We start from the raw sequence: 57,415 nt of genomic DNA, 5'->3' as shown, positions 1-57,415 counted from the left end.
CCCGGCACCGGGCATGGACCCGATGCAGCAGAAGATGATGCAGTTCATGCCGCTGGTGTTCGGCGTCATGATGGCCTTCATGCCGTCCGGCCTGGTCCTGTACTGGGTGGTCAACGGTGGCCTGGGCCTGCTGCAGCAGTGGTGGATGACCAAGCGCCATGGCGGCGAGCCGGTTGCGGCCACCACCGCTCCGGCCCCGGTCAAGAAGAAGTAATCGGTAGAGCCGGCCGCTGGCCGGCTGACCCCAGCAAAAGCCCGCCGCAAGGCGGGCTTTTCGCATGCGGCGGTAGAATCGCCGGCACACCGTTCCTCCCACCTTCGAGTCCGCCATGCCGCGTGCGTCGTCGTTCCGCCTGTTCCTGCCCTCGCTGTTGTTGACCCTGGTTGTTGCCGGCTGCGGCGACAAGGACGCGAAGGCGCCGGCGACCACCGTCACCCAGCCAAGCGCGCAGGCCGCGGCCGCCGCCGATCCGGCCGCCGCGCCGTTGCTGGCGGCGCTGCAGAAGCAGCTCGACGGCTACCGCCGGATCATCGTGCTGCTGGCAGACGAGGAACAGCAATCGGCCGCCGACCGCGGCACCTCCACGCGTGTGGGCCAGCAGCTGTTCCACGATGGCCTGGAACAGCGCACGGCGATCGCCGCGCAGTTCGACACCCTGCTGCGCGGCTCCAGCCCGCAGCGCTTCGCCACCCTCGGCACCGTGCTGGACTACATCGAGTCGGCGCCGGAACTGTTCGACGCCGACCGCCTGGCCTTCCGCGAAGTGCTGCGTGATCTGCATGAGCGGGTCGGCACTGATTCGTCGCTGCCGGCGGTGAAGCTGCACCAGCGCATCGGCGAGGACCTGGAGGCACTCGACGAGATCGAGCGAAACTACAACCAGGAACTGACCCGCATCTTCAGCCGCTTCGAGCGCACCCGTGCCATCGAGCTGAAGCGTGAGAAGTGGGACGACTACATCGCCCACCTGCACAAGGACTACAGCCGCGAAGCGATCCTGCGCGACTACGGCGTGATCGAGCCCTACCCGATGTCGATGAAGGACAGCGACCGCGAGATCTTCGGCCGCGACCTGCCGGCCAAGACCGTGGTGCTGACCTTCGACGATGGCCCGCACAAGGCCTATACCGATGAAGTGGTGGCCATCCTCAAGCGCTACGACGTGCCGGGCGTGTTCTTTGAAGTGGGCCGCAACCTTGGCAAGGTCGAGGCCGATGGCAAGGTCAGCCTCGGCCCGATGGCGAAGATCAGCCGCAACCTGATGGAAGAGGGCTATGCGGTCGGCAACCACAGCCTGACCCACGCCCAGCTGTCGCGCACCACCGGTGACGCGCTGCGCCAGCAGGTGCTCGACACCGACACGCTGCTGAAGGATGTCGACAGCAAGCGCGCGCCGCTGTTCCGTTTCCCGTATGGCGCGCGCAATGCCGAAGGCCTGCAGCTGCTCAACGAGGCCGGGCTGAAGTCGATCATGTGGAACATCGACTCGATGGACTGGGCCGACCCGGTACCGGAATCGATCGTGCAGCGCGTGCTAGACCAGGTGAACAAGGAACAGCGCGGCATCATCCTGTTCCACGACATCCACGATCGTGCGGTGAAGGCGCTGCCGCAGATCCTCGACCGGCTGATCGCCGATGGTTACCAGTTCGCCGGCTGGAACGGCCGTGACTTCACTGTCGCCCGTGCGCGCAAGGGTGAAGCCGGTGCCGCCACGGTCACCACCGGCTACGAGAAGTCCTGGGCGATCGTGGTCGGCATCGACAACTATGCCAAGTGGCCGAAGCTGGAGTACGCCAGCCACGACGCGCAGGCGGTGGCCGATACCCTGACCGGGCAGTTCGGCTTCCCGTCCTCGCAGGTGATCGTGCTGAAGAACGAGCAGGCGACCCGCAACAACATCCTCGCGGCCTTCCACGATCGCCTGGCAGATGACCGCACCGGCAAGAACGACCGCGTGTTCGTGTTCTTCGCCGGCCATGGCGCGACCCGCCAGCTCGCTTCCGGGCGCGACCTGGGCTACATCATTCCGGTCGATTCGGACCCGAAGGAATTCGCCACCGACGCCATCGCGATGACCGACATCCAGAACATTGCCGAGAGCATGCAGGCCAAGCATGTGATGTTCGTGATGGATGCCTGCTACAGCGGCCTGGGCCTGACCCGCGGTGGCCCGTCGTCGTCGTCGTTCCTGCGCGAGAACGCGCGTCGCAGCGCGCGGCAGATGCTGACCGCCGGTGGTGCCGACCAGCAGGTGGCCGATGCTGGCCCCAACGGCCACTCGGTGTTCACCTGGGTGCTGTTGCAGGCGCTGGCCGGCAAGGGCGACCTCAACGGCGACGGCCTGATCACCGGTACCGAGCTGGCCGCCTACGTGGCGCCGGCCGTATCGGCGGTCTCGCACCAGACCCCGGCCTTCGGCAGCCTGCCCGGTTCGCAGGGCGGCGAGTTCGTGTTCCAGGTGCCGGACAGCCAGGAATTCCTCAACGCCGATACGCGCCAGCTGACCGCCGATGCGATCGCGCTGAACAACAAGGTGGATGCGGCCAGCGAGGCCAAGGGCAGCCAGGCGCCGGTGACGGTGGCCGACCTGCAGGGTGGCAAGGCCAAGCTGGTGGTGCCCACCGCTGGCCCGGCGTCCGACCGCCAGCGCGCGCAGCAGGCCAACGACCGCGGCCTGCAGCTGTACCGCGAGAAGCAGTACGACGAGGCAGCCGCGCAGTTTGCCGAAGCGCTGAAGCTGCGTCCTGATTTCGCCCAGGCCGCCAACAACCTCGGCTTCGTCTACTACCGCCAGCAGCGCTATGCAGAAGCCGCGCGCTGGCTGGAGAACACGCTGAAGATCGACCCGTCGCGCGCGGTGGCCCATCTGAACCTGGGCGATGCCTACTTCAACGCCGGCGACAAGGCCAAGGCGAAGCAGGCCTACACCACCTACCTGGCGCTGCAGCCGCAGGGCAGTGGCGCGGCCCAGGCGCGCGCGCAGCTGGAGAAGCTCTGAGCCATGAACGACGCGATCCGCACCGACACCATCGTGGCCATCGCCAGCGCCCCCGGCGCCGGCGGTGTCGGCCTGTTGCGCCTGTCCGGTCCGCGCGCTGCGGCGATTGCCAATGCACTGGGGGCGCCTGCACTGCGCCCGCGCCACGCGCACTACGCGCGCCTGCGTGATGCCGACGGCGAGGTCATCGACGATGGCATCGTGCTGTGGTTCCCGGCACCGAACAGTTTCACCGGCGAAGAGGTGGTGGAACTGCAGGGCCATGGCAGCCCGGTGCTGCTGCAGCAGCTGGTCGCGCGCTGCATCGCGCTCGGTGCGCGCCAGGCGCGGCCGGGTGAGTTCAGCGAACGGGCGTTCCTCAACGGCAAGCTGGACCTGGCCCAGGCCGAGGCCATCGCCGACCTGATCGCCGCGGGCGACAACCGTGCCGCACGCGCGGCGCGTCGTTCACTGGATGGCGTGTTCTCGCGCCGCATCGATGCGGTGGTCGAGCAGCTGGTGCTGCTGCGCATCCACGTGGAAGCGGCCATCGACTTCGCCGACGAACCGCTGGATACCCTCGGTGGCGCGCAGGTGCGGCGTGGGCTGGAACAGGCGCGCAGCGATCTGGCCATTCTGCGCCGCGATGCCGAACGCGGCCGTCGCCTGCGCGATGGCCTGCACGCGGTGCTGATCGGTCCGCCGAATGCGGGCAAGAGTTCACTGCTCAACGCGCTGGCCGGCAGCGAACGCGCCATCGTCACCGACATCGCCGGCACCACCCGCGACACCCTGCGCGAAACCATCCGCCTGGATGGCCTGGAGCTGACCCTGGTCGACACCGCCGGCCTGCGCGACGGCGGCGACGCCATCGAACGCGAAGGCATGCGCCGCGCCCACGTGGAAATCGAGCGCACCGACCTGGCGCTGATCGTGCTGGATGCGCGCGATCCGGCGGCCGGTGAAGCGGCGCTGGGCGAGGCCGTGGCGGCGGTACCGCACAAGCTCTACATCCACAACAAGTCGGATCTGCTGGCGGCGCTGCCGTCGCTGGATGATCCGGATCGGGTGTTCGTTTCGGCCGCCACCGGCGCCGGGCTCGACGATCTGCATGCGCGCCTGCGTTCGATTGCTTCGGCCGGTGCCGGTGAGCAGGTGGACGGCGAGTTCTCCGCGCGCACGCGCCACGTGGATGCGATTGAACGCGCGCAGGAACATGCGCAGCGCGCCGATGGCGAGCTGGCGCACGAGCACCTGGAGCTGGCCGCCGAGGAACTGCGGCTGGCCCACGATGCGCTGGGTGAGATCACCGGGCAGATGAGTGCCGATGATCTGCTGGGGAGGATCTTCTCCAGTTTCTGCATCGGCAAGTAACTGTAGAGCCGAGCCCATGCTCGGCTGTTCTGCCCGTCAGCCGAGCATGGGCTCGGCTCTACAGGGACTGGCTTCCCCCACCTGTCACATTGCCGCCGCATACTGACGCCCATCACATACCGCTTGGGGAAGTCGCAGTGAAGTCGTGGGGTTGTGCGTTGCTGTTGTCGCTGGCCGTGGCACCATCGGTGGCCATGAGTGCTGAATCCTCCACCCCGGCCGTGCCCAAGGTGTCGGTCTACGGCCATCGCGGGGCAAGCGCACTGCTGCCCGAGCACACCCTGGCCTCGTATGCGCAGGCCATCGCCGATGGCGCCGACTACATCGAACCGGACCTGGTGATGACCCGGGACGGGGTGATGGTGGCCCGCCACGAGAACGAGATCGGCGGCACCACCGACGTCGCCTCGCATCCGGAGTTCGCCAACCGCCGTACCCGCAAGGTGATCGATGGGCAGCAGGTCGAGGGCTGGTTCACCGAGGACTTCACCCTGGCCGAGCTGAAGACCCTGTACGCCCGTGAGCGCCTGCCGGAGCTGCGCAGCACCGCCTACGACGGCCAGTTCCGCATCGCCAGCCTGGACGAGATCCTGGCCTTCCTGGTGCAGCAGGCCGGGCGCGCCAACCGTGGCATCGGCCTCGTGCCGGAGATCAAGCACCCGACCTATTTCCAGTCCATCGGCCTGCCGATGGAAGACAAGCTGCTGGCCGCGCTGCGTGGCAACGCGTACACCAATGTCGGCCCGGTCACGATCCAGTCGTTCGAGACCGCCAACCTGCGCTACCTGCATGGCAAGATCGGCCGGGGCAGCAACATCCGCCTGCTGCAGCTGCTGTGGAAGGGCGATACCCAGCCGGCCGACATCGCCAAGGCCGGCGGCACGCTGACCTACGCACAGATGATGGCCCCGGCCGGGCTGAAGGACATCGCCGGCTACGCCGATGGCATCGGCCCCGAGCTGCGTTCGATCATTCCGCTGGATGCCAAGGGCGCGCTGGGCACGCCGACCTCGCTGGTACGAGATGCGCACGCGGCCGGCCTGATGGTGATTCCGTACACCTTCCGCCCGGAGAACCATTTCCAGCCCAGCAACCTGCGCAAGGGCGCCGACAACGCGCGCAACGTCGAAGGCTCGATCGCCGAGATGCGCGCCTACCTGGCGACCGGCATCGATGCCTTCTTCACCGATGATCCGGCGCTGGGCCGGCAGGCGGTGGATGGGATGGGCACAGCGGGGAACTGAGCGATCAACGCGCCGGGCATGGCCCGGCGCTACCCGGGGGCCGGTGTGCTCTGGTAGGTGCCAACCTTGGTTGGCACGCAACAACCGCGCCGACCAAGGTCGGCCACTACCGGTTCATGAGGTTGCCGGCCAGCGGCCGGCACGACCGTCCCCTCAACCGCGTGGCTCGTCCGGCCGGCGGAACGGGATCACCACGTAGTCCTGGCCCTCGCGCGGCTGCCACAGCACCGGCACGCGCTGCGGTGACGGCGGCTCCAGCTCGTCGTCGGCCAGCGGCTCGGCCTCGTCTTCTTCGTCTTCCCAGCTGTAGCGCTGGCGCGGCGGCAGCGGATCGGCGTTGCGGAACAGCAGCGCGGCGATGATGCCGGCGAAGGCGCCGCCCATGTGCGACTGCCAGGACACGCCATCGGCATGCGGCAGGATGGTCATCAGCATGCCGCCATAGAACAGCATGCCGATCAGGCCGGTGGCGATTGCCGCACGGTCGCGGCGCAGCAGGCCGAGGCTGGCCAGCAGGAACATCAGGCCATGGGTCACGCCACTGGCACCCAGGTGCACGCTGCCCGGATTGCCCAGCATCCACGCGCCGAGGCCTGAACCCAGCCACAGCAGGGGCAGGGCGCGCACGGTGGCTTTGGGATACACACTGCCGGCCAGGGTGCCGAGGATCAGGATGGCGATGCTGTTGGCGGCGATGTGCTCGACCGAGGCATGCAGCATCGGGCCGCCGATCAGGCCGAGCAGGCCCTTGGCTTCCAGCGGCGCAACCGCCCACGGTCGCCAGTCGAACGTGCCCTGCAGGGCGAACACGGCCACCAGCACCAGCACGGCCGCCAGGCTGACATTGAACGCCCGCAGGATGCGCGAGCGGTCATTGCGGGGGGCCGGCACGTCGCCGGCGGGCAGGGGCGTGTTGTTGTCCATACCTCAGCAATGGCGGTGGCTGGCGCGAAACCAAGGCCACTGTTGCGGGAGAGTGGGTGCGGCTGGCGGGACAATCCCGCCGGCCGCGTCTTCCCACCGCTCAGGCTCAGGCGTGGCCCGAGCCTTCCTTCGGCGGGTACTTCAGGCTCAGCACCACGGTGGCGGCGATGATCACCGCGACCACGCCCAGCGACACCGGGGTCGGGATCTTGAACAGGTCGATGATCATCATCTTGATGCCGATGAAGGCCAACACCAGCGCCAGGCCGTACGGCAGCAGGTGGAAGCGGTCGGCCATGCCGGCCAGCAGGAAGAACATCGCACGCAGGCCCAGCACCGCGAACACGTTGGAGGTGAGCACGATGAACGGGTCGGTGGTGATCGCGAAGATCGCCGGGATGCTGTCCACGGCGAAGATCACGTCGGTGACCGCGATCAGGATCAGCACCGCGAACAGCGGGGTGAACCAGCGCACGCCATCGCGCGTCACGCTCAGCGCATTGCCGGCGTAGTCCGGCAGCAGGCGCAGGTGCTTGCGCATCCAGCGCAGGGCGGGGTTGGCTTCCAGATCCGGTTCCTGGCCGGCGGCGAACCACATCTTCCAGCCGGTGAACAGCAGGAAGGCACCGAACACGTAGAGCAGCCAATGGAACTGGCTGATCAGCACGCTGCCGGCGAAGATCATGATCGTACGCAGCACGATCGCACCCAGGATGCCGATGATCAGCACCTTCTGGCGCTGCTCCTCCGGTACTGCGAAGTAGCTCATGATCATCAGGAACACAAAGATGTTGTCGACCGCCAGCGCCTTCTCGACCAGGTAGCCGGTCAGGAATTCGAGGCCGACCTTGTTGGCCACCACCTGGCCGGCGGTCTCATTCAGGTAGTACCAGAGGCCGGCGTTGAACAGCAGGGCCAGCGCGACCCAGCCGATCGACCACCACAGGGCTTCCTTGAAGGTGACCTTGTGCGGTCCACCATGGCGCATCAACACGAGGTCGACCAGCAGGGCGATGACCACCACCGCTGCGAAGCCGCCCCACAACCACACGTTACCGATCGTCTGCATTGGGAATGTCCGTTGGAAAGATGAATGCCAGGCCGGACGGCGAGGATCTGCAACGGAGGATCGGGAGGGGGATCCAGGGACAGAGCTTCGCCAGTACGGCGAAGGTCTCGCTCGCAGTTCCAGTCGGCTGGAACTGCCGTTGCACCGGAGCCTGCGGGCTCGAAATGACGGCGACAACGTCTGGGAGCTACTCCCCTTCTGGCGCCGATTCTGCCGTCTGGCTGGGCCGCCGTCAAATGGGGGACGAGGGGTCGGATCCCCGTAGGGGCTCTGACCCCATTCCCGAGCCCGTTCCGGCCTGGTGGGTGCCAACCTTGGTTGGCACGCCGGCGAGGGTCAGAGCCCCTGCGGGGATCTGACCCCGGCGCCCGGTTTACAATGGGTGGATGAATACCCCCCTTCCGATTGTCCGCCTCAAGAATGCGTGGCGCTCCAGCCACCCGTGGATCTTCCAGAAACTGGTCGAGAAGCCGACCGTCCGGCCCAAGCCCGGTTCCATCGTCGACGTGGTCGGCATTGATGGCGAGTTCATTGGCCGCGGGTTCTACAACGGGCATTCGCGCATTGCCGTGCGCATCCTTGAGACCGACCAGAACGTGCCGGTGGATGCCGGCTGGTTCTCGCGCAAGATTGCCCAGGCGGTGTCACTGCGCCGTGAGGTGCTCAAGCTCGACGCGGTCTCCGACGCCTGGCGCGTGGTGCACAGCGAAGGCGACGGCCTGTCCGGCCTGGTGGTGGATCGCTACGGCGACCTGGTGGTGGTCGAATTCTTCGCCGCCGGCATGTTCCGCCACCGCGAGTGGATCTACGACGCCCTGCGCGAGCAGTTCCCGGGTTGCCGCTTCCACAGCTTCGCCGATGAGCACGTGCAGAAACAGGAAAGCTTCGATTTCCACGGCAATACCACCACCGAAGCGTCGGTGATCACCGAGTACGGCATCAAGTTCCGCGCCGACCCGGCCGGTGCGCACAAGACCGGCTTCTTCGCCGACCAGCGCGAGAACCGCGAGTGGCTGAGCCAGCAGGTGGAAGGCAAGCGCGTGCTGGACCTGTGCTGCAACACCGGCGGTTTTGCGGTGTACGCGGCGGCGCGAGGCGCCTCGGAAGTGGTCGGCATCGACATCGATGAAGACGTCATCCAGATCGCCAAGGGCAATTCGCGCCTGAACAACGTGCGCCCGAAGTTCGTCCAGTCCGACATCTTCCCGTGGCTGCGTGATGCGGCCAATCGTGGCGAGCAGTACGACGTGGTGATCCTGGACCCGGCGAAGATGACCCGCGACCGCGACCAGGTCATCACTGCGCTGAAGAAGTACCTGGACATGAACAAGCTGGCGCTGGGCGTGGTCAAGCCGGGCGGCCTGTTCGCCACGTTCTCCTGCACCGGCCTGGTGGCCGAGGACCAGTTCCTCGACATGCTGCGCCGCGCGGCGTATTTCTCCGGCCGCACGATCCAGATCCTGAAGGTGGCCGGCGCCGGTCCGGACCACCCGTTCATGGCCCACGTGCAGGAATCGCGTTACCTGAAGGCCGTGTTCTGCCGCGTGGTGGACTGACCGCGTCACTGCCGATCTCTGTAGAGCCGAGCCCACGCTCGGCTGATCTGTCTGGCAGCCGAGCATGGGCTCGGCTCTACAAAAAGGCCGGGTGCGGCGCTATGGTCGGGCTCTTCCCAATGCCGGTGAGAGCCCATGCCATCGTTGCGCCACCTGTCCGTCGTGCTCGCCGTGGCGCTGTGCGCGCCGCTTTCGGCTCACGCCATCGAGTTCAGCGCCGAGGAACTGGCCCGTGCCAAGGCGCTGCAGCAGCGCCTGGTCACGCTCGACAGCCACCTGGATACACCGGCCAACTTCGGCCGCACCGGCTTCGACATCGAGCAGCGCCACGACCGCAACGCGCTTTCGCAGGTGGACTACCCGCGCATGGTCGAAGGTGCGCTCGATGGCGGTTTCTGGGCGATCTACACCGACCAGGGCGATCGCAGCGCAGCGGCCCACCTGGCCGAGCGTGACCACGGCCTGCAGCGACTGCTGGAAATCCGCGAGATGCTGGCGGCCAATCCCGCGCGCTTCGCGCTGGCACTGACCGCCGATGATGCGGCGCGGATCAAGGCCGCCGGCAAGCGCGTGGTCTACATCAGCATGGAAAATGCCAGCCCGCTGGTGGAAGACCCGAGCCTGCTCTCGTTCTACCACCGCGCCGGCCTGCGCCTGCTCAGCACCGTGCACTTCGCCAACAACGAGTTCGCCGATTCGGCCACCGATCCCAAGGGCGCGGAGTGGAAGGGCCTGAGCCTGGCCGGCAAGGAGCTGGTGCGGCAGGCGGTGAAGCTGGGCATCGTGATCGACCAGTCGCATGCCTCGGACGCGGTGTTCGACGACCTGCTGGCGATGATGCCGGTGCCCTTCGTGCTGTCGCACAGCTCGGCCAAGGCGGTCTACGACCACCCGCGCAATCTTGATGACGCGCGGCTGCGCAAGCTGGCCAAGGCCGGCGGCGTGATCCAGGTGAACGCCTATGGCGGCTACCTGATCGACACGGCGAAGACACCCGAGCGCAAGCAGGCCGAAGAAGCGCTGAGCAGGCAGCTGGGCGGCTGGGAAGGGATGGGCATCGAGCAGGGCGTGGCCCTGCTGAAAGCCGAACAGGCACTGGACCATGAACACCCCGTGCGGCATGCCAGCCTGGACGACTTCTTCGCCCACTTCGAGCACATCCTCAAGGTGGTCGGCCCCGAGCACGTGGGTATCGGCCTGGACTGGGATGGCGGCGGTGGCCTGAGCGACCTGCCCGATGTCAGCCAGCTGCCGAAGATCACCGCCTGGCTGCTGCGCAAGGGCTATACCGAGCAGCAGATTGCCGGCATCTGGGGCGGCAACCTGCTGCGGGTGATGCGCCAGGCGCAGGATTACGCCGCAAAGCAGGGCGGTTGAAACGCCCTGCGATGGTGCCGGCCAGCGGCCGGCATCGCCCCTATCAACAGGATTCGGGTTGCCGGCCAGCGGCCGGCACTACCGGTGATCGGTCTATTTCGCGATCAGCGCATGGCGTCGGCTGTACAGCAGGTACAGCACCAGGCCGGCCACGTTCCACAACAGGAAGTACAGCTGGGTGGTGTGCGGCAGGCTGATGAACAGGTAGATGCAACCCAGCGCGGCCAGCGGGCCAACCACGAAGGCCAGCGGCGTGCGGAACGTGCGCGCGCGGTCCGGCTCGCGCAGGCGCAGCACCACCAGGCAGACGCCCACTGCAGTGAACGCGGCCAGGGTACCGGCATTGGCCAGCGCGGCGATCTCGTCCAGGCGGGCCACGCCGGCCAGCGCCGACACCACCACCGCAGTGAACAGTGTGGTCGCCACCGGCGTGCCGGTACGCGCGTTGACCTTGGACAGGCCACGCGGCAGCAGGCCGTCGCGGCTCATCACGAAGAAGATGCGGCTCTGGCCGTACAGGAAGGCCAGCAGCACGGTCGGCAGCGCGATGATCGCAATCACGCCGATCACCATCGCCGCTGTCGGATGGCCCAGCTGGCGCATGATCAGCGCCAGCGGCTCGGCGCTGTGCCCGAACACGGCGTAGCTCATCGCACCCACTGCGGCCAGCGCCACCAGCACGTAGACGATGGTGCAGCCGATCATCGAACCGATGATGCCGATCGACAGGTCACGGCCCGGGTTCTTGGTCTCCTCCGCAGCAGTGGAGATCGCATCGAAGCCGTAGAAGGCGAAGAAGATGATCGCCGCTGCCGCCATCACGCCGTGCTCGACGCCATCGGGGCCCATCGACTTGGCAAAGCCATACGGCATGAACGGCTGCAGGTTGGCGCTGTCGAACGCAGGCAGGGCCACGGCCACGAAGATCGCCAGCGCGATCAGCTTGAACACCACCAGGATGGCATTGAGCGTGGCGCTTTCCTTGGTCCCGGCCATCAGCATGCCGGCCACCAGCCAGGTGATGATGATCGCCGGCAGGTTGATCATGCCGCCTTCCACGTGCGGGCCGGCTGCCAGCCAGGCCGGCAGGTGCACGTTCCAGCCGAACTGGGTGTGGACCCATTCGAGGAAGCCGACGAAGTAGCCGGACCAGCCCACCGCCACCGTACTCACCACCAGCGAGTACTCCAGGATCAGACTCCAGCCCACCACCCAGGCAAACACCTCGCCCAGCGCACTGTAGCTGTAAGTGTAGGCACTGCCGGCGGCCGGCATCATCGTCGACAGCTCGGCGTAGGACAGCGCCGCGCAGGCGCAGACCGCACCGGCGATGGCGAAGGAGATCAGCACGGCCGGGCCGGCCAGGTTGGCACCGACGCCGATCAGCGTGTAGATGCCGGTACCGACGATGGCGCCAATACCCAGCGCGATCAGGTGCGGCCAGCTGAGCGTCGGGATCAGACGCCTGCCGGCTTCGTGGACGGTGACGGAATCTAGGGACTTGCGCCGGAACAGGGACATGCAGGCCTCGGAAGGGGTGACTAAGAACGACAAGTTCCCGAGTGTGACCGAACGCAGCGCAGCATTACCACTGACGGGGGTCATGCATGGCGGGGCACGCGCTGCGCCCCGGCCAGGCTGCCGGAATCGGCATAATCCGGCGGCAGCCACCGGTGTACGTTCGTCCCGGCCCCCGCTAGGACTCGATGTTGGCCATGCCGCTGTCCGAATAGCGTTCGCCGGCCGCGGCATGCAGCGGGAAGGCCGCATCCAATGCGTCCAGCGTGGCCGCATCCAGTTCCACCTGCAGTGCAGCGAGGTTCTCGTCCAGCCGTGCCCGCCGCGTCGTGCCCGGGATCGGCACGATGTGCCCGCCGCGCGACAGCACCCAGGCCAGCGCCAGCTGCGAGGCGGCGATGCCGCGCTCGGCGGCCAGCGCCTGCACGGTGTCCACCAATGCCAGGTTGCGCTGGAAGTTTTCGCCTTCGAAGCGGGGCGAGGTGCGCCGGTAATCGTCGGCGTCGAAGTCGTCCGGGCTGCGGATGGCGCCGGTCAGGAAGCCACGGCCCAGCGGCGAATACGGCACGAAGCCGATGCCGAGCTCCGCCGTGGTGGCCAGCACTCCGTTCTGCTCCGGCTCGCGCGACCACAGCGAGTACTCGCTCTGCACCGCCGTGATCGGGTGCACCGCATGGGCGCGGCGGAGGGTGGCCGCCGAGGCCTCGGACAGGCCCAGCCAGCGCACCTTGCCCTGTTCCACCAGGCGTGCCATGGCACCCACGGTGTCCTCGATCGGCACGGTCGGGTCGACGCGGTGCTGGTAGTACAGGTCGATGTGGTCCACGCCCAGGCGGCGCAGGCTGGCCTCGCAGGCGGCCTGCACATAGTCCGGGTGGCCGTTGATCTGCCGCGCCTTCGGGTCAGCCGGGTCCAGGCCGATGCCGAACTTGCTGGCCAGGAACACCTGGTTGCGGCGGCCGGCAATCGCGCGACCGACCAGCACCTCGTTGGTGTGCGGGCCATACACATCGGCGGTGTCGAGCAGGGTCACGCCACGGTCCAGCGCGTGCCGGATGACGGCAATGCCGTCATCGTCACTGCCGCGGCCGCCGTAGTACGCGCTCATGCCCATGCACCCCAGGCCGAGGGCGGACACGGTGGGGCCGGCGGGGCCGAGAGTACGGGTCTTCATGTGGATCTCCTTGGGGAAGGCGCCACGTCTGGATGGGCAGTGGCGAGGGGCACAGCATCCTCCACGCCATCATGTGGATAAACTGCGTGTCACCGGACTTACCTTGAAGGCTGCCTTCACAATGGATGCCTCCGTCCCGCTCACTGCTGTGGTCGCTTTCGTCCACGTGGCCGAGCACGCCAGCTTTACCCGCGCCGCCGATGCCCTGGGTGTGTCGACCTCGGCGCTGTCGCAGAGCGTGCGCGCGCTGGAAGCGCGGATGGGCGTGCGGCTGCTGCAGCGGACCACGCGGCGGGTCAACCTGACCGAGCACGGCGCGCGTTTCCTGCAGCGCGTGCGCGGCGGCCTGGACCAGATCGACCAGGCATTTGCCGAACTGGACAGCGCGCGCTCGGTGCCTGCCGGGCGGCTGCGCGTGACCCTGCCGCGCATCGTCGCCGATCGCATGGTGCTGCCGCGGCTGCCCGACTTCCTTGCGCGTTACCCGCAGGTGCAGGTGGAACTGTGCGTCGACCCCGCGCTGACCGATCTGGTGGCCGAGGGCTTCGACGCCGGCATCCGCCTGGGCGAATCACTCGCACAGGGCATGATCGCGGTGCCGGTCGGGCCACCCGAGCGGCAGGTGGTGGTAGCCACGCCGGCCTATTTCGAACGCCATGGCGTGCCGCAGACCCCGCATGACCTGCAGGGCCACGCCTGCATCGTGCACCGGCTGGCCAACGGCCGGCTGATGCCCTGGGAGTTCAGCCGCGACGGCCACGACCTGGACGTGCAAGTGAGCGGGCGGCTGGTGTTCAACGATGCCGGCGTCGCCCATGGTGCCGTGCTGGCGGGTCTGGGAATGGCCCAAGGCTTCGCCTCGTTGATGGCCGACGACATCAACGCTGGGCGACTGCAGAGCGTGCTGCAGGACTGGCAGCCGCCATTCCCCGGCTTCCACCTGTACTACCCCGCGCGTGAGCAGATGGCGCCCAAGCTGCGGGTGTTCATCGACCACCTGCGCGCGGAGATGCACGACCGGTAGATGCCAACCTTGGTTGGCATGCTTCAATCGACCACGCGCGCCGCTACGCCTCCCGGCCAATGGCAGCCATCCTCCTGCCACGCCTGGCTGTCATCGTGGAAGGTGGTGCGACGGCCATCACGGGCGCGTTCGTAGCTCAGATCCAGTACCAGCGCGCCCTGCGTGCTCAGCAGGTAGCGGCCGTTGAGGCGCCCGTCGATGCGCTCTTCCCACACGCTGTCGAACTGGTACGGGCGATCCTCGGCCAGCACCGTGGTCTCCATCGAGATCCGGTGCAGGGGCAGGCGCTCGCGCTGGCCGGCGTAACGCACGTCGGCCCGGCCGTCTTCCAGCCAGCGCCATTCCAGGTGGATGTTGTCGTTGCGACCGCCCGTCAGGCAGCGATGGTCCTGCACGGTGCCGGCAGAGGCGGCACCGGCCAGCAGCAGGGTCATGCCGAGCAGTGGCAGCCGCCCGTTCATCCGTTCAGCCCCAGGCGGATGCCGAACCCCACCAGGAACAGGCCGGCCACGCGACGCAGCGCATCGCTGATCCGCGGGTGCTGGATCAACCGGCGGCGGGCCAGGTTGCCCACGCCGATCAGCATCGAGCAGTAGGCGATACTGACCACCAGGATGATGCCGGCCAGCGCGGCGAAGGTGGCGATGCCCTGGTGTGCCTTCGGATCGATGAACAACGGCAGGAAGGCCATGTAGAACAGGATCGCCTTCGGGTTGAGCAGGCTGACCAGGATCGCCTGCTGGAAGTAGCGGCCGGGTTGCATGCGGATCGGGCCGGCGTCGCCGCCCTCGTGCTTGGGCGTGCGCAGCAGGCTGATGCCGACCCACACCAGGTAGGCCGCGCCGAGGTACTGCACGGCGTGGAATACCAGAGGATTGGCCTTCAGCAGTGCGGCCACGCCGGCCAGCGCCAGCCACATCAGGATCTGGTCGCCGACCAGCAGGCCGGCCAGTGCGGTGTAGCCGCCGCGCACGCCGCCACGGCCGGTGGCAGTCAGCAGCGTGAAGGTACCGGGACCGGGCAGGGCGAGAAACACCAGCACGGCGACCAGAAACGTCCACAGGTCCTGGATGCCCATCCACGGCATGGCGGTGCTCTTCTGTTACGGGGGGCCGCCATTGTCGGCCAGCGCTGCGGCGGGCGACAGGGGGCCGGTGGGGCCAACCGGCATCCCGGACAGCAGCGGTTGCAGGTGCTGGCGCAGCTGCGCGTGCAGCTGCCGCACGGCGGGTGAGAACTGCTTGCGATGCGGGCACACCAGCTGCAGCGGGATGCTGCTGCCAACGCCGTCCAGCAGCACCTGCAGGCGCCCGGCCAGCACATCCTCGCGCAGGTCCAGCCAGGACTTGTAGGTGATGCCTTCGCCGGCCACGGCCCAGCGCCGCACCACGTCGGCGTCGTCGCAGACCAGCGGGCCGCGTACCGGAACCACGCTGCGGCGCCCGTCCACCTCGAACGACCAGCGATCGTAGGCGCGGCCATTGAGTTGATAGACCAGGCAGTCGTGCTCGCGCAGATCCTCCAGGCGCGTGGGCGGGCCACGCCGCTGCAGGTAGCCGGGCGAGGCGGCCAGCACGCGCCGGTTGCCTTCCAGCAGGGGCAGGGCTACGTAGTTGGCGTCATCGAAGTGGCCGATGCGGATGGCCACGTCGACCGGTTCGCGGAACACGTCGGCGACCTCGTCGGACAGGCGCAGGTGCAGGCGCAGTCGCGGGTGCGCGGCGCGGAACGCGCTCAGCCAGGGCAGCAGCAGGTTGCGGCCGAAGTCCGACGGCGCCGACAGCTGCAGGATGCCGTGCAGCTCGGTGTCCTCGCCCTGCACGCGGGCCTGGCCTTCGCGCAGGGTGGCCAGCACCTCCTGCGCATACGGCAGGTAGAGCGCGCCCTCGCCGGTCAGGCGCAGGCTGCGGGTCGTGCGCACGAACAGGCGCAGGTCCAGCTCGCGCTCCAGCCGTGCCACCGCCGCAGCGACCTGCCCGGGCAGCAGGTCGGCCTCGCGGGCGGCCTGCGAGAAGCTGCCCAGCGCGGCAGTGCGGACGAACAGCTGCAGATCGTCGAAGCGGATCATCTTCATCGCCAGAGTGAAAGTGCTGCCCGATTCTGCGCCTTTCCGAGGGAGCGCGCGCGGCGCAACCTGTCGCCTCCTTCCCCACTGGACCGCTGCCATGCGCGCCATTGCCTATACCCACGCCGGCCTGCCGATCGATGATGCCCGGGCCCTGATCGACATCGAACTGGAGCTGCCGCAGCCCGGCCCCCGCGACCTGCGCGTGGCGGTACGCGCGGTGGCGGTGAACCCGGTCGACACCAAGGTCCGCCGCGGCGTGGCCACCGATGGCCCGCGCGTACTGGGCTGGGACGCGGTCGGCATCGTCGACGCGGTGGGCAGCGAGGTGACCCTGTTCCAGCCCGGCGACGCGGTCTACTACGCCGGCGTCATCGACCGCCCGGGCAGCAATGCCGAGTACCAGCTGGTGGACGAGCGCAGCGTCGGGCGCAAGCCGGCCAGCCTCGATGATGCCGCCGCCGCGGCGCTGCCATTGACTGCAATCACCGCCTGGGAGCTGCTGTTCGACCGCCTGCGCATCCCCGAGGGTGGTGGCGAGGGCCAGACCCTGCTGGTGATCGGTGCTGCCGGTGGTGTCGGTTCGATCCTGGTGCAGCTGGCGCGGAAGCTGACCAGGCTGACCGTGATCGGCACCGCCTCGCGTCCGGATACCCAGGACTGGGCATACGCAATGGGCGCGCACCACGTGATCGACCACCGCCTGCCGCTGGCCGAGGGACTGGCGCGGCTCGGCATCAGCGAAGTGCAGCATGTGGCCAGCCTGACCCACTCCGACCAGTACTACGCGCAGATCGTGGAACTGCTGGCGCCGCAGGGCCAGCTGGGGCTGATCGATGATCCTGGCCAGGTGGACGTGATGGCGCTCAAGCGCAAGGCGTTGTCACTGCACTGGGAGTCGATGTTCACCCGGCCGCTGTACCGCACCGCCGACATGCAGCGCCAGCACGACCTGCTGAACCGCGTGGCCGAGCTGATCGACACGGGCGTGCTGCAGACCACGCTGGGCGAGCACTTCGGGCGCATCGACGCGGCCAACCTGCGGCGCGCCCACGCGCTGCTGGAGAGCCACCGCGCCAAGGGCAAGATCGTGCTGGAAGGCTGGTAAGGCCGGATCGTTCCCGCACCCTTGGGGTCAGATATCTTTCCCGGGAAAGGATCTGACCCCTGCCTCAGGCCACGCCGTTGTCGACGTGTTCGGCGAAACCGGGCTGCTGGCGCAGGCGCTCGAACCAAGCGCCCACGTGTGCCAGCGCCGGCTTGTGGCCCGGTGTGCTGCGCCAGCGCTGGGTCGACAGCCCGAGCACGATGTCGGCGAGGGTGAAGGTGTTGCCAGCGGCGTAGCCGCCAGCGGCCAACTGGGCATCAAGCACGCCCATCAAGCCGTTCCACTGGACCAGGCTGGCCTCGGCGCGGGCATCGTCCGGGTAGTCCGGATGCTGGCGCACGCGTGCCATGAACACGTGCCGCCAGGCACTGTTGAGGTCGCTGGCCTGCCAGTCCATCCATTGTTCGACCCGCGCACGATCCTGTGCCGCGCGGGGCAGCAGGTCATCACGGCCAGCGCGTACGGCCAGGTAGCGGCAGATGCTGTTGGATTCCCACAGCACGAAGCCGCCATCGCGCAGCACCGGCACCTGCCGGTTCGGGTTCAGTGTGGCCAGCAGGTCCGTCGGCGGCGCTGGCTCGTGGTGAAGTGGCAGGTCGAGGCCGGCGCACAGCCAGAGCACCTTGCGCACGTTGATGGAGGTGGGTTTTCCGTACAGAGCGAGCATGGGGGCTTCCGGGGCAGACCGACCCAGCCTAGCGCAGCGGGGCTAAACTGATCGCATGAATATCGAAGTCCTCTTGATCCTGGCAGTGGTCCTGCTGCTGGCGACCCTGGTCGCGCTGGTGCTGCTGTGGCGTCGCAGTGCTGGCGGTGCACCCTCCGACGAACTGCAGCGGCTGCTGGACAGCGAACGCGAACAGCATCGCCTCGCCCTGGTCGATGCCGGCCAGCTGCGCGGCCGCCTCGATGCGCTGAGCGCTGAACTGGAGAACGAACGGAGCCGCAGCCAACAGCACGCACAGGCCGTCACTACGCTGACCGCCCGGGTGGAGCGCGAAGCAGCGCTGTCGGCCAGTCGCGAAGCACAGCTGGCCGAACGTGAAGCGGCCCTGGCGCAGGCGCGCGCTGCCGTTGCGGAGACCAGCAGCGAGCTGCAGCAGGCGCAGCAGCGCTACCAGCAGTTGCACGGTGAACATGCCCGCGCGGTGGCCAATCTGCAGCACTCCGAACGGGCCAGTGCCGAACTGCGCAGCTATCTTGATACCGCCAAGGAAAAGCTGTCGGGCGCCTTCGCCGAACTGGCGGGCAAGGTGTTCGACGAACGCGGACAGCAGTTCGAGAAGAACGTGCGGCAGGCGACAGTGCAGTCACGCGCGGACATCGAGGGGCTGCTCAAGCCGTTCGCCGACAAGCTGGGCGATTTCCGCACCCGCGTCGATACGCTGTATGGCGAGGAAGCGCGGCAACGCGCCAGCCTGCTGGGTGCGGTGGGCGAACTGAAGACGCTCAACCAGGACATGGCGGCGCAGGCATCGGCGCTGACGAATGCGCTGAAGGGCAATGCCAAGGTCCGCGGCGACTGGGGCGAGCTGATGCTCGACAACGTACTGCGCGGATCGGGGCTGGAAGAGGGCGTGCACTACCAGCGGCAGAAGCATGCCGTGGATGACGAAGGTGCGCGCCTGCGACCGGACGTGGTGGTGCAGTTCCCCGACGAACGCAGCGTGGTGATCGACAGCAAGGTGAACCTGATCGCCTGGCAGGAAGCCATGAATGCCACTACCCCGGAGCAGTCGGAAGACGCGTTGCGCAGGCACGCGGTTGCGCTGCGCCAGCACGTTAAGGACCTGGGCGAGAAGAATTATCCGAAGGCGTTGGGCAGCGAGACGCTGGACATCACCATCGCCTTCGTTCCCATCGAGGGTGCCTTGTCAGCCGCACTGGGCGCCGATGGCAGCCTGCAGGCGTTCGCCTTCGACAACCGCGTGGTGTTCGCCTCGCCCAACACCCTGATGGCGCTGCTGCGCGTGGCCGAGCGCCTGTGGACGCGCGACAAGGTGCAGAAGCAGGCGCTGAAGATCAGCGAGGCCGGCGGTCTGGTGCTGGACGCCCTGACCGGGTTCCTGCAGGACTTCACCGCCATGGGCAAGAAGCTGGACGATGCCGGCAAGGCCTACGCCGATGCGCGCAATCGCCTGATCGATTCGCCGCAGTCGGCCATCAGCCGCGCCCGTCGGCTTGCCGAACTGGGCAGCAAGGCCAAGCGCGCGCTGCCCCCGGAGCTGACCCCGGACCCGATGCAGCAGCTGGGCGCGCCGGAGGACGACGAGGACGGCAATGCGGGTTGACACGTCCCGTGCACCTGCGCCTGGCTATGCTGGGCACCCTGAGTCCGTGGCGGGTATCGACATGCGCTTGCGCTCCTGTGCCGTTCTTGTCCTGGCAGCGTTGCTGGCTGCATGCAGCAGCACGCCCCCGGTCGCCGACACGACTACGGCCGCTCCTGCGCCGGAAGCCAGCGAGGCCTACCGCGAAGCACGTGACGTCGACTGCCAGGCCGCTGGCGGCACGCTGCAGCGGCTCGGCCGCCTGCAGCGCGAGCAGTGCGTGATTCCCTATGCGGACGCCGGCAAGGCCTGCAGCCGCAAGAGCGACTGCACGGGCCAGTGCCTGGCCGGAGCCGAGGTGGCCGCCGGCAGTGCCGCCACCGGTACCTGCCAGCGTGATGTGCGCCAGAACTTCGGGTGCCGCCAGCGCATCGATGATGGCAAGGCGCAGGGCACGATCTGCGTGGACTGAATCCTGCCTGTAGAGCCGAGCCCACGCTCGGCTGCCATACCATCAGCCGAGCATGGGCTCGGCTCTACAACAGCGCGCGCGGCGCTATGCTGGTGGGCCATTCCCCGCCGTAGCCGGAGCCCCCGCGTGAGCACCCCGATCCAGGACATTCCCCTCACCACCATCGACGGCCAGCCGTCCTCGCTTGCCGACTACCAGGGCAAGGTGCTGCTGCTGGTCAACGTCGCCTCCAAGTGCGGCCTGACCCCGCAGTACGAAGGCCTGCAGGCGCTGTATGCGGAAAAGCACGCGCAGGGCCTGGAAGTGCTGGGCTTCCCCGCCAACAACTTCCTTGGCCAGGAGCCGGGCAGCGAGGCCGAGATCCAGCAGTTCTGCCAGCTCACCTACGATGTCAGTTTCCCAATGTTCTCCAAGATCAGCGTGGCTGGCGAGGACACCCACCCGCTGTACCAGCAGCTGACCGCCGCGCAGCCGCAGTCGATCGGCGAAGGCCCGCTGCGTGAGCGCCTGGCCAGCAAGGAGATCCCGATCCATCCGGCACCGGCGGTGCTGTGGAACTTCGAGAAGTTCCTGGTCGGCCGTGATGGCAAGGTCGTCGCACGCTTTGCCCCGGACGTGGCCGCCGATGACGCGCGCCTGCGCGAGGCTATCGAGGCCGCGCTGGCGGCCTGAGCACGGCGTGCCAACCAGGGTTGGCACCCACCGGAAAAGAAAAACCCCGCCGAAGCGGGGTTTTTCATGCACCGTCGCGCGGCCTCAGTGGGTCCACTGCGGCATCGGCATCGCATCGACCGGGATCGGCGAATTGGCATCGTCATGGCCGCGGTCGCGCTTGCTGCGCAGATCGTTCTCGATCTGGTAGTTGCGGCGCTGCATCCAGGCATCGCGGACCAGGGCGTATTCGTCCACTGCGGTGTCGCGCAGATCGTCGATCGCCAGCAGCTGTGCGCGGGTGTCGACCAGCTGCAGGCCCTGCAGGCCGATGCGGATCTTGTCTTCCTCGACGCGCCGGATCGGCGACAACGGGATGTCACCGGCCAGGCCGAACACGTCGCGTACGGTACGCGGGCCGAAGAACGGCAGTTCCACGTAGCGCGAACGACGCCAGCCCCAGGCACCCAGGGTCTGGCCGAAGTCTTCATTGCGACGCGGCACCATCGCCTTGCTGGCTGGATCGAACAGGCCACCGATGCCCAGCGTGCTGTTCATCAGGAAGCGGCCGAGGCTGTCCCACGCATCGGCACCACGGCCCTGCAGCAACTGGTTGGTGATGGTCACCGGCGCACGCAGGTTGCTGAAGAAGTTGCTGACGCCGGTGCGCGCGAAGCGCGGCACCACATGGGTATAGGCGGTGGCCAGCGGGCGCGCCACGCCGCGGTCGACCGCATTGTTGAAGGTGTGCACCTTGCGGTTGAACGGTTCCCACGGATCGTAGGCCGCCGCGTTGCCGGTGTTGCCGGTACCACCATAGAGGGCGTCGAAATCATCGTCGCCGGCGGCGGCGGTGGACGCTGCGGCCTTCGGTGGGCTGGCCTCTGCGCCCTGCGGCGCAGCCGTCGGCGCTGAAGCGGTGGGCGCGGCAGGGTTGGCCACGGAGGCGACCGGAGCAGCGTCGACCCCGCCGGTATCGGCCGTTGCGGCCGGAGCAGCAGGGCCGGGCGCAACCACGGTGCTGGCGACCGGTGCATCGCTGCGCGCGGGCTTGCCGGCACAGGCGGTCAGGGCGGTGGCCAGGAGGATCAGGGGGAAAGTGCGTACGACGTTCATGTCAGCTCGCAGCAGAAGTAGCGTTGAAATCCAGGTCGGGCGACAGCCGATAGGCTGCGCTCAGCTCGTTGAAGCCGGCGGGCGCGCCGGAAATGGCCAGCGCATGGCCCGCCTTGCGTGCACGAGCCGCCAGCTCGGCCAGCAGCGCCAGGCCGGCGCTGTCCACGCGCTCGACCTCACCCAGCTCCAGCCGCGCCAGCTTGGCCGGCAGGGCCTGCAGCTGCGGCCACAGTGCGATCACCGCGGCACGGTCAAGCACCCCGCGCAGGCGCAGGGTGTCGCCTTCCAGCAGCGCAAGTGCGTTACTTGCCATTGCCGGCGGGCCCGGCCTGCATGCTGCCGCTGTGCAGCTCGCTGGCCACCTGCTTGATGCCCTTCTGGCGCAGCGGGGTATCGAACTGGTTGCGGAAGGTCTGCACGTAGGAGATGCCTTCGATGTTGACGTCGAAGATCTTCCACTGGCCGTTCACGTTGCGCATCCAGTATTCGACCGGGGTCGGTTCGTTGCCGGCGCGCACCAGTTCGGTGCTCACGCGCACACCACGGTTGCCCGGCAGCGGGCTTTCACCCTTCAGGCGGAAGCTCGGCTTGCCCTGGATGTTGAGCAGGGTCGAACCGTAGCGCTGCATCAGGCTGTCGGCCATGGCATCGGCGAACAGCTTGATGTCGGCATCCGAGGCGCCGCGGGCGTGCGGGCCCAGCACCAGGCGCGCGGCATAGTCGCGATCGAAGGTGCGGTTCAGTTCGCTGTCGATGTAGCTGCGCAGGCTGGCCGGGTTGCTGCTGAACTCGCTGCGGCGCTGCTGCAGGGTGGTGAGGATGCGCGTGCTGGCATCGATCACCACCTTGCCGGCCTGGCCCTGCGCCGCGGCAGCGGCGGGGGCGGGAGCGGTGGCCTGGGCCTGGGCCTGGGCGAGGAATGGAGTAGCCGCCAGCAGCGCCGAGGCGAGCAGGGCCGGGATCAGTTTCATCTTCATGGTTGCGGTTCCGTTGCAGGCGCCTGCGCGCCATCGTTGGGCTTCTGGCCTGCGCCACCACCGGCGCCGCCACTGAACATGTACTTGCCGACCAGCTGGATCAGGTCCACCGCCGGCTGGGTGAAGACGATCTCGTCACCGGCCTTGAGCACGTCCGGGTCACCGCCCGGCTGCAGACCGATATAGCTCTCGCCGAGCAAACCACTGGTGAAGATGCCGGCCGAGGTGTCCGCCGGCAGGTCCTTGACCTTGCTGTCCATGCGCAGGGTCACGATGGATTCGAACTTCACCGGATCCAGGTCGATCGAGGCGACCTGGCCGACGGTGACGCCGCCGATCTTCACCGGCGCCTGCTTGCGCAGCTGGCCGACCTGGGAGAAACGCGCCTTCAGCTCGTAGCCCTGGCTGCCCCAGCTCCAGCGCTGGTTGGTCGAGGCCACGGCCAGCACCATCAGCGAGGCCAGGGCCAGCAGCAGGAAGGCGCCGACGGAGAATTCGAGTCTGGGACCGCGGATGGCCATGTGGATTACCTGATCGAGTCGTGGTGGCCGCGCGCGCCTGCGCACCGCCGGTGGAGGGGTTAGGTGAACAACATTGCCGACAGCACGAAGTTGAACATCAGTACCAGCAGCGAGGCGTTGACCACCGCACGGGTGGTCGCCACCGAGGTGCCCTCGATGGTCGGCTCGGCGTGGAAACCAACGTAGGCGGCGACCAGCGCGGCGGTGCCGCCGAAGATCGCCGACTTCAGCATCGCCACGCCGAAGTCATCCCAGAAATCGACGCTGTTGCGCAGCGCCGACCAGAACACGCCATTGTCCAGGCCCAGCACGTGTACCGCTTCGAAGTAGCTGGCACTGATCGCCAGCGAACAGAAGATGCCGGTCAGCAGGGGCACGGTCAGCACCGCCGCCCAGAAGCGCGGCGCCACGGCCTTGGCCACCGGGTCGATCGCCATCAGCTCCAGTGCCTTGATCTGGTCGGTGGCGCGCATCAGGCCCAGTTCGGCGGCGATCGAGCTGCCGGCGCGGCCGATGAACAGCAGCGCGGTCAGCACCGGTGCCAGTTCGCGGTACAGCGACAGGCCGAGCAGGGTCGACAGCGCGTCGGCCGCACCGAAGGTGGTCAGCGTGCGGTAGCCCTGCAGCGTCAGCACCAGGCCGACGAAGGCGCCACCGACGGCGATGATCGGCAGCGAGCGCGCGCCGATCTTGTAGATCTCGCGGGTCAGTTCGGCCAGGAAATCACGGGTCGGCAGCGAACCACGCAGCACGGTCAGCGAGAACAGGCCGGCGCGGCCGAGCGAGCGGGTGGCTTGGACGAACGGCATCAGGCGACCCTCGCGCGCGGTGCGGCATCGAACGGGATGGGGCCGTCAGGCTGGCCGTGCAGGAACTGCCGCAGCAACGGGTCCTGGCTGGACTGCAGCGCCTCGGGCGTGCCCTGGAACACGATGCCGCCATTGGCGATGGCGATCACCTGGTCGCAGATCGGCAGGGTCTCGTGCACGTGGTGGCTGACGATGATGCTGGTCAGGCCCAGGCTGTGGTTGAGGCGCTGGATCAGGCTCATGATCACGCCAGAGGCGATCGGGTCCAGCCCGGTCAGTGGCTCGTCGTAGATCATCAGCGGCGGGTCCAGCGCCAGCGCACGGGCCAGCGCGACGCGGCGCGCCATGCCACCGGACAGCTCGCGCGGCCAGGCATCGGCAGCGGCCAGCAGGCCCACCGCATGCAGCTTCATTTCCACAAGGCGGCGCAGCACGGCGGTCGGCAGGCGGGTATGCGTGCGCAGCGGCAGCGCGACGTTTTCGGCCACAGTGAGGTCGGTCAGCAGGCCGTTGCCCTGCAGCAGTACCCCCACACTCTTGCGCATTTCCAGCAGCGCGCCGCTGTCCTGCGGAATCGGCTTGCCGAACAGGGTGACCTCGCCAGCCACCGGGCGCAGTTCGCCGGTCAGTGCCGCCAGCAGGGTCGACTTGCCGCTGCCGGACGGACCCAGCACGGCCGTGATGCTGCCTTTGGGCACCTGCAGCGACACGTCGCGCAGGATCGTGCGCCCGCTCCGGTCGATGCGGACGTTGGATAACTGCACCAGACTGGAGGTGGAAGCCGACATGGGCACCATTAACGTTTTTTAGACATCGAAGGATCGGGCCCGTCGGCTGAACATAAGCAGACTGGACGGTCCAGTATTGTGGCACGGCAAGATCCCTGCCAGGCCGGGATAATCGGCCGGCAGCCCGGAACAATCCGTACCGGCGATGGGCCGGCCATTGAATACTGCCTGCCGTGCTGCACACTGTGCATGATGAGTGACCCGGGCAGCGATTTCCGCCTCTACCATTCCAACTCCCTGGACGTGCTGGCCGCGCTGCTGGCGCGCAACGTGCGTGCGCCGGTTGCGGGTCAGCCGCTGCTGGCGCCGGAGGTGGTGCTGATTCCGCAGGTGGCGATGCGGCGTTGGCTGCAAGCAACACTCGCTGCCGAATATGGCGTGGCCGCCAATCTTGAGTTCCTGACCCCGGGCGAGTTCGTTGCCCGTGCACTCAACGCCAATGTGCCCGGCGAACGCGACGACCTGGACGCGGCCGGCCTGCACTGGAAGGTGTACCAGGCACTGCGCGACCCGGCGTTGCTGGCGCAGCCACCGATGCGCGCGCTGCAGTCCTATCTTGCCGGTAGCGATGCATTGAAGCCGTGGGCGTTGGCCGGTGAACTGGCGTCGGTGTTCGAGAAGTACCAGGCCTGGCGCCGCGACTGGCTGCTGCGCTGGGAGGCCGGCGCCGACCCGGCCGACCCGCAGGCCATCCTCTGGCGCAGCATCGCCGCTGGCCACGACTACCGCGCGCGCCGCATCCAGGCTTACCTGGACCGCTTCGAGGGCGCCGGCCAGCCGTTGCCGCAGGGCCTGCCACCACGCATGTCCGCGTTCGCGACGCTCAACATCTCGCCCGATGTGCTGCGGGTGATGGCCACCCAGGCGCGGGTGGGCGAGCTGCACTTCTATATGCCCACGCCGGTGCAGTCGTACTGGGGTGACCTGCAGACGCTGGCCGAGCGCCTGCGCAGCGGCGCGCCCGATCCCTTCGGTGAAGCGGCCGGTGAGAACCGCCTGCTGGAAGCCTGGGGCGCGGCCGGGCGCGATTTCATGGCGGTGCTGGGCAGTTACGAGGTGGTGCACCCGGCCGGCGAGATTGCCGCGTATTCGGATCCGGAGGACGACACCCGGCCGACGCTGGCCGAAGGTGGACTGTCCGACAGCCTGCTGCATCGCCTGCAGCGCGATCTGTTCCACCGCCGTGCGCTGCCCTCGGGCGAGCTGCGCGACGGGCTGCGCAGCGACGATCCCAGCCTGCAGGTGCATGCCTGCCATACCCGCCTGCGCGAACTACAGGTGCTGCACGACCAGCTGCGCAGCCTGCTGCAGGACCCGCGCTTCGACCCGCCGCTGCAGGCGCGGGAGATCGCCGTGCTTGCACCGGACATCGACCCCTATGTGCCTTATCTGGAAGCCGTGTTCGGCGGCCGTGGGGGCGAGGACGAGCACATTCCCTATGCGCTGGCCGACAGCAGTCCGCTCGCCGGCGAGCCACTGGCCGACGTGTTCGTGCACCTGCTGGGCCTGCCGGTCTCGCGTTTCGGCCTGAACGAAGTGCTGGACCTGCTGGCCAGCGCGCCGCTGGCCGAAGCGGCCGGGCTGGAGGCGGTGGACTTTGATCGCCTGCATGGCTGGCTGCAGCAGGCTGGCGCGCGCTGGGGCCTGGATGCGAAGCACCGCAACCAGCACCAGGCCCCGGCCGACGACGCCTACACCTGGCAGTTCGCGCTGGATCGCCTGGTGCTCGGTCATGCCACCGGCAGCGAGGCCGACCTGGCCGGTGTTGCCCCGTGGATCGAGCTGGAGGGCGGCGCATTGGACGCCCTGGACCGGCTGCTGCGCCTGTTGCGCGTGTTGGCGGTCTACCAGCGCCGCCTCGGCGAACTGCTGACGCCGGCGCAGTGGCGGCAACGCCTGCTGTCGCTGCTGGACGCGCTGCTGCCGACTGCGCCCAGTTCGCCCAACAGCCAGCGTGCCCTGGAGCGCCTGCGCAAGCTGCTCAACCAGTTCGCCGATGATGCCGCCAAGGCCGGCTTCACGGACGGGGTGCCGCCGGAGGTCGTGCGCGCGCACTTCGCCGGAGCACTGGGCGAGGCCGATACGCGGGCGCCGCTGCTGACCGGTGGCATCAGCTTTGGTCGCATGGTGCCGATGCGCCTGCTGCCGTTCCGGGTGATCTGCGTGCTCGGTCTCAATGATGGCGATTTCCCGCGCCGTGACCCGGCTGCCGGTCTCAACCAGCTCACTGCCGAGCTGGACACGCCGCGCCGCCGGCCCGGCGACCGCTCCACCCGCGAAGACGACCGCTTCCTGTTCCTGCAGCTGTTCGCCGCCGCGCAGGAGGTGTTCTACCTGAGCTACCTCGGTGCCGATCCGCGCGATGGCAGCGCGCGGGAGCCGTCGGTGCTGGTCAGTGAACTGATCGATGCCGCCGCTGCGTATCACCTCGATCCGCCTGCGGCGGTCCGCGACTTCACCGTGCGCCACGCACTGCAGCCGTTCTCTCCGGCGGCGTTCGGTGACGGTGATCCACGCCGCTTCAGCTATCGCCGCCAATGGCATCCGGCCGCCGGTCGCCTCACCGGCGCGCGCGGAGGCCTGCAGCCGTGGTTCGATGCCGCGTTGCCGCCGCTCGACGATGCGGTGGAAGACGACGTTGCACTCGATACCCTGCGCCGCTTCCTGTGCGATCCGGCCGGGCAGTTCCTGGCGCAGTCGCTGGGCCTGCGCCTGGCCGACGATGTCGAGGAGGTCGATGACCTGGAACCGCTGGTGCTGTCCTCGCGCGGGCCGGAAAAGCGCAGCGTGCAGGCGGCGGTGGTACGCGCCACGCTCAGTGGCGATACCGAGCCGTTGTATCCGCGGCTGCGCGCGCGTGGCCTGCTGCCGTCGGGCCCCCTGGGCGAGCGCCAGTTCGAGGTGGAGCAGTTGAAGACCCGCCCGTATGCCAGTGCATTGCTGGGCTGGATGCGGGGCGAGCCGCTGGAAAGCCGCCGCTATGAAGTGGAGATCGATGGCGTGCGCCTGCATGGCCGCGTGGCCGATCGACACCCCGACGGGCTGGTGCGCCTGCGCGCTGGCACCCTCAATGGCACTGCGGTGATCCGCCAGGGCCTGGATTGGCTGCTGGCCAACGCTGCCGGCGATGCCCTGCCGCTGGTGCAGTTCCATGATGGCGGCGACGCCGGTCCCGGCCCGCATGTACTACCGGCACTGAGCGCTCCTGCTGCACGCGCGGCATTGCGCGCATTGCTGCAGTTGCGCCAACGCGGACTGCGTGAACCGCTGCGCTTTGCCCCCTACACCGGCTGGGTGCTGTACAACGCGCCGGCCGAAAAGCAGCGCAGCGAAGGCTGGAAGCAGTGGCACGGCAGCGACCGCAGTTGGGGTGAATCCAGCAGCGACGCCTGGCAGCTGCTGCTGCGCGGTGCCGATCCATTTGCCACCGACGCCGGCTATGCCGATCTGCTGCGCAACAGCCAGGTGGTCTTCAGCGCGGTGCGCGAAGGCCGCACCCTTGGCGCCGAAGCACGCCAGGAGGGCAGCACATGAGCACCGCCATCGTCGATGAGGGCTCCCAGCGCATGGCGGGCGATCCCTATCTGGCCCTGCCGCTGGATGGTATCCGCCTGATCGAGGCCAGCGCCGGTACCGGCAAGACCTTCACCCTGGCCACGCTGTTCACCCGCCTGGTGGTGGAGCAGGGCCTGCGCATCGGCCAGATCCTGGCGGTGACCTTCACCGATGCCGCCACCCAGGAACTGCGCAAGCGCATCCGCGAGCGCCTGTCGCTGGCCGCGCGCCTGGTCGATCTGGAACCGGCCGAGGGCGAAGCACCGGACACGAGGCTGACCCGCCAGGTGCTGCAGCGCCATCTGCAGGGGGGCACCGAGAGCGCCGCCGCACTGAAGCGCCGCCTGCAGGTGGCCGCCGATGAGATCGACCTGGCGTCGATCTTCACCATCCACGGCTTCTGCACCCGCGTGCTGCGCGAGCATGCGCTGGAGAGCGGCCATACCTTCGATCCGCCGGAACTACTGGCCAGCGACCGTGAGCTGTTGGAGGAACTGGCGGCCGATCTGTGGCGGGTGCACGCCAACGACGCGGCCACGCTGGAGCCGCTGACCTGGCTGTGGTCCAACCCGGACGCGCTGGCCACCGATCTGCGCGCGTTGCTGGCTGCGCCGCCTCTGCACCCGTTGCCGCGGCCGGTGGCGCTGGCCGATCCACAGCCGGCTTTGCAGGCCGCCGCCACCGAACTGCAGCAGGCGCTGCGCGGGCATGGCGAGCAGTTCTTCATCGACCTCTGCGATGCCGTCGACAACAAGTGGATCAACGGGGTGTCCTACAAGCTGGGTTGGCTGCACACGCTGGGCCGGCAGCTGCTGGCCTGGGCCGAGCGCGGCGACCCGCGCGAGCTGCTGGCCAGCGAGCGCCTGCCGGCACTGCTGCCGGAGGTGCTGGCCGACAAGACCAACAAGAAGTTCCCCGACCGCACGCCGTCGTCGCCAGTGCAGGTGCCGTTGGCGCGCTATGTCGCGCTGCTGGCCGAACGCGATGCCTGGCTGCGTGGTACCGCGCTGAATTTCCTGCACGCGCTTCGCGCCGAAGCCATGCAGCGCCTGCAGGCGCTGAAGCGCACGCGCCGGGTGCAGACCTACGACGATCTGATCGATGGCGTGGCACTGGCCCTGGAAGGCCCGCAGCGGCTGCCGCTGGTAAGGCAGCTGCGCGCGCAGTACCGCATCGCGCTGGTCGATGAGTTCCAGGACACCGATGATCGCCAGTGGAACATCTTCCACACCGTGTTCGGCGATTCGCCGGAGGTGCGCGAACTCGGCCTGGCACCGGCGCTGTTCCTGATCGGCGATCCCAAGCAGGCGATCTACGGGTTCCGCGGCGGCGACATCCACACCTACCTGAAGGCCAAGCAGGTGGCGCAGCAGGCGCCGGTGCTGGACCAGAACTTCCGCTCGCGACCGTCAGTGCTGCGCGCGTTGCAGGCGCTTTACGACAACGGGGGTGAGGACGCCTTCCTCGAGCGTGACATCCAGTTCGAGCCGGTGCGTCCCGGTGGCGTGCGCACCGATGAGGACTATCTGCACGACGGCCACGCCGCCAAGGCACTCACCCTGCGCGTGCTGCGCAGCGGGGGTGACAAGGCGATGAGTGCCGATGCCTCGCGTGAGGCAGCGACCCAGGCCTGCGTGGCTGCGATCCACCAGGCCCTGGTCGAGGCGCGTGCGGGCAAAGCGGTGTTGCGTGGGCGCCCGGTGCAGCCTGGTGATATCGCGGTGCTGGTGCGCTCGCATCGCGAGGCGACGCTGGTGCAGCGCGCGCTGGCTGCGGTTGGCATACCCGCAGTGGCGGCGGGCAAGCAGAGCCTGTTCGCCACCAGTGAGGCACGTGATCTGCGCGCGCTGCTGCTGGCGCTGCTGCAACCGGCAGACGAAGGCCGCCTGCGTGCAGCGCTGGCCACGGTGTTGCTGGGCCAGCGGGCCAGTGCGATCGCGGCGATGGAGCGCGAGGGCGACCTGCAGCGCGGGTTCCAGGCGCAGCTGCTGCACTGGCGCGAACGCTGGCAGCGCGGTGGTCCGTTCGCGGTGATCGCCGATGTCTGTGCCGCGCACGGCGAACGCCTGCTGGCGCTGATCGACGGCGAGCGCCGCCTGACCAACTACCTGCAACTGGGCGAACTGCTGCAGGAAGCCTCGGCGCAGGCGCTGGGCATGCATGGCCTGCTGGACTGGCTGCAGGGGCAGATGGCCAGCGCCGACCAGGATGACGAGCAGCAGTTGCTGCGCCTGGAATCGGATGCACGCCGCGTGCAGATCATCACCCTGCACAAGAGCAAGGGCCTGGAGTATCCGCTGGTGTTCCTGCCCTTCGTCGGCATCGACGGCGGCGCACCGAACACCGCCTCGCACTGCACCGTGCACGTCGATGGCCAGCGCCAGCTGCACTGGAAGCTGGACAAGGACGAGGCCTGGGAAGCGGCCAGCACACAGCGCGAGCGTGAGCAGCGGGCCGAGGATGCGCGCCTGCTGTATGTGGGACTGACCCGCGCCGAGCATGCGCTGTGGATCGCCGTGGGTGATCTGGCCGGGCTTGGCAAGACGCGCCTGGCGCCGCTGCTGGGCGACCTGCAGGCGCTGCGCGCGCACGCCGACGTGCACATCGATGACAGTGAGACAGTGGCCGCGCTGCCGCAGCTGGCGGCCGAAGTGGAAGGGGATCTTCCGGCAGTGCGTGCACTGACCCGGCGCGTGCCGCACGACTGGTGGGTGTACAGCTTCACCCAGCTGGCGCATGCCGACGCGGGCGCTGGCAGTGATATTGAAGCCGCTGCCACCGAGCTGCCGGCGCCCGCCGCCGACGAACCCGCAGGCCCGGAACTGCCGCTGGAGCCCGCGCTGCCGGAACCCGCCGCCGTCGAAGACAGCCCGCCGGTCGACCCGCGCTTCATGGGCAGCCGCTTCGGCAACGTGCTGCACGAGGCGATGGAGAACGTCGACTTCGCTGCGTGGGGGGGCTGGCAGCCGGGCCTGGAAGCGCCCGAGGGCCAGGCCGAGGTGCTGCGCAAGGCGCTGCACGATGAAGGCTATGCCGACGTCGACCTGGACGATGGCGTGGCGGTGCTGGTGCCGTTGGTCGGCCACACGCTCACCGTGCCACTGCCCGAGGGCGGTGCGCTGCACAGCCTGGGCGAAGGCGAGCGGCGCGCGGAAATCGACTTCCATTTCGCCATCGAACCGACCACGGTACCGGCGCTGTTGCAGCTGCTGCATGCACATGGGGTTTCCAGTGCGCGTCGCGGCTTCGGCCAGCGCCGCCGCCTGGAAGGGCTGATGACCGGCATGATCGACCTGACCTACGTGCGCGACGGGCGCTGGTACGTGCTCGACTACAAATCCAACCGGCTGCCCGGCTACAGTCCGGACCTGCTGGCCATTGCCATGCGCCACAGCGAGTACGACCTGCAGGCGCTGATCTATACCGTGGCCCTGCATCGCTGGCTGCGCTTCCGTCTGGGCGCGGCCTACGATTACGAGCGCGACATGGGGGGCATCCGCTACCTGTTCTGCCGCGGCCTGGATGCAGCCGGCAACGGCGTGCATGTGGACCGCTTCCCGTTCGCGCTGGTGGATGCACTCGACGCGCTGTTCGCAGGTGGCGAGCAGGCCCAGGCCGAACTGGCCGCACGTGCCCGTGGGGCCAGCGCATGAGCCTGCTGAAGGAACTGCACCAGAAGGGCCTGCTGCGCACCCTCGATCACGCGTTGGCGACCAGCCTGCAGCGGTTGCGCGACGACACGCCGGACAGTGTGGCGCTGGCGGCCGCGCTCGCCTCGCTGGCGGTGTCGCAGGGCCACGCCGGGTTTGATCCGGCACAGCCGCAGCGGTTGCTGGACGGCGTGCCCGAGTGGCCTGCCGCGCAGGACTGGCTGGCGCAGCTGCGCGCATCGCCCTGGGTAGCGACGCCGGAGCAGGCCGATGCCATCGCCGAGGATGCGCCGCTGGTGCTGGAGAACGGCCTGCTCTACCTGCGCCGCTATCGCGAGTACGAGCGGCAGTTGGCGGCCGGGCTGCAGCGCATCGGCCGGCATCCGCTGCCGGCACCGGACATGGCCGCGCTGGCACCGTTGTTCGCGCAGCTGTTCCCGCAGGCACTGGGCAGCGAGGATCACCAGGCACGCGCCGCCGGCGTGACCCTGCGCCATCCGCTGGCGCTGGTCACCGGCGGTCCCGGCACCGGCAAGACCACCACCATCGCGCGGCTGTTGCTGCTGCTGGCCGCACAGGCCCGGCACGCTGGCCAGCCGCTGCCCGAGGTGGCGCTGGCCGCGCCCACCGGGCGCGCCGCCGAACGCATGGCCGAGAGCCTGCGGCTGGCCGTGCAGCGCCTGCAGGAGCACGGCGTGGACCCGGCGCTGTGCGCGGCACTGCCCAGTTCCGGCACCACCCTGCATCGCCTGCTCGGCGTGATCCCGGATTCGCCGCGCTTCCGCCACCACGCCGACAATCCGCTGCCGGTGGACGTGGTGGTGGTCGACGAAGCCTCGATGATCGATCTGCCGATGATGGCCAAGCTGGTCGATGCGATCGCCAGCGGCACGCGGCTGATCCTGCTCGGCGATCCCGACCAGCTGCCGTCGGTGGAGGCCGGCGACGTACTCAGTGCGATCCTGCGTGCCAGCGGTGATGGCATCGGCACCCGCGCCGATGACGCGCAGGCGCTGCGTGGATTGCTGGCGCCGTCCACGCTGCAGCCCCAGGCCGAACCGAACACCTTCGCCGGCCGCCGCGTGCAGCTGCAACGAGGGTACCGGCAGAGCGATGCACTGGTGCTGGCCCCGTTGGCAGATGCCGTGCGCGAGGGTGACGCCGTCGCCGCTTTGCAGCTGCTGCGCGGCGGTGAACTGGCAGGCGTGCATTTCCATGAAGGCGAGGCAGACCCGCTGCGCGGCCAGCGCGAGCACCTGCTGGGCCACTGGCGTACACTGGCCGACGAGGCCGATCCAGCGCTCGCCCTGCAGCAGGCCGGGCGCCTGCGCGTGCTGACCGCGCTGCGCGAAGGCCCGCAGGGCGCGCGTGGCCTCAACAGCCGTATCGAGCAGCTCCTGGCGGGCAACACCCCGGGCTACTTCCAGGGCCGCCTGCTGCTGGTGACCGAGAACAGCTACCGGCACCGCCTGTTCAACGGCGATATCGGCATCTGCCTGCGCGACAGCAGCGGCGCGATGGTGGCCTGGTTCCCCGGCGACACCGTCGAGCAGCCGCGCGCCTTCCACCCGGCGGCACTGCCCGCGCACGAAAGCGCCTTTGCGATGACCGTGCACAAGGCACAGGGCTCGGAGTTCGATGAAGTGTGGTTGCAGCTGCCACGCCAGGACAGCCGTGTGCTGTCGCGCGAACTGGTCTACACCGGCCTGACCCGCGCCCGCCAGGTGCTGCATGTGGCGGGCAGCGCAGAGGTGCTGCAGGCCGCATTGAAACGCCACGCCAGCCGGTTGGGTGGCCTGGCCTGGCGGCTGGGTGCGGAAGCGGTGGCCGAAGCACCGGCGCGCCTCGAACAGCCCACGGTGCAGGGCCAGTTGTTCTGAATCGGGGTCGGATCCCGTTCCCACCGGGAACGGGCTCTGACCCCTTCACCTGATCGCCAGGCAAAAGCAGTCGAGCATGGCTCGACTCTACAAAAGCGTACTTCGATCATTCCGACGTTCATCCACGCATGGCGTGGACCCACCCCGCCAACCCACGGATAGCACGCATTTGACGTTGCTGTTGACGTTGTTTCGGCAGGTGCAGGGCGCAGCCCTGCCGCCACACCTATTCCGCGATCAACACCAGCCCATCCGGGAACACGATCGCCGCTTCATCGGCACTCACGTCGAAAAAGCCCACGCCGTGCTTTTCGGCCAGGTCCTGCACGCGTCCATGCGCACGCTCGGCCACCGAATAGGCAAACGCACCGTAGATCACCTGCTGGCCGATGCTGTACTCGGTCACCTCGGCGCGGTCGTCATCGTCGTTGCTCAATGGGCCGTTCAACGGCGGGAAGTCCTGCGCCATCTCCGCGAACCACGCCTGCAGCGCCGCGCTGCTGACTGCCGGGTCGTCGTACTCGTGGCGCTCGTTCCACTGCGTCTGCTTTTCGAACCAGGCGATGAAGGCTGCCGCCTCGCGTGGCGCGGCGCTGGCCTCGAACACCATCATGTCGTAACTCATTGGAGCTTCCTGGGCAGAGCAGGGGTCAGAGCCTTCGTCCGCGGCGAAGGATCCGACCCCGGCAACGAGGTCTGTGGCTGCACAGGGTATCGCGCTACGGCTGTTCGGCTGCACTCATGGCCAGGCCCGGCGCCAGCGCCTTCGCCTCCGGGAACAGCGCGAAGCGCAGGCCGATCAGGCCCATCAGCGCCTCGTCGCGTGCCTTGCAGGCGGCTACGCTGCCGACCCGTCCCAGCGAGGTATCCAGCCGCTCGCGCAATGCGTCGGCCGCCACCATCGGCTTGCGTGCGGCAATCTGCCGCCGGTAGTGCGCGGCGATCTCCTCAAGAATGTGCTCGACCGCTTCGCGGCTGCGCTCGGGCAGTTCCAGCCGCGCGCGGCGCAGCTGCAGGATGTTCAGGCCGATGCGCGCTTCGTTGAGCATATCCACCGAGGCGATGTCGCTGCCCTCCGGGGTTGCCGCCAGGCGCGGCGCGAGCAGGCCCAGCAGGTCGAGCATGCGTGCGGCGAAGCGCTGGCGGTCCTGCTGGCCGCGCCCTTCGGCGGCCTCGGCCAGCGTAGTCCAGCCCTGCCGCACCAGCCGGCGCGCGGTCCACTCGGCACCCACCGAACGGAACAGGCGGGTCATCACCACCGCAAAGCCAATGCCGATGAACATCGCGATCGACGAGTTGAGGAAGGTCTGGATGTTGGCGCTGTAGGTGTTCTGCAGGCTCAGCAACGCGGCCAGGTTCACCGTCAGCGGCAGTGCGAACAGCGCGCTCTTGGGGTGGTGCAGCATCAGCCCCAGCGGCAGGAACGCCACCGCCAGCACCAGCGCCAGCAGGCCGAAGTCGTGCACGGCCGGGAACACGCCGAACAGGTACACGCCGGCCACCACCGAGGCGACCATGGCCCACACCAGGAACGACACCATGCTCGGTGCCGGGTCGTCCTGCGCGGCGAAGAACGCCGCGGTCACCGCGGCCATCATCGCGCCGTTGCCACCGCCCTCCCAACCCAGCGCGATCCACAGCACGCAGTAGCTCATCAGTGCCACGCCGGCACTGAGCGCGGAGAACAGCGCCATGCCGTAGTCGACGTGCTTGTCAGCGGCTACGCGTTCGGTACGGATGCGGTAATGCGCGCGGTCCAGCGGCGCGGTGCCGTGGTCGATGGCGTGCTGCAGGGTGCGGCAGTCCTGCCACAGGTCCACCAGTTCCTCCAGGCGCAGCAGCAGGCTGGCCAGCTGCAGATGCTGCAGGTCGCGGTCCACCTGCGGCTTCAGCGCGCTGATGCGCGCGCGCAGGCGGGCGTATTCACTGGCGTTGGTCGGGCCATCCAGCCAATCGTGGATGTCATCGACCAGCGCCGGCAGCCCTTCGGGCAGGGCTTGGCCGTCGCTGCGCAGCGCACTCAGGCGATCGGCAATCGAGGACAGCACTGGCAACAGCAGCAGCATGCGCTCACGCAGGCGCTCCATCGACACCGCAGACCCGGCATGGCGCGGATCATCGCGGCGCAGGAATTCGATCAGTGCCTCGAACTGCACCAGGTCGGCGGCCAGCCGGTTGCGCGGCGCGTGCGCGCGTCCACGTTCAAGGATCTGCCGGCACCACTGCGCGGCGTCCTCCATCCAGTTGCCGATGCGCGCGCGCAGCATCGGGCGTACCGAGGCCGGGAACAGCAGCGAAGCGGCCAGCACCGCCACGACCGTGCCGAGGATGATCTCCTCGCTGCGTGCCACCACCGTGTCGAAGATGGTCTCCGGCGAAGTCACCGCAGGGAAACCGATGAAGGCGGTGGTGTAGCCGGCCAGCAGGAACGCGTAACCGCGCGGGCCGCGGTTGAGCAGGGCCATGAACAGGCAGCCGGCCAGCCAGATCGACATCGCCGCGCTCAGCACCAGCGGCGTTTCCACCAGCGCCGGCAGCACCAGCAGGGTGGCCAGGCCGGCCACCAGGGTGCCGACGATGCGATACACGCCCTTGGCGCGGGTTGGGCCCAGCAGCGGCTGGCTGACGATGTACACCGTGCCCATCGCCCAGTACGGGCGCGACAGGTTGCCGGCCATGGCGATGTACAGCGCGGCCACTGCGGCCAGGTAGGTCTTGATCGAGAACAGCCAGGCCTGGCGGTCGGTCAGCGCGTTCATGGTTTACTTCGCTGCGGTCGAGGCGTTGGGCGCGGTGGCGCTTGCCTGCCAGCCACCGCCCAGCACCAGGAACAGGTGGATCTGGTCGCGCGAGACCTGCGCTTCGGCGGCCGCCAGGGTGGCATCGCTGGTGGCCAGGCTGCGGTCGGCATCCAGGCTGGACAGGTACGGCGTGCGGCCGCCCTGGTACAGCCGGCGGTTCTGCTCGGCGGCCAATGCGGCCTGTTCCTGCGCAGTGCGCAGCGACTGCAGCCGGCGCAGGTCCTGCGCGTAGCGGTCCAGCGCGGTCTGGGTCTCGCGCAGCGCTTGCAGCACGGTGTGGTCGAACTCGGCCAGGGCCGCATCGGCGCCCGCTTCGGCAGCGTGGATGCGTGCGTGCGTGCCGGACGACGGCAGCGTCCACGAGATCAGCGGGCCGATCGACCACTGCTGGGTCATCGGCGTGCCGAAATCCTCCAGCAGGCCGGCGGCACCGAGCGAGGCCCCCAGGCGGATGTCCGGATACAGCTCGGCGGTGGCGACGCCAATCCGCGCGGTGGCCGAAGCCAGCTTGCGTTCGGCCTGGCGCACGTCCGGGCGGCGCTGCAGCAGTGCACGGCCATCACCGACCGGCAGCGGCTGCGCCAGGCCGGGGGCGTGTGCACAGTCGATCACGCCTGCCGGCAGCTGGCCCGGGGTCTGCCCGAGCAGGGCGGCCAGCGAATAGGCGGCCGCGGAACGCTGCGCGCGCAGCGGCGGCAGCGCGGCTTCCAGCAGCGCGACCTGGGCATTGGCGCGGGCCAGTTCCGGCGGCGTGCCACGGCCAGCCGCGATCAGGCGCTGAGTGACCGTACGGCTGCGTTGCTGCAGCTGCAGCGAATGTTCGGCCACGTGCAGCTCGTGGTTGGCGTGGCAGATTTCCAGATAGCTGTCGGCCACCTGCGCGACCACGCTGACCTGGGCCAGGTCGCGCGCCGCAGCAACGGACTGCTCGTCGGCACGCGCTGCCTCGGCGCCGCGCTTGAGCTTGCCGAACAGGTCGAACTGGTAGCTGACCGCGAACTTGCCATCGGCCAGGTTGATCACCGGCAGCTCGTGCTCCTGCAGGAACGATTCGGCCGACAGCTGCGCACGGCTGACCCCGGCCTCGGCCTCGTACTCGAAGCCACCGGCGTCCAGCGCCTGCTCGTACACCGCCGCGGCACGGCGCAGATGTGCATCGGCGGCCTTCAGCTCGACGTTGTCACGCAGCGCCTGCGTGATCAGGCCGTCCAGCACCGGGTCGTTGTACAGCGACCACCAGCGGTCGGGCAGCGCCTGGTTGGCGGCCACCTGCGGGTTCTGCGTATCGATGAAGGCCGCATTGGCCTGCGGGCGCTTGAAGGCCGAGCCTTCCGGCAGGGCGTAATCCGGGCCGACGGTCTTGCAGGCCGCCAGGCTGGCCAGCGCAACGATCAGGCCGAGACGGGGCAGGGCGGCGTTCACAGGCCCGCCTGTGTCGGCGCAGTGCCGGCCTTGTCGTTGTGCGGATGGCGGCCGGTGTCCACGGTCACCGTGGCGGTACGGCCGGCGATCAGTTCCACGCCCTTGGGTACTTCGTCGATGGCGATGCGCACCGGAATGCGCTGTGCCAGCCGCACCCAGTCGAAGGCCGGGGTCACGTTCGGCAGCAGGGTGCTGCCGTTGCTGCGGTAGCGGTCTTCGATGCCGGCGGCAATGCTTTCCACGTGGCCACGCAGCGGGGCCGACTCGCCCATCAGGCGGATGTCCACGCGCTGCCCCGGGGCCACGCCGCGCAGGCGGGTTTCCTCGAAGTAGCCATCGATGCGGAACGAGCCGGTATCCAGCAGCGCCAGCACCGGCTTGCCGGCTACCACGTAGTCGCCCACGCGCATGGTGCGGTCGTTGACCCGGCCATCGGCCGGTGCGCGCACTTCGGTGCGGCCCAGGTTGAGCTCGGCCAGGTCGACCGCCGCCTGTGCGGTGGCCAGCGCAGCCTGTGCGGCCTGCAGCTTGGCGCGGCGCACTTCGGCGTCCTCGGCGGCGACCAGGTCCTGCAGGCTGCGGTCACGGCCGATCTCGCGGCGCAGCTGCGCCACCGATGCCTGGCGCTCGGCCAGGTTGGCGCGGGCCTGCTCCAGCGCGATGCGGTAGCGGGCGCGGTCGACCACGAACAGCAGGTCACCCTTCTTCACCGCCTGGTTGTCGGCCACCTGCACCGTTTCCACCAGCCCGGACACGTCCGGCGCCACCTGCACCACGTCGGCGCCGACATGGGCATCGCGGGTCCACGGCTCATCCATGTAATAGACCCACAGCTGGCGCAGCACCAGCAGGGCGATGATCACGGCTGCGCTGGTGAGCAGCACCGGCAGGGTCTTCTTCACGATCTTGTTCACGATTGCATCCAACGCAGGAGGTGGAACAGCAGGCCAAGCACGATCCCGTACAGGGCCAGGTTGAACAGCGCCGGGTGCCATACGTGGCGATAGGCGCCGGCACGCTGCAGCAGCGCGTGCAGGCCGCTGTTGACCAGGTAGGCCAACAACATCAGCCCGAGCAGGGTCGGGACGAACACTCCGTGGAGACTGAATTCACCGGGCATCGGTAGGGGCGGGGGCGAGGTGGGGGAGGGGAGGAACAACGAAACAACGGCAACGGGTAAAAGCCGCTGGCGTGTGCACGGCCGCGGCGGTATTCGGGGGCAGCGGTCTTACGTGATGCGGTCGGCGGCCTCGGCCAGCAGGCGCCATGCCTTCAGCACGGCGTGCAGTTCATCCATGGAAAGCTCGCCGAACACGTCCTGGCGCAGGCCGATCAACTGGTCTTCCAGCTCGCTGACCAGCGCATGGCCCGCGTCGGTCAGCCACAGCAGGTTGGCGCGGCGGTCGCTGGCGTCGCTCTCGCGGCGGACCAGGTCGCTGGCGCACAGCTTGTCCAGCAGGCGCACCAGGGAAGGACCCTCCATGCCCAGCTGCTGGGCCAGCGCCACCTGGCGGATGCCACCGCCGGAGCGGCCGATCATCAGCAGGGGCATGGTGCAGGCGGTGGAGATGCCGTAGCTGCCGAGCCGGCTGTCGGCCAGGCGCTGCCACTGCCGCCCTGCGTACAGCAGGCCGGAGCTGAGCTGCATCTGCAGCACGGTGCGCTCGTCGAGGGGTCGGTCCATAAGAGATAGATAGGATACTACTAATTTCATTCCTATCAATAGGTTTTTCTGAATGGGGGTGTAGCGGGGAAAGCGTTGCGCCTGCCTGGTGTCGGGTGGGGCAGCGGGGGCCGGACGGTGCAGGACACGCCGCAAGTACGTCCCTGTAGGCTCGGCCGCGGCATCCATGCCGCGGACGGTCCTGCCCCGCCCGGCCCCCGCTGCCCTCCCATCACCCCGCGAGCGCGGTGGGTTGGCTCTTTAAAGGCAGGAGCAGTGCGGACCAACGGCCCGCACCCACCGCAGCAGCGGCCCGCGGTGCTTCCGAAGTCATGAACCCCCGCTTTTGCCCCCGCTTTCGGGCGGTCCGGCCGCGCCCGCAGGAAACCGTCGGAGAGGGGGAGGGGCAGGCCGGGCAGGACCGTCCACGGCATGGATGCCGTGGCCGAGCCTACAGGGACGTACTTGCGGCGTGTCCTGCCCGGCCTGCCCCTCCTCCTCTCGCTCAGCAGCACCGAGGCGCCGGAAGAGACCCCCGATGAACCCGACCAACAGGACGACCCACCCCCCGGTCGGGTACGATGCTCGCCCCCCGTTCGGGACGCTGTACGCAATGAGCAAGAACAACGAAAAGGCCGCCCCGCAGGGCGACGTGACCCAGGACCAGGCCGAGGATGCCGTGCGCACCCTGCTGCGCTGGGCCGGCGAGGACCCGTCCCGCGAAGGCTTGCTGGATACCCCCCGCCGTGTCGCCGAAGCCTATGGCGACTGGTTCAGCGGTTACCGCGACGACCCGCGCGCCTACATGGAGCGGACCTTCGAGGAAGTGGCCGGCTACGACGAACTGATCGTCCTGCGTGACATCGAGTACGAAAGCCACTGCGAGCACCACATGGCGCCGATCATCGGCCGCGTCCACGTCGGCTACCTGCCGGCCGGCAAGGTGGTGGGCATCAGCAAGCTGGCCCGCGTCGTCGAAGCCTACGCCCGCCGTTTCCAGGTGCAGGAGAAGATGACCGCGCAGATCGCCCAGTGCATCCAGGATGTGCTGCAGCCGATCGGCGTCGGTGTGGTCGTCGAAGGTGCCCACGAATGCATGACCACCCGCGGCATCCACAAGCGCGGCGTCAGCATGGTCACCTCGAAGATGCTGGGCAGCTTCCGCGACGACGCGCGTACCCGCGCCGAGTTCCTGCGCTTCATCGAAGTGGGCGGCAAGCGCTGAGCCGCTTGACCGCACTGCGCCGGCCTCTGCGGGCCGGCATGCCCACGGCTGCCCGCGCGGCCGCCGCGGGCGGCTGCTCGTCCCCGCCAGCCCTCATGACTCCTTTCGCTGCATGAAGCACCGCGAACGCATCTCCCGTTATCGCCATCTGCGCGAACAGCCCCAGTGGAAGCTGCTTGCCGCCGACCACGCCCCGGAAATCATCGGCCTGCTGCAGGGGCTGCTGATGGACGGCGAGCGCACGCTGCCGTCGTCGGTGCTCAACGAGCGCCTGCAGCGTGCGCTGGACCAGCTCAACGGGGACGAACTGTCGCGTGAGCTGCCGCGTACCGCGCAGGCCTACATCGCGCACTGGCTGGCCCAGGGCTGGCTGGAACGCCGCCTGCCCGAAGGCGCCGACCAGGAGCAGTACGAGCTGTCGACTGCGGCACTGCAGGCCATCCGCTTCGCCGATGGTCTTGAGCAGGCGCGCGTGGCCGCCACCGAAAGCCGCCTGGCGCTGGTCATCGAACAGCTCTCGCAGTTGGCCGCGCAGACCGAGTCCGACCCGGATGCACGCCTGTCAGCACTGCGCGACGAGCGCGACCGCATCGACGCCGAGATCGCCCGCGTCGGTGCCGGCCGCGTGGTCGCGCTGGATGGCAAGCGCGCGCTGGAGCGTGCGCGCCAGATCATCGGCCTGGCCGACGAGCTGACCGAGGATTTCCGTCGCGTGCGCGACGATTTCGAGCAGCTCAACCGCGACTTCCGCGAACGCATCATCGACGACGAGGGCGAGCGCGGCGATGTGCTGTCGCAGCTGTTCGAAGGCGTGGATGTGATCGGCGAGAGCGATGCCGGTCGCAGCTTCCAGGCCTTCTGGCGCCTGCTCAACGACGCCGAACAGAGCGCCCAGCTCGATGCCGCGCTGGAAGCGGTGCTGGCGCGTGGCTTCGCCCGCCGCCTGGACCGCAATGAACGCAACTTCCTGCGCGGCTTCACCAGCACCATGCTCGAGCGCGGTGGCCAGGTGCACGACGTGCTGCAGAATTTCGCGCGCAGCCTGCGTGGCTTCGTGCAGAGCCGTGGCTATCTGGAACAGCGCCGCCTCAACCAGCTGCTGAAGCAGGCGCAGTCCGAAGCGCTGGCCCTGCGCGACGAATTCCCCGCACAACGCGGCATCGGCCGCGACCTGCAGCTGACCACCAGCCGCCTGCGCTCGTGGTCGCAGTGGAAGCTGCACGATCCGCGCAGCGCCCAGGTCGATGGCAACGTCGAGTACAACGACGCCGCAGCCATCAGCCTGGAGAGCGTCGGTGATCTGGTCGCTTCGTCTGAAATCGACTTCCGCACCCTGCGCCGCGACCTGCACGACCTGCTCGATGCACAGCCGCGGCTCAGCATCGCCCAGGCACTGTCGCAGCGCGAAGCACCGCAGGGGCTCGGCAGCGTCATCGGCTACCTTTCGCTGGGCACGCGCTTCGGCAACGTGATCGCTGGTGAGCAGGAGCTTGCCGAATGGCGTGGTGGCGACGGCCAGGTCCGTCGCGCCCGCATCCCGCTGGTTTGGTTCACCCAGGAGAGACGCCATGAGCTGGCATGAAGATCCCATCGACGCACCGCAGGCCGACGTGGCGGAAGACGCCTACGAAGCCGAACCGGTGGCGGCCGTGGCGCAGCCCCGCCGTGGCAATGACGTGTATTACCTCGGCGACACCGGGCGCCTGCCGCTGGATGCACGCCGCGCGCTGTGCCAGCTGCTGATCGGCCCCAGCATCGACCAGCTGCGCCACGCCAAGCTGTGGCCGGCACTGATCCGCAGCGAGGCGGCCATCCGCTCCTCGCTGGCGGACCTGTTCCTGGAACTGGTGCTCGACCGTGACAGCGGCGTGGCCTTCACCCGCCAGGCCGATACCGAAGACGTGGATGCGCCGGTGCTGCTGCGCACCTCGCCGCTGACCTTCATCGATTCGGTGCTGCTGCTGTACCTGCGCCAGCAGCTGGCCGAGGCCGATGCGCGCGGCAACCGCGCGGTGGTCGCCGACGCCGAGATGGCCGAAGCGCTGGCCATCTACGAGAAGAACCTGTCCACCGACCGCGCCGGCTTCAACCGCCGTGTCGCCTCGGCGGTGCAGAAGATGAAGGACAACCACATCCTGACCCGCCTCAGCGGCCAGGAAGACCGCCACGAAGTCTCGCCGGCGCTGAAGCTGCTGTTCTCCGCCGAAGACGTATCCCAGCTTTCGGCGGTCTACCGCCAGCTGCGTGAAACCCCGGCCGCCGAGGCCTGAGAGACCCGACCATCGCATGGCTATCTCCAAGCACACTCCCGCCCTGTTCAACGAAGGCCTGCCGGACCCGCGCCTGCAGCAGTTCCGCATGCGTCGCCTGCAGGTACACAACTGGGGCACGTTCAACGGACTGACCGAAGTACCGATCGCCGAGCGTGGCTTCCTGTTCGTCGGCCGTTCCGGCTCGGGCAAGTCGACCCTGCTCGATGCCATGTCCGCGCTGCTGACGCCGCCGGCCATCGTCGATTTCAACGCCGCCGCGCGTGAAGCCGAGCGCAGTGGCCGCGACCGCAACCTGGTGTCCTACGTGCGTGGCGCGTGGGCCGACCAGCAGGACAGCGGCACCGGCGAAATCGCCACCCAGTACCTTCGCAAGGGCGCGACCTGGACTGCGCTGGTGCTGGAGTACCGGGCCGGCGATGGCCGCGTGGTCAGCCTGGTGCGCCTGCTGTGGATCTCCGGTAACGGAACCTCTGCCGGTGACGTGCGCAAGCACTACATGATCGCCGAGCGTCCGTTCGACATCGCCAAGGATCTTGGCGGCTTCGACCTGGACCTGCGCAAGCTCAAGCAGAAGCTGTCCGACCTGCACCACTTCGACACCTTCTCCGGCTACGCCGAGCGCTTCCGCGACCTGCTCGGCATCGACAACGAGATGGCGCTGCGCCTGCTGCACAAGACGCAGTCGGCGAAGAACCTGGGCGACCTCAACGTCTTCCTGCGCGACTTCATGCTCGACACGCCGAAGACCTTCGACGCCGCCGAGCGCCTGGTCAGCGACTTCGCCGAACTCGATGGCGCGCACCAGGCCGTGGTCACCGCCCGCCGCCAGGTGGAGACCCTGCTGCCGGCACGCGCCTACTACAACGACCTGAAGGAAATGCACCGCCGGCGCGGCGACGACGAAGCCCTCAAGCTTGGCGTCGACAGCTTCCGTGAAAGCCGCCGCCAGGCGCTGATCGAGGCGCGCCTGCGCGAGATGGACGTGCGTGACCGTGGCCTGCTCGGGGAAGAAGCCCAGCGCCGTGCCGCACTGGACAACCACACCGAGCGCCTGGCCGAACTGGAACTGCAGCGTCGCCAGCAGGGCGGTGAGCGCATCGAGGAACTGGAACGCGAGCAGGGCCGCGCCGAAGCCGAGCGTGACCGCCGCCAAGCCAAGCGCGAGCAGGCAAGCCTGGCCGCGCAGCAGCTCGGGGCTGAACTTCCGGACGACGCACACGGCTTCGCCGAGCTGGTCGAGCGTGCGCAGAACGAACTGCAGGACCGCCAGCGTGCCTCTTCGGCGCTGGACGATGCGATCAGCGATCGCCTGGGTGGCAAGCGCGATGACGAGCGCCGTTTCGGCGAAGTCCGTGCGGAACTCGAAGCGATGCAGCGCACGCCCTCCAACATCCCGGCGCCGATGCAGAAGCTGCGCGCGCGCCTGGCCGAGGAAACCGGCATTGCCGAGGCGGCGCTGCCGTTCGTCGGCGAGCTGATCCAGGTCCGCTCGGAAGAGCAGGGCTGGCAGGGTGCCATCGAGCGTGTGCTGGGTGGCTTCGCGCTGTCGCTGCTGGTCGATGACAAGCACTACAACGACGTCGCCGAGTGGGTGAATCGCACTCACCTGGGCATGCGCTTCACCTACTACCGTGTGCGCCGCAACGATGATGCGTTCGCGCGCGAGCCGTCGGCGAAGTCGCTGCTGCACAAGCTGGAGCTGCGCGAGCACGTATTCGAAAGCTGGCTGCGCCGTGAGCTCGGCAAGCGCTTCGACTACGAGTGCGTGGATGCCAAGCAGCTGCGCAACGTCGACCGCGGCATCACCCGAGAAGGCCAGGTCAAGCATCCCGGCGACCGCTTCGAGAAGGACGACCGCAGTGCGGTGGGCGACCGCCGTCGCTGGATCCTCGGCTTCAACAACCACGACAAGGTGGGCGCCTTCGAGCGCGAAGCCCAGGAACTGGCCAAGCGCATCGCCAGCTGCGAGACCGACATCGCGCGCCTGCGTGGGCAGCGTGACCGCGACAACGAACGTCGCCTGGCCTGCCACGAGCTGGTCAGCATCAGCTGGAACGAGATCGACATCGCCGCCCCGCAGCAGCGCCTGACCGATATCGAGGCCACCCTGCGCGACCTGCGCGAAGGCAATGCCGACCTGGCCAAGCTGGCCAAGCAGATCGACGCCGTGCGCGCCGACATCGAGCAGGCCCGCCGCACCTATGAAGACGTCCGCGTCGAGCGCGGCCAGCTGGTCAAGGAACGCGATCGCCTCGACCGCGCCCGCCAGCAGAGCCGTGCGCTGGTGCTGCCGAGCCTGGCCCAGGAGCAGGAAGCCGGGCTCGCCGAGCGCCTGCAGGAGCAGGGCCCGCTCAGCCTGGAAACGCTGGAGGCGCACATGCGCCAGGTCAGCAACGCGCTGAACGAGCAGCTGTCGACCTCGCAGCAGGACCTCAACCGCATCGAGAACCAGCTGATCGGTTGCTTCCGTCGCTTCATCCAGCAGTGGCCGGAGGAATCGGGCGACTTCACCGTATCGGTGGCCTCGGCCGAGGATTTCCTTGCCCGCCTCGAGCGCCTGGAGCGCGACGGCCTGCCGCAGCACGAAGAACGCTTCTTCGATCTGCTGCAGAACCAGAGCAAGAACAACCTGCTGGCCCTGCAGCGCCACAGCGCGGAGGCCCGCAAGTCGATCGGCCAGCGCCTGGACGAAGTGAACGCCAGCCTGGAGCAGGTGCCGTTCAACCGTGGCACGCTGCTGACCATCGAACTGAGCGACCGCCGCCTGCCGGAAGTCGGCGAGTTCCACCTGCAGCTGCGCGAGGTGCTGGCGCAGCAGCAGACCGAGCAGCGCGAGCTGGCCGAATCGCAGTTCACCGTGCTGCGCCAGCTGGTCAACCGCCTGGGTTCGCAGGAAGGCGAGGACAAGCGCTGGCGCGAGCTGGTGCTGGACGTACGCATGCACGTGGAGTTCATCGGCGTCGAGCTGGATGCGGAAACGCGCCAGCAGGTCGAGATCTACCGTAGTGGCGCGGGCAAGTCCGGTGGCCAGCGCCAGAAACTGGCCACCACCTGCCTGGCTGCGGCACTGCGCTACCAGCTCGGCGGCGCCGACAGCCAGCTGCCCAGCTACGCCGCCGTCGTGCTCGACGAAGCCTTCGACAAGGCCGACAACGAGTTCACCGCGCTGGCGATGAACATCTTCGACAACTTCGGTTTCCAGATGGTGGTCGCCACCCCGCTGAAGTCGGTGATGACGCTGGAGCCGTTCATCGGTGGCGCCTGCTTCGTCGAGATCAGCGGCCGCCACGACTCCGGCGTGCTGCTGATCGAGTACGACGAAGAAGGCAAGCGCCTGAAGCTGCCCGAGCGCAGCCGCCAGCAGGCCAACGAACCGGAAGAAGCCGAAGCCTGACCCGGTCGATTGAATGGGGATGCCGGCCAGCGGCCGGCATTACCCATGGGCAGCGTTCATGACCCGGTAGTGCCGGCCGCTGGCCGGCAACCGCATTCACGCACCGCGGAAGGTATCCCACGCCATCCGCGCGATCAGTACCACCACCAGCCCCACGAACAACTTGCGGATGAACGGCGTGCCGCCCTTCAACGCCAGGCGCGTGCCCACCACCGAGCCGATGATGTTGGCCGCCGCCATCGGCAGCGCGAACAGCCACAGGATGTTGCCGGTCGGTACGAAGAACGAGATTGCCGCCACATTGGTCGCCAGGTTCACCACCTTCGACGCCGCTGACGCACGCAGGAAATCCAGGCCGAAGAAGCGCACGAACAGGAAGATCAGGAAGCTGCCGGTGCCCGGCCCGAAGAAGCCGTCGTAGAAGCCGATCGCCGCACCGATCGCCAGCGCGATCGCCAGTTCGCGGCGGCCGATCTCCTGCGGCCGGTGCAACGCGCCGAAGTCCTTCTTCCACAACGTGTAGGCCAGCATCGCGATCAGCAGCACCAGCACCAGTGGGCGCACCGCATCCTTGGGCAGCAGGCTCACCGCCGTGGCCCCGGCGAAGGAGAAGATGAAGGCGGTACCGGCCGCGAACAGTACCGGCTTCCACGGGAAGCGCACGTTGCGCGCATAGCGCCAGGCGGCCGCACCGGTACCGAACATCGAACTGAACTTGTTGGTACCGAACAGCATCGCCGGCGTCTGCTGCGGCAGCACCGTGAACAGGCCGGGCAGCTGCACCAGGCCACCGCCACCGACGGCGGCATCCACAAGGCCGGCGATGAAGGCGATCACCACCAGCCACCACAACTCAGGGGGAACCAGTTCCAGCACGGCGATCAATCAAGGAGGGGGCGCGACAGCATACGCCTGTCCTGCTCCGGGCGACTGCGGCCCCGCGTGGATCAATCCCGGCAACCCGGCGACAATGCCGGCATGAGCCGAAAACCCGCCGATCCCTGCCCCTGTGGCCTTCCCGCCGACTATGCCGCCTGCTGTGGCCGTTTTCATGCCGGTGAAGCCGCGCCTGATGCAGAGCACCTGATGCGTTCGCGCTACAGCGCCTATGTGCGTGGACTGGCTGACTACCTGCGCCAGTCCTGGCATCCGGACACGCGTCCGGCCGAGCTGTCGCTGGACGATGCCCACGGCCAGCGCACCCATTGGCTGGGCCTGACCGTGCACGAGCACACTGTCACTGGTGCTGACAGCGCCGAAGTCCGCTTCACCGCGCGCTACCGCATCGGCGGCGGCAGCGCGGTGAGGATGACCGAGCACAGCCGCTTCCAACGCATCGACGGCCGCTGGTACTACCTCGACGCGGTCTGAGCACTACGCGCTGTGCGCTGCCAGAACGCGCTGGCCGCCGTGCGCGCGCACCTGGTTGCGGCCCCCGTCCTTGGCCACATACAGGGCCTGGTCGGCGGCCTTGACCACGGCCATCGGCCGCGGATCCACGCGGCTGTCGGCCAGCCCGATGCTCACCGTCACCTGCACCACCTGGCCGCTGCCACCGCGTCCGCGCCGCTGGCGGCCGGCTTCGTCGTCACGGCTGCGGGTGCTGCGGTCGCGAAGCTGCATGCGGGTGTCCTCGATGCTCTGCCGCAGTGCTTCCACGGCATCGACACAGGCCGCCGCCGGCCGGTCCAGGAACACCACCGCGAACTCCTCGCCGCCATAGCGGAACGCACGGCCACCGTCGCCCACCCGCGCCAGCCGCGACGCCACCAGGCGCAGCACATCGTCGCCGGTGTCGTGGCCATGGGTGTCGTTGAATGACTTGAAGTGGTCAACGTCCACCATCGCGATGCTGTAGGTACCGCGTGCCCGCTGCAGGGTCTCGTTGAACGCCCGTCGCCCCGGCAGGCCGGTCAGCTCATCGCGGAAGGCCATGTGGAAGGATTCCTGCAGCATCGCGCCCAGCATCAGCAGCAGGGCGGCACTGCTCAGCGCCGGCAGCAGCACCGGCTGCAGGAAGATCCGCGGCAGCATCCACCACAGGCACAGAAGGGCCAGCAGCATTGCCGTGTGCAGTGGCCGCGGATGCCGCCAGGCCTGCCAGCCCAGCGCTGCGGTCGCCAGCAGGAACAGCAGCGCCGGCAACTGCGCCAACGCGTTCCAGTTGGCGGGAATCCAGGCCCAGTGACGGTTCGACAGCAGATCGTGCATCCCCCGCGGCTGCTGTGCCGCCAGCAGCAGGAAGACCAGTAGCGCCGCGCCGCACACTACGCTGCGCAGCAGCAGGTCCTGGCGTCGGCGTCCGCGTTCCGGCCATCGTGCCAGTCCGGCGAACAGCAGCGGCACCCACGCCGAGATCGCGTGGAAGCGCAGCGGGGTCAAGGCGTCGACATGGCCGCTGCGCAGGTAGCCACCGACGTCCCGGTGCAGCAGGGCGAACACCACCGCCACCACCAGCAGCAGGCACAACGTGCGCATCTGGTGGTAGAGCAGGGCCAGGCCTGCACCGAGACAGGCCAGCAGCCAGGGCAGGATGCGCTGCGCCGGGCTGGCGACATCCTCGGTGCCCAGCGCCATCCACAGCACCAGGACGACCAGCACGGCGGGCAGCACGAACAGGTAATGCGCAGGCTGGCGGAGCGGATGCAGGGGCACGCGGTAAGTCCAGTGCGGTGACGATGCGGCCGCAACATTGCCGTTAGCGGCGTCCCCACGCGCTTCTTGAATGCGCGTGCCCGCTGTCATGTGAACGTGGTGATGTGGTGCCATGACGTTGCGCTCACCGTCCTGCGCCGATGCTTCCGGCATGGACAGCGTACCCACCGCCGTCGCTGCCCCGCAGCGCGATCTCGCCCGCCGCTTTGCACAGGTGCGGGCGCGCAGCCTGCAGCTGGCCGCGCCGCTCAGTGCCGAGGACGCCATGCTGCAGAGCATGGCCGACGCCAGTCCCAGCAAGTGGCACCTGGCCCATACCACCTGGTTTTTCGAACGCTTCGTGCTGGCCGGTTTCGCCACCACGCCCGCGCATGACCCGGCCTGGGACTATCTGTTCAACAGCTATTACAAGAGCATCGGCCCGGCGCATGCGCGGCCGCAGCGCGGGCTGCTGTCGCGGCCTTCGCTGCAGCAGGTGCGCGACTACCGGCAACAGGTCGACATGCAGGTGCAGTCACGGCTGGCAGCCGGTGACCTCGACGCGCAGGCGCTGCACCACCTGCAGTTGGGTCTGCAGCACGAACAACAGCACCAGGAACTGCTGTTGACCGACATCAAGCATGCGTTCTGGTGCAATCCACTGCAGCCACCGTATCGCGACGACCTGCGGCCCGTCGCCAGCACCGCCACGGCGCAGGGCTGGATCGAATCGCCCGAACGCATCGTCACCGTCGGTGCCGCGGCATGGCCCCGGCACGCCGCCTTTGCCTACGACAACGAATCGCCGCCGCACCGCGTGCTGCTGCCCGCGCATGCCCTGGCCGAGCGTCCCGTCAGCAATGCCGAGTACCGCACCTTCATCGAGGCAGGGGGGTACCGCGAACCGCGCTGGTGGCTCAGCGAAGGCTGGGCGCTGCGAGAAGCCGAAGGCTGGCAGCACCCCCTGTACTGGGATGATGCCCTGCAGCGCGAGTACACCCTGGGTGGTTGGCGCGAGCTGGATCCGCATGCGCCGGTCTGCCACCTCAGTTACTACGAGGCCGATGCCTGCGCCCGCTGGGCCGGTGCGCGCCTGCCCAGCGAGTTCGAGTGGGAAGCGGCCGCCGCGTCGCAGCCCCTGCGCGGTCATTTCGCCGATGACGATCACCTGCACCCGCAGGCAGCCGGGGGCAGTGGGCTGCGGCAGCTGTTCGGTGATGTCTGGGAATGGACCGCCAGCGCCTATGGTGCCTACCCGGGCTTCCGCTCTTTTGACGGCAACCTCGGCGAATACAACGGCAAGTTCATGTGCGGGCAATGGGTGCTGCGCGGCGGCAGCTGTGCCACGCCCCGTGGCCATGTGCGCGCCAGCTACCGCAATTTCTTCATGCCGCCGGCGCGCTGGCAGTTCTCCGGACTGCGCCTGGCCAGGGACCTCCTATGAGCACGGTGCATGACGCGCTGCAGGCGCTGACCGACCTGACCCCCAGCCGCCAGCAGATCCTGGCCGATGCGCTGGCCGGTCTGTCATGCGCATCGCGGCAGCTGCCTTCCAAGTACTTCTACGATGCCCGCGGCTCGCGTCTGTTTGAACAGATCACCCAGACCCGCGAGTACTACCCCACGCGCACCGAGCTGGCGCTGCTGGCGCGGGTGCTGCCCAATATCGCGCGCGTGGTCGGCCCGCGCCTGCATGTGGTGGAGCTGGGCAGCGGCAGTGGCCGCAAGACCGCGTTGCTGCTGGCCGCGCTGCAGGATCCGGTGGCCTATACGCCGATCGAGATCTCGCGGGCCGCACTGCTGTCCAGCATCGACCACCTGGCGCCGGCGCTGCCCGAGGTCGAGATGCTGCCGGTCTGCGCGGACTTCACCCGCGCCGTCGCCGTGCCCATGCCCGAACGCGAACCCGCGCGACGGCTGCTGTTCTTCCCCGGTTCCACATTGGGCAATTTCGCCGAAGCGGAGGCCGTCGCCCTGCTGCGGGCGATGCGTCAGACGATGGGCCGCGACGGCCTGGCCCTGATCGGCATCGACCTGCACAAGGACACGGCGCTGATCGAAGCGGCCTACAACGATGCGCAGGGCGTCACTGCGGCATTCACCCTCAATCTGCTGGCCCGCCTCAACCGCGAGATCGGAAGCGATTTCGATCTCGATGGATTCCGCCACCGCGCCCGTTACAACACCGCGCGGCTGCGCATCGAAACCGACCTGGTCAGCCAGTGGCCGCAGGACGTCCACCTCGGTGGCCGTACCTTCCACTTTGCTGCCGGTGAACCCATCCGCGTCGAGTACAGCCACAAGTACACCGATGACAGCTTCGAGGCGCTGTTGCAGCAGGCGGGCCTGCAGGTCGCACAGCGTTGGGATGCCGAAAGTCCCGCCTATGGCCTGCGCCTGCTGCGCGTTGCCTAGGGGGGACGGCCAGCCGGTGCCCCTTCAGGTTCGACCGCACTGCTGCCCCTAAGATGGCCGTGCAACGGCAACACGGAGGACGCCATGCCCATTCTGACCACGCTCGGCCTGGCGGCCGTCCTCGCGTCGACCCCGACGCTGCCTGCGGCCCCTGCCGCCAGCAACGATCCGGCGTTCAGCCGCTGCCTGGCGGGCCTGCAGGCCACCGCCGCAACCCAGGGCATCGGCGCCGACCGTTTCAACGAGATCACCGCCGGGCTCACGCCGGACCCGAGCGTGCTCGGACTGCTGGACGCACAGCCGGAATTCACCACGCCGATCTGGGATTACCTGGCCGCGCTGGTCAACCGCCAGCGCGTCGATGATGGCCGCACCCTGCTGCAGCAACATCGCGATCTGCTCGATCGCGTCTCCGCGCAGTATGGCGTCGACCCGGCCACCATCGTTGCGGTCTGGGGGGTGGAGAGCGACTATGGCCGCGTCTTCGGCAAGCGCCCGCTGCTGCAGTCGCTGGCCACGCTGTCCTGCGCCGGCCGCCGCCAGGCCTTCTTCCGTGGCGAACTGCTGGCGCTGCTCAAGCTGATCGACCGCGGCGACCTGCAGGCCCAGGGGCTCACCGGTTCCTGGGCCGGCGCCTTCGGGCATACGCAGTTCATGCCCAGCACCTACGCACGTATCGCGGTCGATGGTGATGGCGATGGCCGCCGCGATCTGGTCGGCAGCATTCCCGACGCGCTGGCGTCCACCGCCAACTACCTCAAGCGTGCGGGTTGGCGCAGTGGCGAACCGTGGGGCATGGAGGTCCGTGTTCCCCCCGGTTTCAATGCCAGCCAGGCGGGCCGCACCCAACGTCGAGCCCTCGCCGATTGGCGTGTGCAGGGCGTGACCGCGCTGGATGGCAGCGCGCTGGTGCCGCCCAATCTGCCGGCCGACGCGCGCGCCGCCCTGCTGCTGCCGGCCGGCATCAAGGGCCCGGCGCTGCTGGTGTTCCGCAACTACGATGCGATCTACAGCTACAACGCCGCCGAAAGCTATGCACTGGCCATCGCCACGCTGGCCGACCAGCTGCGTGGCGGCACCGGCCTGGCCACCGCCTGGCCGACCGATGATCCCGGCATCGGCCGCGATGAACGCCGCCAGCTGCAGACCCTGCTGCTGGCCCGCGGCCACGACATCGGCAGCGCCGACGGCATGATCGGCACCGCCACGCGCCGCGCGATCCAGGCCGAGCAGCAGCGCCTGGGCTGGGCCAATGCGGATGGGCGCGCTGGCCAGCGCATCCTGCGCGCGTTGCAGCAGGAGGCAGCCGCAGGGACGCCTGCCACCCGCTAGACCTTGCCGATCACAGGCTGGCCGCGACATCATCGCCGCGGTCTTCAAGGAGCGTCATAGCATGCAGTCGAACCCGGACATCAGCACCGGCCTGTACCACGGGCTCGAGGCCTGGCAGATACGCACGCCCAGCGCCACCGCGGTCATCAGCGTGTTCGGCGGACAGCTGCTGTCGTTCATCCCGGAGGGGCAGCCGGACCTGCTGTGGCTGTCGCCGAAACGGGCCGGGCTGCCCACGCCGATCCGGGGTGGCGTTCCAGTGTGCTGGCCGTGGTTCGGTCGCCAGGGCCAGGGTGATGACGTGCCGGCACACGGCCTGGTACGCACCGCGCGCTGGGAGCTGCTGCAGGCCCGCCAGGACGATGACGGTGAACTGGAGCTGCAGCTGGCGCCCCTGTCGATTGCCGAGTGTGGCCTGCGCCTGCAGATGCAGCTGCGCATCGGTCGCCAGCTGCGCCAGCAGTTGACCACCGAGAACACCGGCCCGTCCCCGGTGGCTTTCACACAGGCCCTGCACAGCTACTTCCGGGTAGGCGATGCCCGTCGTGTCGAGGTTGATGGCCTCGATGGCCTGCACTATCTGGACAAGTACGAGGATTACACGCAGCTGCGCCGGCAGCAGGGGCCCTGGTCGCTGCGTGACCCGCGCGATCCGGGGCGCAGCGACCGCATCTATACCGGTGCCGGTGGCCACTACGTGCTTCGCGATCCCGTCCTGCAGCGGCGGATCGAGATCCGCAGCGAAGGCAGCCAGACCCTGGTGGCGTGGAATCCGGGCGCGGAGGCGGCGGCGAAGATGGCCGATGTCGGCGACGGTTGGCACGATTACGTGTGCCTGGAAGTAGCCAATGCCGGGCCGGAGCAGATTGCCCTTGCACCCGGCGCGCGCCACCAGCTGGTGCAGGTACTGGCCAGTGAACCGCTGCAGGCCGTGGCGGGGTGTTCGGAGTAACCATGGGATCGACAGGAATGGATGGCATGCAGGACGCACAGTGGTGGTACGCCAACAGCAAGCAGAGCGAAGGGCCGGTGGACCTGGCCGGGCTGCGCCGTCTGCAGCAGGACGGCACGGTAACCGCCCGTACGCTGATGTGGCGGGAAGGAATGGCATCGTGGCGGCCGCTGGCCGAGCTGGATCCTTCGGTGGCGCCGATGGATCCGATCCCGCCGTCGATTGAACCGGTGCAGGCCGTCAGCGCCAGCGGCGCATCGACCGCTGATCCGTCCGACCCCTATCGTGCGCCGGCAGCTTCGCCGGTGGCCGCGACCGCGCCGCAGCTGGAAGGCGACATCGCCTTGTACGCCGCCGTGGTCGGCGGCAACTTCCCGATCTATCGACAGCGCTGGCGGCTCGACCAGGGCATTGCCGACGGCAACGGCACCTGGCACTGGCCGGCGTTCCTGATCGGCGTGATCTGGATGGTGTACCGCAGGATGTACCGGCTGGCGGCGATCTGGGCCGGCGTGCTGGTGTTCTTCAGCATCGCCGAGGCGTTGCTGGGCGTTCCGGAAGGCGTGTCGACGGTCATCACCCTCGTCATCAACATCACCGCCGCAGTGTATGCCAACCGCTGGTACCTGGCGCATTGCCAGCGTGAGATCGCCCGCGCGCGCGCGTTGGTGGGAGATGACGAGGCGCGCCTGCGCAGCGAGCTGGCCAGACGGGGTGACACCAATGCACTGGCAGCGGCGGTGGTGGCCATCGCCGTCGTTGCGGTGATGCTGGTGGGGCAGGCGCTGGCAGGCTGAGGCCGGGAAGGCTTCAGATCCAGCGGTGGCTGCCGCTACCGCGGGATCATCCTGGGCAAGGAATCGCCGACATGAATCATCTGGATACTCCGCCGGTTTCCCCGGCGGATGACAATCCCTATCTTGCGCCCGCCACAGAGGTGGACGACGCGCCCGCTCCGTCCGACGCGGACTACCTGAACCTCCTCGTCGGCCCCAACGCGGCGCTCTACCGCCAGCGCTGGCACCTGGGCAGCCCGGTGCCGAAGCCGCCGCGACCGTGGCACTGGCCCGCCTTCCTGGTGCCGACGTACTGGCTGCTGCACCGGAAGATGTACCTGGCAGCCATCCTCTTCGAGCTGGTCCTGATCGGTATCGCGCTGCTGGCGGCCCGCGCCAACCCGCTGCTCACGGTGGCGTTGCTGGCGGTGCCTCGGTTCGCCATCGCGGTGACCGCCAACACCCTGTACCTGCGCTACTGCACGCGACTGCTGGGCAAAGTGAAGGCTGCCCACGCCGGGCAGCACAACCGCATCCGTGCCGAACTGCAGCGTCGTGGCGGCACCAGCGTGTGGGCGGTGGTGATCGGCATGGCGGCCAACGCGGTGATCAATACCGTCGCCCGCATGGCGGCCTGATCATGCCGGCCTGATAGGGTTGCTCAGGCCGTTGTCCGTGCCCGCAACACCAGCAGGCACAGCGCACCGGCCAGCAGTCCCCAGAACGCCGAGCCGATCCCGGCCAGGGAAACTCCGGAGGCGGTAACAAGGAAGGTGACCAGCGCCGCCTCGCGGTCGCGCTCCACCGCCAATGCACTGGCCAGGCTGTTGCCGATGGTGCCGAACAGCGCGATACCGGCCACGCAGGCCACCAGCTCCCTGGGGAAGGCCGCGAACAGTGCGGCCACCGTGGCGCCGAACAGCCCGATGACAATGTAGAAGGCGCCGGCCGCCATCGCTGCGGTGTAGCGGCGCGCCGGATCCTCGTGCGCATCGCGGCCCATGCAGATGGCGGCGGTGATCGCCGCCAGGTTCAGTGCATACGCACCGAACGGCGCCAGCAGCGTATTGACTACACCGATCCAGCCGATCAACGGCGACACCGGGGCGTCGTAGCCGGACGCGCGCATCACCGCCACACCGGGAATGTTCTGCGAGGCCATGGTGACCACGAACAGGGGCAGGGCAATGCCGGCCACGGCGGTCCACGACAGCGAGGGCGTCACCCACTGCGGGATCGCCAGTTGCAGATGCACCTGCTGGGCGTGCAGCAGGCCACGGCTCGCGGCGACGGCGATGCCGACCAGCAATGTGGCGATCACCGCATAGCGCGGGAACAGCCGGCGCCCGGCCAGCCAGGTGGCGAACATTGCCAGCGCGAGCACCAGCTGGGTGTTCATGGCGACGAACACATCCAGCCCGAAGCGCAGCAGCACACCGGCCAGCATGCCGGCGGCCAGCGCCATCGGTACCCGTTGCATCAGTCGCGCGAAGACCCCCGAGAAACCCGCAAGCAGGCCCAGCACGGCGGCCAGCAGGAATGCGCCCGTGGCCTCGGAGAGCGAAGCACCGCCGGCACCCACCACCAGCATCGCTGCACCCGGGGTCGACCACGCTGTCACCACCGGCACCCGATAGCGCAGCGACAGGCCAATGCAGGTCACGCCCATGCCCAGCCCCAGCGCCCACATCCAGGAGGCGATCTGCGCCTGGTCGGCACCGACGGCCTGTGCCGCCTGGAACACGATCACGGCCGAGCTGGCGAAGCCCACCAGTACCGTAATGAAGCCAGCGACGATTGCCGGCATCGAAAGATCGCGCCACCACGCGCGCCGCACCTGCATGCTCATTGTGCTGTCTCCACTGTGCATCCCTGCATTGTGCATCCCTGCATTGTGCATCCCTGCATTGATTAGGGTTGCGGCGTTGACCGCGCAACGCGCGGGCAACGCCGCAGTGATCTTCGAGCGTACGTCATGCGTGATGGCGTGGTGCTTCTGTCATCACGTTGCAAAAAAAGCCTTGACGAAATCCGCAGGATCTCTAGAATTCGCTCCCTTGCTGCAGCGCATCGCTTCCCCGGAAACGACACGCGAACAGCGACGCCACCACCGGCGAGCGAATTGATCGAACGAAGGTGTTGACGGACTCGAAAAGTCCGGCATAATAGGCGGCTCGCAACGACGAAAGGCCCTCGGGTCCAACGACGAAGCGGCATCGGCAACAACGTCCACTCCGGTGAGACGGCCTTGAAAAAAGGTGTTGACGAAGCGGAAAAGCCGGCTATAATGGGCGGCTCGCTACGAAGGAAACTTCGCAGCACACGGGAACGGCGCTGAGGCCACTTCCCCGGATCTTTGAAAGTATGCGCAGGTATCTTGTGAAGGCGCCTGCAGGAAGGATGATTGTCCATCTTGCAGACGTTT

Annotated in this window: 48 protein-coding genes (1 of these 48 cut by a window edge); 25 read left to right on the top strand and 23 right to left on the bottom strand. The window is 68.4% G+C overall.

All coding sequences use genetic code 11. The annotated features are described in order from the left end of the window. The 4 genes from yidC to AC5P7F_RS11795 form a co-directional block, all read left to right on the top strand. Positions 1-214: the final stretch of a membrane protein insertase YidC gene (gene yidC, locus AC5P7F_RS11810; protein WP_014648955.1), read on the top strand. The gene continues 1,502 nt to the left of window position 1, outside the view; 214 of the gene's 1,716 nt are visible here — the last part of the coding sequence; its start codon lies off the left edge, out of view; it ends in the stop codon at positions 212-214. A 115-nt stretch (positions 215-329) separates the two neighbouring features. Beyond that, positions 330-3,002 (top strand): polysaccharide deacetylase family protein, encoded by a 2,673-nt coding sequence (locus AC5P7F_RS11805; protein WP_053494814.1) that lies wholly within the window; start codon positions 330-332, stop codon positions 3,000-3,002. A 3-nt stretch (positions 3,003-3,005) separates the two neighbouring features. Next, positions 3,006-4,355, top strand: coding sequence for a tRNA uridine-5-carboxymethylaminomethyl(34) synthesis GTPase MnmE (mnmE, locus tag AC5P7F_RS11800; RefSeq protein ID WP_049408439.1), 1,350 nt, complete (start codon positions 3,006-3,008; stop codon positions 4,353-4,355). A 137-nt stretch (positions 4,356-4,492) separates the two neighbouring features. Then, a complete protein-coding gene (locus AC5P7F_RS11795) occupies positions 4,493-5,599 on the top strand; it encodes a glycerophosphodiester phosphodiesterase family protein (protein ID WP_164077269.1) in 1,107 nt (368 codons plus the stop codon). A gap of 153 nt (positions 5,600-5,752) precedes the next feature. Here the strand turns inward: AC5P7F_RS11795 and AC5P7F_RS11790 are convergent, their stop codons facing one another. Both AC5P7F_RS11790 and AC5P7F_RS11785 read right to left on the bottom strand, forming a co-directional pair. Continuing rightward, complete coding sequence (locus AC5P7F_RS11790; protein ID WP_032958447.1) at positions 5,753-6,523, bottom strand: rhomboid family intramembrane serine protease; 771 nt, start codon at positions 6,521-6,523, stop codon at positions 5,753-5,755. Positions 6,524-6,629: 106 nt separating this feature from the next. Further along, positions 6,630-7,592 carry a TerC/Alx family metal homeostasis membrane protein gene (locus AC5P7F_RS11785; RefSeq protein WP_164077270.1) on the bottom strand — a complete coding sequence of 321 codons (963 nt, stop codon included), beginning with the start codon at positions 7,590-7,592 and terminating at the stop codon, positions 6,630-6,632. Positions 7,593-7,978: 386 nt separating this feature from the next. On the opposite strand from AC5P7F_RS11785, the gene AC5P7F_RS11780 reads away from it, so the two are divergent. Together AC5P7F_RS11780 and AC5P7F_RS11775 are read left to right on the top strand one after the other, a co-directional pair. Further along, positions 7,979-9,148 (top strand): class I SAM-dependent rRNA methyltransferase, encoded by a 1,170-nt coding sequence (locus AC5P7F_RS11780; protein ID WP_032958445.1) that lies wholly within the window; start codon positions 7,979-7,981, stop codon positions 9,146-9,148. Positions 9,149-9,283: 135 nt separating this feature from the next. Further along, entirely contained in the window at positions 9,284-10,525 is a 1,242-nt protein-coding gene (locus AC5P7F_RS11775) for a membrane dipeptidase (protein WP_164077271.1), read from the top strand. A 93-nt stretch (positions 10,526-10,618) separates the two neighbouring features. Here the strand turns inward: AC5P7F_RS11775 and AC5P7F_RS11770 are convergent, their stop codons facing one another. Next, the gene (locus tag AC5P7F_RS11770) at positions 10,619-12,046 is read right to left on the bottom strand and encodes an amino acid permease (protein ID WP_046433392.1); all 1,428 of its coding nucleotides are present in this window, start codon (positions 12,044-12,046) and stop codon (positions 10,619-10,621) included. A gap of 175 nt (positions 12,047-12,221) precedes the next feature. Continuing rightward, positions 12,222-13,217 carry an aldo/keto reductase gene (locus tag AC5P7F_RS11765; RefSeq protein ID WP_126411549.1) on the bottom strand — a complete coding sequence of 332 codons (996 nt, stop codon included), beginning with the start codon at positions 13,215-13,217 and terminating at the stop codon, positions 12,222-12,224. A gap of 121 nt (positions 13,218-13,338) precedes the next feature. Between AC5P7F_RS11765 and AC5P7F_RS11760 the strand changes: the two genes are divergently transcribed. Next, entirely contained in the window at positions 13,339-14,241 is a 903-nt protein-coding gene (locus tag AC5P7F_RS11760; RefSeq protein ID WP_032958441.1) for a LysR family transcriptional regulator, read from the top strand. Positions 14,242-14,264: 23 nt separating this feature from the next. Here the strand turns inward: AC5P7F_RS11760 and AC5P7F_RS11755 are convergent, their stop codons facing one another. From AC5P7F_RS11755 to AC5P7F_RS11745, 3 genes are read right to left on the bottom strand one after another with little or no spacing between them, the layout of a single operon-like run. Further along, positions 14,265-14,702 (bottom strand): hypothetical protein, encoded by a 438-nt coding sequence (locus AC5P7F_RS11755; RefSeq protein ID WP_014648944.1) that lies wholly within the window; start codon positions 14,700-14,702, stop codon positions 14,265-14,267. After that, positions 14,699-15,328: a leucine efflux protein LeuE gene (gene leuE, locus AC5P7F_RS11750; RefSeq protein ID WP_005411716.1), complete on the bottom strand. Its 630-nt coding sequence runs from the start codon at positions 15,326-15,328 to the stop codon at positions 14,699-14,701. The genes AC5P7F_RS11755 and leuE overlap by 4 nt, the downstream gene beginning before the upstream one ends. Before the next feature lie 15 nt (positions 15,329-15,343). After that, positions 15,344-16,315, bottom strand: coding sequence for a LysR family transcriptional regulator (locus tag AC5P7F_RS11745; RefSeq protein WP_014648943.1), 972 nt, complete (start codon positions 16,313-16,315; stop codon positions 15,344-15,346). A 91-nt stretch (positions 16,316-16,406) separates the two neighbouring features. On the opposite strand from AC5P7F_RS11745, the gene AC5P7F_RS11740 reads away from it, so the two are divergent. Then, positions 16,407-17,414, top strand: a complete 1,008-nt coding sequence (locus AC5P7F_RS11740) for a zinc-binding alcohol dehydrogenase family protein (RefSeq protein WP_014648942.1) — start codon at positions 16,407-16,409, stop codon at positions 17,412-17,414. Between the two features lie 64 nt (positions 17,415-17,478). On the opposite strand, the gene AC5P7F_RS11735 is transcribed toward AC5P7F_RS11740, so the two are convergent. Continuing rightward, a complete protein-coding gene (locus tag AC5P7F_RS11735) occupies positions 17,479-18,081 on the bottom strand; it encodes a glutathione S-transferase family protein (protein ID WP_032958433.1) in 603 nt (200 codons plus the stop codon). A gap of 55 nt (positions 18,082-18,136) precedes the next feature. Between AC5P7F_RS11735 and AC5P7F_RS11730 the strand changes: the two genes are divergently transcribed. The 3 genes from AC5P7F_RS11730 (at position 18,137) to AC5P7F_RS11720 (ending at position 20,828) form a co-directional block, all read left to right on the top strand. After that, positions 18,137-19,705: a DNA recombination protein RmuC gene (locus AC5P7F_RS11730; RefSeq protein ID WP_046433378.1), complete on the top strand. Its 1,569-nt coding sequence runs from the start codon at positions 18,137-18,139 to the stop codon at positions 19,703-19,705. Positions 19,706-19,766: 61 nt separating this feature from the next. Continuing rightward, positions 19,767-20,156 carry a hypothetical protein gene (locus AC5P7F_RS11725; RefSeq protein ID WP_041863989.1) on the top strand — a complete coding sequence of 130 codons (390 nt, stop codon included), beginning with the start codon at positions 19,767-19,769 and terminating at the stop codon, positions 20,154-20,156. A 126-nt stretch (positions 20,157-20,282) separates the two neighbouring features. Continuing rightward, the gene (locus AC5P7F_RS11720; protein ID WP_014648938.1) at positions 20,283-20,828 is read left to right on the top strand and encodes a glutathione peroxidase; all 546 of its coding nucleotides are present in this window, start codon (positions 20,283-20,285) and stop codon (positions 20,826-20,828) included. Between the two features lie 84 nt (positions 20,829-20,912). Here AC5P7F_RS11720 and AC5P7F_RS11715 read toward each other — a convergent pair whose 3' ends face one another. Genes AC5P7F_RS11715 through AC5P7F_RS11690 form a run of 6 tightly spaced genes read right to left on the bottom strand, consistent with a single transcriptional unit; the run spans position 20,913 to position 25,018 of the window. After that, positions 20,913-21,923 (bottom strand): MlaA family lipoprotein, encoded by a 1,011-nt coding sequence (locus tag AC5P7F_RS11715; protein ID WP_100450830.1) that lies wholly within the window; start codon positions 21,921-21,923, stop codon positions 20,913-20,915. A gap of 1 nt (position 21,924) precedes the next feature. Continuing rightward, positions 21,925-22,236: an STAS domain-containing protein gene (locus AC5P7F_RS11710; protein ID WP_014648936.1), complete on the bottom strand. Its 312-nt coding sequence runs from the start codon at positions 22,234-22,236 to the stop codon at positions 21,925-21,927. Further along, positions 22,226-22,900, bottom strand: a complete 675-nt coding sequence (locus tag AC5P7F_RS11705; protein ID WP_053494825.1) for an MlaC/ttg2D family ABC transporter substrate-binding protein — start codon at positions 22,898-22,900, stop codon at positions 22,226-22,228. The genes AC5P7F_RS11710 and AC5P7F_RS11705 overlap by 11 nt, the downstream gene beginning before the upstream one ends. After that, positions 22,897-23,421 (bottom strand): outer membrane lipid asymmetry maintenance protein MlaD, encoded by a 525-nt coding sequence (mlaD, locus tag AC5P7F_RS11700; protein WP_014039020.1) that lies wholly within the window; start codon positions 23,419-23,421, stop codon positions 22,897-22,899. The genes AC5P7F_RS11705 and mlaD overlap by 4 nt, the downstream gene beginning before the upstream one ends. Before the next feature lie 59 nt (positions 23,422-23,480). Next, positions 23,481-24,230 (bottom strand): MlaE family lipid ABC transporter permease subunit, encoded by a 750-nt coding sequence (locus AC5P7F_RS11695; RefSeq protein ID WP_005414955.1) that lies wholly within the window; start codon positions 24,228-24,230, stop codon positions 23,481-23,483. Then, complete coding sequence (locus AC5P7F_RS11690; protein ID WP_014648934.1) at positions 24,230-25,018, bottom strand: ABC transporter ATP-binding protein; 789 nt, start codon at positions 25,016-25,018, stop codon at positions 24,230-24,232. The genes AC5P7F_RS11695 and AC5P7F_RS11690 overlap by 1 nt, the downstream gene beginning before the upstream one ends. A 189-nt stretch (positions 25,019-25,207) precedes the next feature. Here AC5P7F_RS11690 and recC point away from each other — a divergent pair, with 189 nt between their 5' ends. The 3 genes from recC to recD are packed head-to-tail and all read left to right on the top strand — an operon-like array spanning position 25,208 to position 34,103. Next, positions 25,208-28,552 carry an exodeoxyribonuclease V subunit gamma gene (gene recC, locus AC5P7F_RS11685; RefSeq protein ID WP_164077272.1) on the top strand — a complete coding sequence of 1,115 codons (3,345 nt, stop codon included), beginning with the start codon at positions 25,208-25,210 and terminating at the stop codon, positions 28,550-28,552. After that, entirely contained in the window at positions 28,549-32,226 is a 3,678-nt protein-coding gene (gene recB / locus AC5P7F_RS11680) for an exodeoxyribonuclease V subunit beta (RefSeq protein WP_164077273.1), read from the top strand. Before recC ends, recB begins: the two co-directional genes overlap by 4 nt. After that, positions 32,223-34,103: an exodeoxyribonuclease V subunit alpha gene (gene recD / locus AC5P7F_RS11675; RefSeq protein ID WP_495204180.1), complete on the top strand. Its 1,881-nt coding sequence runs from the start codon at positions 32,223-32,225 to the stop codon at positions 34,101-34,103. Before recB ends, recD begins: the two co-directional genes overlap by 4 nt. 226 nt (positions 34,104-34,329) lie before the next feature. On the opposite strand, the gene AC5P7F_RS11670 is transcribed toward recD, so the two are convergent. From AC5P7F_RS11670 to AC5P7F_RS11645, 6 genes are all read right to left on the bottom strand, one after another. Then, on the bottom strand, positions 34,330-34,728 hold the full coding sequence (locus AC5P7F_RS11670) for a hypothetical protein (protein ID WP_049405551.1): 399 nt from the start codon (positions 34,726-34,728) through the stop codon (positions 34,330-34,332). 94 nt (positions 34,729-34,822) lie between these two features. Continuing rightward, positions 34,823-36,862 (bottom strand): FUSC family protein, encoded by a 2,040-nt coding sequence (locus AC5P7F_RS11665; RefSeq protein ID WP_014648929.1) that lies wholly within the window; start codon positions 36,860-36,862, stop codon positions 34,823-34,825. 3 nt (positions 36,863-36,865) lie between these two features. Further along, entirely contained in the window at positions 36,866-38,326 is a 1,461-nt protein-coding gene (locus tag AC5P7F_RS11660) for an efflux transporter outer membrane subunit (protein ID WP_032955852.1), read from the bottom strand. Then, complete coding sequence (locus AC5P7F_RS11655; protein ID WP_164077275.1) at positions 38,323-39,240, bottom strand: efflux RND transporter periplasmic adaptor subunit; 918 nt, start codon at positions 39,238-39,240, stop codon at positions 38,323-38,325. Before AC5P7F_RS11655 ends, AC5P7F_RS11660 begins: the two co-directional genes overlap by 4 nt. Next, positions 39,237-39,446 carry a DUF1656 domain-containing protein gene (locus AC5P7F_RS11650; RefSeq protein ID WP_010487502.1) on the bottom strand — a complete coding sequence of 70 codons (210 nt, stop codon included), beginning with the start codon at positions 39,444-39,446 and terminating at the stop codon, positions 39,237-39,239. The genes AC5P7F_RS11655 and AC5P7F_RS11650 overlap by 4 nt, the downstream gene beginning before the upstream one ends. Positions 39,447-39,554: 108 nt before the next feature. After that, positions 39,555-40,010 (bottom strand): MarR family winged helix-turn-helix transcriptional regulator, encoded by a 456-nt coding sequence (locus AC5P7F_RS11645; RefSeq protein ID WP_012481667.1) that lies wholly within the window; start codon positions 40,008-40,010, stop codon positions 39,555-39,557. A gap of 592 nt (positions 40,011-40,602) precedes the next feature. Here AC5P7F_RS11645 and folE point away from each other — a divergent pair. The 4 genes from folE to AC5P7F_RS11625 all read left to right on the top strand — a co-directional run bounded on the left by folE (position 40,603) and on the right by AC5P7F_RS11625 (position 46,881). After that, entirely contained in the window at positions 40,603-41,214 is a 612-nt protein-coding gene (folE, locus tag AC5P7F_RS11640; protein ID WP_004141296.1) for a GTP cyclohydrolase I FolE, read from the top strand. A 112-nt stretch (positions 41,215-41,326) separates the two neighbouring features. After that, positions 41,327-42,796, top strand: coding sequence for a DUF3375 domain-containing protein (locus tag AC5P7F_RS11635; RefSeq protein WP_032960145.1), 1,470 nt, complete (start codon positions 41,327-41,329; stop codon positions 42,794-42,796). After that, entirely contained in the window at positions 42,783-43,484 is a 702-nt protein-coding gene (locus tag AC5P7F_RS11630) for a DUF4194 domain-containing protein (protein WP_005421303.1), read from the top strand. The genes AC5P7F_RS11635 and AC5P7F_RS11630 overlap by 14 nt, the downstream gene beginning before the upstream one ends. A gap of 16 nt (positions 43,485-43,500) precedes the next feature. Continuing rightward, complete coding sequence (locus AC5P7F_RS11625) at positions 43,501-46,881, top strand: ATP-binding protein (RefSeq protein WP_032960149.1); 3,381 nt, start codon at positions 43,501-43,503, stop codon at positions 46,879-46,881. Positions 46,882-46,977: 96 nt separating this feature from the next. Here the strand turns inward: AC5P7F_RS11625 and AC5P7F_RS11620 are convergent, their stop codons facing one another. Then, on the bottom strand, positions 46,978-47,757 hold the full coding sequence (locus AC5P7F_RS11620) for a sulfite exporter TauE/SafE family protein (protein WP_032960169.1): 780 nt from the start codon (positions 47,755-47,757) through the stop codon (positions 46,978-46,980). A 102-nt stretch (positions 47,758-47,859) separates the two neighbouring features. On the opposite strand from AC5P7F_RS11620, the gene AC5P7F_RS11615 reads away from it, so the two are divergent. Then, the gene (locus AC5P7F_RS11615) at positions 47,860-48,252 is read left to right on the top strand and encodes a YchJ family metal-binding protein (protein ID WP_164077933.1); all 393 of its coding nucleotides are present in this window, start codon (positions 47,860-47,862) and stop codon (positions 48,250-48,252) included. 3 nt (positions 48,253-48,255) lie between these two features. On the opposite strand, the gene AC5P7F_RS11610 is transcribed toward AC5P7F_RS11615, so the two are convergent. Then, positions 48,256-49,536: a diguanylate cyclase gene (locus AC5P7F_RS11610; protein WP_164077934.1), complete on the bottom strand. Its 1,281-nt coding sequence runs from the start codon at positions 49,534-49,536 to the stop codon at positions 48,256-48,258. A 151-nt stretch (positions 49,537-49,687) separates the two neighbouring features. Between AC5P7F_RS11610 and egtB the strand changes: the two genes are divergently transcribed. From egtB to AC5P7F_RS11580, 6 genes are all read left to right on the top strand, one after another. Next, positions 49,688-50,959 carry an ergothioneine biosynthesis protein EgtB gene (egtB, locus tag AC5P7F_RS11605; RefSeq protein ID WP_164077938.1) on the top strand — a complete coding sequence of 424 codons (1,272 nt, stop codon included), beginning with the start codon at positions 49,688-49,690 and terminating at the stop codon, positions 50,957-50,959. Continuing rightward, positions 50,956-51,930 (top strand): L-histidine N(alpha)-methyltransferase, encoded by a 975-nt coding sequence (gene egtD, locus AC5P7F_RS11600; RefSeq protein ID WP_164077935.1) that lies wholly within the window; start codon positions 50,956-50,958, stop codon positions 51,928-51,930. Before egtB ends, egtD begins: the two co-directional genes overlap by 4 nt. Before the next feature lie 84 nt (positions 51,931-52,014). Further along, positions 52,015-53,262 (top strand): lytic murein transglycosylase, encoded by a 1,248-nt coding sequence (locus tag AC5P7F_RS11595; RefSeq protein WP_495204179.1) that lies wholly within the window; start codon positions 52,015-52,017, stop codon positions 53,260-53,262. A 61-nt stretch (positions 53,263-53,323) separates the two neighbouring features. Further along, positions 53,324-54,214, top strand: a complete 891-nt coding sequence (locus AC5P7F_RS11590) for a D-hexose-6-phosphate mutarotase (RefSeq protein WP_046433327.1) — start codon at positions 53,324-53,326, stop codon at positions 54,212-54,214. Positions 54,215-54,240: 26 nt separating this feature from the next. Then, entirely contained in the window at positions 54,241-55,011 is a 771-nt protein-coding gene (locus AC5P7F_RS11585; protein WP_164077937.1) for a GYF domain-containing protein, read from the top strand. Positions 55,012-55,082: 71 nt separating this feature from the next. Continuing rightward, a complete protein-coding gene (locus tag AC5P7F_RS11580) occupies positions 55,083-55,628 on the top strand; it encodes a DUF2628 domain-containing protein (protein WP_014648914.1) in 546 nt (181 codons plus the stop codon). Between the two features lie 23 nt (positions 55,629-55,651). Here AC5P7F_RS11580 and AC5P7F_RS11575 read toward each other — a convergent pair whose 3' ends face one another. After that, the gene (locus tag AC5P7F_RS11575) at positions 55,652-56,839 is read right to left on the bottom strand and encodes a benzoate/H(+) symporter BenE family transporter (protein ID WP_069118231.1); all 1,188 of its coding nucleotides are present in this window, start codon (positions 56,837-56,839) and stop codon (positions 55,652-55,654) included. Positions 56,840-57,415 lie beyond the last annotated feature (576 nt).

This window comes from Stenotrophomonas sp. YJH_SMC_105-26 (assembly GCF_059368915.1).
Note: the sequence above shows the minus strand (reverse complement) of the source record. Positions and strands in the feature narration are given on the sequence as shown.

Coding starts and splice junctions, on each gene's coding strand:
- AC5P7F_RS11805 (WP_053494814.1), top strand. CDS start 330: ATGCCGCGTGCGTCGTCGTTCCGCCTGTTCCTGCCCTCGCTGTTGTTG.
- mnmE (WP_049408439.1), top strand. CDS start 3,006: ATGAACGACGCGATCCGCACCGACACCATCGTGGCCATCGCCAGCGCC.
- AC5P7F_RS11790 (WP_032958447.1), bottom strand. CDS start 6,523: ATGGACAACAACACGCCCCTGCCCGCCGGCGACGTGCCGGCCCCCCGC.
- AC5P7F_RS11785 (WP_164077270.1), bottom strand. CDS start 7,592: ATGCAGACGATCGGTAACGTGTGGTTGTGGGGCGGCTTCGCAGCGGTG.
- AC5P7F_RS11780 (WP_032958445.1), top strand. CDS start 7,979: ATGAATACCCCCCTTCCGATTGTCCGCCTCAAGAATGCGTGGCGCTCC.
- AC5P7F_RS11775 (WP_164077271.1), top strand. CDS start 9,284: ATGCCATCGTTGCGCCACCTGTCCGTCGTGCTCGCCGTGGCGCTGTGC.
- AC5P7F_RS11770 (WP_046433392.1), bottom strand. CDS start 12,046: ATGTCCCTGTTCCGGCGCAAGTCCCTAGATTCCGTCACCGTCCACGAA.
- AC5P7F_RS11765 (WP_126411549.1), bottom strand. CDS start 13,217: ATGAAGACCCGTACTCTCGGCCCCGCCGGCCCCACCGTGTCCGCCCTC.
- AC5P7F_RS11760 (WP_032958441.1), top strand. CDS start 13,339: ATGGATGCCTCCGTCCCGCTCACTGCTGTGGTCGCTTTCGTCCACGTG.
- AC5P7F_RS11755 (WP_014648944.1), bottom strand. CDS start 14,702: ATGAACGGGCGGCTGCCACTGCTCGGCATGACCCTGCTGCTGGCCGGT.
- leuE (WP_005411716.1), bottom strand. CDS start 15,328: ATGCCGTGGATGGGCATCCAGGACCTGTGGACGTTTCTGGTCGCCGTG.
- AC5P7F_RS11745 (WP_014648943.1), bottom strand. CDS start 16,315: ATGAAGATGATCCGCTTCGACGATCTGCAGCTGTTCGTCCGCACTGCC.
- AC5P7F_RS11740 (WP_014648942.1), top strand. CDS start 16,407: ATGCGCGCCATTGCCTATACCCACGCCGGCCTGCCGATCGATGATGCC.
- AC5P7F_RS11735 (WP_032958433.1), bottom strand. CDS start 18,081: ATGCTCGCTCTGTACGGAAAACCCACCTCCATCAACGTGCGCAAGGTG.
- AC5P7F_RS11730 (WP_046433378.1), top strand. CDS start 18,137: ATGAATATCGAAGTCCTCTTGATCCTGGCAGTGGTCCTGCTGCTGGCG.
- AC5P7F_RS11725 (WP_041863989.1), top strand. CDS start 19,767: ATGCGCTTGCGCTCCTGTGCCGTTCTTGTCCTGGCAGCGTTGCTGGCT.
- AC5P7F_RS11715 (WP_100450830.1), bottom strand. CDS start 21,923: ATGAACGTCGTACGCACTTTCCCCCTGATCCTCCTGGCCACCGCCCTG.
- AC5P7F_RS11710 (WP_014648936.1), bottom strand. CDS start 22,236: ATGGCAAGTAACGCACTTGCGCTGCTGGAAGGCGACACCCTGCGCCTG.
- AC5P7F_RS11705 (WP_053494825.1), bottom strand. CDS start 22,900: ATGAAGATGAAACTGATCCCGGCCCTGCTCGCCTCGGCGCTGCTGGCG.
- mlaD (WP_014039020.1), bottom strand. CDS start 23,421: ATGGCCATCCGCGGTCCCAGACTCGAATTCTCCGTCGGCGCCTTCCTG.
- AC5P7F_RS11695 (WP_005414955.1), bottom strand. CDS start 24,230: ATGCCGTTCGTCCAAGCCACCCGCTCGCTCGGCCGCGCCGGCCTGTTC.
- AC5P7F_RS11690 (WP_014648934.1), bottom strand. CDS start 25,018: ATGTCGGCTTCCACCTCCAGTCTGGTGCAGTTATCCAACGTCCGCATC.
- recC (WP_164077272.1), top strand. CDS start 25,208: ATGATGAGTGACCCGGGCAGCGATTTCCGCCTCTACCATTCCAACTCC.
- recB (WP_164077273.1), top strand. CDS start 28,549: ATGAGCACCGCCATCGTCGATGAGGGCTCCCAGCGCATGGCGGGCGAT.
- recD (WP_495204180.1), top strand. CDS start 32,223: ATGAGCCTGCTGAAGGAACTGCACCAGAAGGGCCTGCTGCGCACCCTC.
- AC5P7F_RS11670 (WP_049405551.1), bottom strand. CDS start 34,728: ATGAGTTACGACATGATGGTGTTCGAGGCCAGCGCCGCGCCACGCGAG.
- AC5P7F_RS11665 (WP_014648929.1), bottom strand. CDS start 36,862: ATGAACGCGCTGACCGACCGCCAGGCCTGGCTGTTCTCGATCAAGACC.
- AC5P7F_RS11650 (WP_010487502.1), bottom strand. CDS start 39,446: ATGCCCGGTGAATTCAGTCTCCACGGAGTGTTCGTCCCGACCCTGCTC.
- AC5P7F_RS11645 (WP_012481667.1), bottom strand. CDS start 40,010: ATGGACCGACCCCTCGACGAGCGCACCGTGCTGCAGATGCAGCTCAGC.
- folE (WP_004141296.1), top strand. CDS start 40,603: ATGAGCAAGAACAACGAAAAGGCCGCCCCGCAGGGCGACGTGACCCAG.
- AC5P7F_RS11635 (WP_032960145.1), top strand. CDS start 41,327: ATGAAGCACCGCGAACGCATCTCCCGTTATCGCCATCTGCGCGAACAG.
- AC5P7F_RS11630 (WP_005421303.1), top strand. CDS start 42,783: ATGAGCTGGCATGAAGATCCCATCGACGCACCGCAGGCCGACGTGGCG.
- AC5P7F_RS11625 (WP_032960149.1), top strand. CDS start 43,501: ATGGCTATCTCCAAGCACACTCCCGCCCTGTTCAACGAAGGCCTGCCG.
- AC5P7F_RS11615 (WP_164077933.1), top strand. CDS start 47,860: ATGAGCCGAAAACCCGCCGATCCCTGCCCCTGTGGCCTTCCCGCCGAC.
- egtB (WP_164077938.1), top strand. CDS start 49,688: ATGGACAGCGTACCCACCGCCGTCGCTGCCCCGCAGCGCGATCTCGCC.
- egtD (WP_164077935.1), top strand. CDS start 50,956: ATGAGCACGGTGCATGACGCGCTGCAGGCGCTGACCGACCTGACCCCC.
- AC5P7F_RS11595 (WP_495204179.1), top strand. CDS start 52,015: ATGCCCATTCTGACCACGCTCGGCCTGGCGGCCGTCCTCGCGTCGACC.
- AC5P7F_RS11590 (WP_046433327.1), top strand. CDS start 53,324: ATGCAGTCGAACCCGGACATCAGCACCGGCCTGTACCACGGGCTCGAG.
- AC5P7F_RS11585 (WP_164077937.1), top strand. CDS start 54,241: ATGCAGGACGCACAGTGGTGGTACGCCAACAGCAAGCAGAGCGAAGGG.
- AC5P7F_RS11580 (WP_014648914.1), top strand. CDS start 55,083: ATGAATCATCTGGATACTCCGCCGGTTTCCCCGGCGGATGACAATCCC.
- AC5P7F_RS11575 (WP_069118231.1), bottom strand. CDS start 56,839: ATGAGCATGCAGGTGCGGCGCGCGTGGTGGCGCGATCTTTCGATGCCG.